General features: G+C 60.4%; 55 protein-coding genes, 2 tRNA genes and 1 pseudogene (2 of these 58 only partly in view). 10 read left to right on the plus strand and 48 right to left on the minus strand.

From position 1 onward, the window contains the following. The 5 genes in view from scpB to VJR90_05495 are tightly spaced (at most 41 nt apart) and all read right to left on the minus strand, a layout consistent with a single transcriptional unit that may run on beyond the window. Positions 1-521: the 5' portion of an SMC-Scp complex subunit ScpB gene (gene scpB / locus VJR90_05475; protein HKV96924.1), read on the minus strand. Its footprint begins 115 nt before the window's first position; 521 of the gene's 636 nt are visible here — the first part of the coding sequence; its start codon is at positions 519-521; its stop codon lies beyond the left edge, outside the window. After that, a complete protein-coding gene (locus VJR90_05480) occupies positions 518-1,390 on the minus strand; it encodes a ScpA family protein (protein ID HKV96925.1) in 873 nt (290 codons plus the stop codon). Before VJR90_05480 ends, scpB begins: the two co-directional genes overlap by 4 nt. Before the next feature lie 8 nt (positions 1,391-1,398). Beyond that, positions 1,399-2,616 (minus strand): tryptophan--tRNA ligase, encoded by a 1,218-nt coding sequence (locus VJR90_05485; protein HKV96926.1) that lies wholly within the window; start codon positions 2,614-2,616, stop codon positions 1,399-1,401. Positions 2,617-2,634: 18 nt separating this feature from the next. Further along, positions 2,635-3,297: a site-2 protease family protein gene (locus tag VJR90_05490; protein HKV96927.1), complete on the minus strand. Its 663-nt coding sequence runs from the start codon at positions 3,295-3,297 to the stop codon at positions 2,635-2,637. Between the two features lie 41 nt (positions 3,298-3,338). Further along, positions 3,339-3,968: an L-threonylcarbamoyladenylate synthase gene (locus VJR90_05495; GenBank protein HKV96928.1), complete on the minus strand. Its 630-nt coding sequence runs from the start codon at positions 3,966-3,968 to the stop codon at positions 3,339-3,341. Between the two features lie 82 nt (positions 3,969-4,050). Between VJR90_05495 and VJR90_05500 the strand changes: the two genes are divergently transcribed. The 4 genes from VJR90_05500 to VJR90_05515 are packed head-to-tail and all read left to right on the plus strand — an operon-like array spanning position 4,051 to position 6,080. Beyond that, on the plus strand, positions 4,051-4,587 hold the full coding sequence (locus VJR90_05500; protein ID HKV96929.1) for an inner membrane-spanning protein YciB: 537 nt from the start codon (positions 4,051-4,053) through the stop codon (positions 4,585-4,587). Beyond that, on the plus strand, positions 4,587-4,886 hold the full coding sequence (locus VJR90_05505) for a YciI family protein (GenBank protein HKV96930.1): 300 nt from the start codon (positions 4,587-4,589) through the stop codon (positions 4,884-4,886). The genes VJR90_05500 and VJR90_05505 overlap by 1 nt, the downstream gene beginning before the upstream one ends. 35 nt (positions 4,887-4,921) lie before the next feature. Beyond that, entirely contained in the window at positions 4,922-5,176 is a 255-nt protein-coding gene (locus VJR90_05510; protein ID HKV96931.1) for a BolA family protein, read from the plus strand. 25 nt (positions 5,177-5,201) lie between these two features. Then, positions 5,202-6,080, plus strand: a complete 879-nt coding sequence (locus tag VJR90_05515; protein HKV96932.1) for a peptidylprolyl isomerase — start codon at positions 5,202-5,204, stop codon at positions 6,078-6,080. 72 nt (positions 6,081-6,152) lie between these two features. Here the strand turns inward: VJR90_05515 and VJR90_05520 are convergent, their stop codons facing one another. The 4 genes from VJR90_05520 to smc all read right to left on the minus strand — a co-directional run bounded on the left by VJR90_05520 (position 6,153) and on the right by smc (position 13,023). Continuing rightward, complete coding sequence (locus VJR90_05520; protein HKV96933.1) at positions 6,153-6,644, minus strand: DUF1499 domain-containing protein; 492 nt, start codon at positions 6,642-6,644, stop codon at positions 6,153-6,155. A gap of 70 nt (positions 6,645-6,714) precedes the next feature. Further along, entirely contained in the window at positions 6,715-8,838 is a 2,124-nt protein-coding gene (ligA, locus tag VJR90_05525) for an NAD-dependent DNA ligase LigA (GenBank protein ID HKV96934.1), read from the minus strand. 41 nt (positions 8,839-8,879) lie between these two features. Beyond that, positions 8,880-9,521 carry a cell division protein ZipA C-terminal FtsZ-binding domain-containing protein gene (locus VJR90_05530; GenBank protein ID HKV96935.1) on the minus strand — a complete coding sequence of 214 codons (642 nt, stop codon included), beginning with the start codon at positions 9,519-9,521 and terminating at the stop codon, positions 8,880-8,882. Position 9,522: 1 nt separating this feature from the next. Continuing rightward, entirely contained in the window at positions 9,523-13,023 is a 3,501-nt protein-coding gene (gene smc / locus VJR90_05535) for a chromosome segregation protein SMC (protein HKV96936.1), read from the minus strand. 80 nt (positions 13,024-13,103) lie between these two features. On the opposite strand from smc, the gene queF reads away from it, so the two are divergent. The 6 genes from queF (at position 13,104) to VJR90_05565 (ending at position 18,723) form a co-directional block, all read left to right on the plus strand. Next, on the plus strand, positions 13,104-13,493 hold the full coding sequence (queF, locus tag VJR90_05540; GenBank protein ID HKV96937.1) for a preQ(1) synthase: 390 nt from the start codon (positions 13,104-13,106) through the stop codon (positions 13,491-13,493). A 7-nt stretch (positions 13,494-13,500) separates the two neighbouring features. Further along, positions 13,501-14,241 carry a sulfate transporter CysZ gene (cysZ, locus tag VJR90_05545; GenBank protein HKV96938.1) on the plus strand — a complete coding sequence of 247 codons (741 nt, stop codon included), beginning with the start codon at positions 13,501-13,503 and terminating at the stop codon, positions 14,239-14,241. 259 nt (positions 14,242-14,500) lie between these two features. After that, on the plus strand, positions 14,501-14,905 hold the full coding sequence (gene dksA / locus VJR90_05550; GenBank protein ID HKV96939.1) for an RNA polymerase-binding protein DksA: 405 nt from the start codon (positions 14,501-14,503) through the stop codon (positions 14,903-14,905). A 198-nt stretch (positions 14,906-15,103) separates the two neighbouring features. Continuing rightward, complete coding sequence (gene gluQRS, locus VJR90_05555; protein HKV96940.1) at positions 15,104-16,039, plus strand: tRNA glutamyl-Q(34) synthetase GluQRS; 936 nt, start codon at positions 15,104-15,106, stop codon at positions 16,037-16,039. A gap of 39 nt (positions 16,040-16,078) precedes the next feature. Beyond that, positions 16,079-17,098 (plus strand): hydrolase, encoded by a 1,020-nt coding sequence (locus VJR90_05560; protein HKV96941.1) that lies wholly within the window; start codon positions 16,079-16,081, stop codon positions 17,096-17,098. A gap of 116 nt (positions 17,099-17,214) precedes the next feature. After that, a complete protein-coding gene (locus VJR90_05565; protein ID HKV96942.1) occupies positions 17,215-18,723 on the plus strand; it encodes an amidase in 1,509 nt (502 codons plus the stop codon). Positions 18,724-18,904: 181 nt separating this feature from the next. Here the strand turns inward: VJR90_05565 and VJR90_05570 are convergent, their stop codons facing one another. The 39 genes and pseudogenes from VJR90_05570 to VJR90_05760 form a co-directional block, all read right to left on the minus strand. Continuing rightward, positions 18,905-21,004, minus strand: coding sequence for a PQQ-binding-like beta-propeller repeat protein (locus VJR90_05570; protein HKV96943.1), 2,100 nt, complete (start codon positions 21,002-21,004; stop codon positions 18,905-18,907). A gap of 241 nt (positions 21,005-21,245) precedes the next feature. Further along, a pseudogene (gene tnpA / locus VJR90_05575) lies at positions 21,246-21,572 on the minus strand (IS200/IS605 family transposase). Positions 21,573-22,130: 558 nt separating this feature from the next. Further along, a complete protein-coding gene (gene pnp / locus VJR90_05580; GenBank protein HKV96944.1) occupies positions 22,131-24,218 on the minus strand; it encodes a polyribonucleotide nucleotidyltransferase in 2,088 nt (695 codons plus the stop codon). Positions 24,219-24,278: 60 nt separating this feature from the next. Continuing rightward, positions 24,279-24,548, minus strand: coding sequence for a 30S ribosomal protein S15 (gene rpsO, locus VJR90_05585; protein ID HKV96945.1), 270 nt, complete (start codon positions 24,546-24,548; stop codon positions 24,279-24,281). A gap of 108 nt (positions 24,549-24,656) precedes the next feature. After that, entirely contained in the window at positions 24,657-25,610 is a 954-nt protein-coding gene (gene truB, locus VJR90_05590; protein HKV96946.1) for a tRNA pseudouridine(55) synthase TruB, read from the minus strand. After that, on the minus strand, positions 25,610-25,984 hold the full coding sequence (gene rbfA, locus VJR90_05595) for a 30S ribosome-binding factor RbfA (protein ID HKV96947.1): 375 nt from the start codon (positions 25,982-25,984) through the stop codon (positions 25,610-25,612). The genes truB and rbfA overlap by 1 nt, the downstream gene beginning before the upstream one ends. 15 nt (positions 25,985-25,999) lie before the next feature. Beyond that, positions 26,000-28,504 carry a translation initiation factor IF-2 gene (gene infB, locus VJR90_05600; protein ID HKV96948.1) on the minus strand — a complete coding sequence of 835 codons (2,505 nt, stop codon included), beginning with the start codon at positions 28,502-28,504 and terminating at the stop codon, positions 26,000-26,002. An 18-nt stretch (positions 28,505-28,522) separates the two neighbouring features. Then, positions 28,523-30,028 carry a transcription termination factor NusA gene (gene nusA, locus VJR90_05605; GenBank protein HKV96949.1) on the minus strand — a complete coding sequence of 502 codons (1,506 nt, stop codon included), beginning with the start codon at positions 30,026-30,028 and terminating at the stop codon, positions 28,523-28,525. A gap of 26 nt (positions 30,029-30,054) precedes the next feature. Further along, positions 30,055-30,489: a ribosome maturation factor RimP gene (rimP, locus tag VJR90_05610; protein HKV96950.1), complete on the minus strand. Its 435-nt coding sequence runs from the start codon at positions 30,487-30,489 to the stop codon at positions 30,055-30,057. A gap of 160 nt (positions 30,490-30,649) precedes the next feature. Beyond that, positions 30,650-30,726: transfer RNA gene (locus tag VJR90_05615), tRNA-Met, on the minus strand. A 126-nt stretch (positions 30,727-30,852) separates the two neighbouring features. Beyond that, positions 30,853-32,295 (minus strand): NADH-quinone oxidoreductase subunit NuoN, encoded by a 1,443-nt coding sequence (nuoN, locus tag VJR90_05620; protein HKV96951.1) that lies wholly within the window; start codon positions 32,293-32,295, stop codon positions 30,853-30,855. Positions 32,296-32,308: 13 nt separating this feature from the next. Then, positions 32,309-33,823: an NADH-quinone oxidoreductase subunit M gene (locus VJR90_05625; GenBank protein ID HKV96952.1), complete on the minus strand. Its 1,515-nt coding sequence runs from the start codon at positions 33,821-33,823 to the stop codon at positions 32,309-32,311. A 16-nt stretch (positions 33,824-33,839) separates the two neighbouring features. Next, a complete protein-coding gene (nuoL, locus tag VJR90_05630) occupies positions 33,840-35,849 on the minus strand; it encodes an NADH-quinone oxidoreductase subunit L (protein HKV96953.1) in 2,010 nt (669 codons plus the stop codon). 1 nt (position 35,850) lies between these two features. Next, on the minus strand, positions 35,851-36,156 hold the full coding sequence (nuoK, locus tag VJR90_05635) for an NADH-quinone oxidoreductase subunit NuoK (GenBank protein HKV96954.1): 306 nt from the start codon (positions 36,154-36,156) through the stop codon (positions 35,851-35,853). Next, complete coding sequence (locus tag VJR90_05640; protein ID HKV96955.1) at positions 36,153-36,770, minus strand: NADH-quinone oxidoreductase subunit J; 618 nt, start codon at positions 36,768-36,770, stop codon at positions 36,153-36,155. Before VJR90_05640 ends, nuoK begins: the two co-directional genes overlap by 4 nt. A gap of 11 nt (positions 36,771-36,781) precedes the next feature. Beyond that, positions 36,782-37,270, minus strand: a complete 489-nt coding sequence (gene nuoI / locus VJR90_05645; GenBank protein HKV96956.1) for an NADH-quinone oxidoreductase subunit NuoI — start codon at positions 37,268-37,270, stop codon at positions 36,782-36,784. 4 nt (positions 37,271-37,274) lie between these two features. Further along, on the minus strand, positions 37,275-38,348 hold the full coding sequence (gene nuoH, locus VJR90_05650; GenBank protein ID HKV96957.1) for an NADH-quinone oxidoreductase subunit NuoH: 1,074 nt from the start codon (positions 38,346-38,348) through the stop codon (positions 37,275-37,277). Then, the gene (gene nuoG, locus VJR90_05655) at positions 38,348-40,783 is read right to left on the minus strand and encodes an NADH-quinone oxidoreductase subunit NuoG (protein ID HKV96958.1); all 2,436 of its coding nucleotides are present in this window, start codon (positions 40,781-40,783) and stop codon (positions 38,348-38,350) included. The genes nuoH and nuoG overlap by 1 nt, the downstream gene beginning before the upstream one ends. 23 nt (positions 40,784-40,806) lie before the next feature. Further along, positions 40,807-42,111: an NADH-quinone oxidoreductase subunit NuoF gene (nuoF, locus tag VJR90_05660; protein HKV96959.1), complete on the minus strand. Its 1,305-nt coding sequence runs from the start codon at positions 42,109-42,111 to the stop codon at positions 40,807-40,809. Continuing rightward, a complete protein-coding gene (gene nuoE / locus VJR90_05665; GenBank protein HKV96960.1) occupies positions 42,108-42,611 on the minus strand; it encodes an NADH-quinone oxidoreductase subunit NuoE in 504 nt (167 codons plus the stop codon). Before nuoE ends, nuoF begins: the two co-directional genes overlap by 4 nt. Further along, positions 42,608-43,861, minus strand: coding sequence for an NADH-quinone oxidoreductase subunit D (locus tag VJR90_05670; protein ID HKV96961.1), 1,254 nt, complete (start codon positions 43,859-43,861; stop codon positions 42,608-42,610). Before VJR90_05670 ends, nuoE begins: the two co-directional genes overlap by 4 nt. Further along, positions 43,854-44,546: an NADH-quinone oxidoreductase subunit C gene (locus VJR90_05675; GenBank protein HKV96962.1), complete on the minus strand. Its 693-nt coding sequence runs from the start codon at positions 44,544-44,546 to the stop codon at positions 43,854-43,856. Before VJR90_05675 ends, VJR90_05670 begins: the two co-directional genes overlap by 8 nt. A 12-nt stretch (positions 44,547-44,558) precedes the next feature. Beyond that, on the minus strand, positions 44,559-45,038 hold the full coding sequence (locus VJR90_05680) for an NADH-quinone oxidoreductase subunit B family protein (protein ID HKV96963.1): 480 nt from the start codon (positions 45,036-45,038) through the stop codon (positions 44,559-44,561). Then, on the minus strand, positions 45,029-45,397 hold the full coding sequence (gene ndhC / locus VJR90_05685) for an NADH-quinone oxidoreductase subunit A (protein ID HKV96964.1): 369 nt from the start codon (positions 45,395-45,397) through the stop codon (positions 45,029-45,031). The genes VJR90_05680 and ndhC overlap by 10 nt, the downstream gene beginning before the upstream one ends. Positions 45,398-45,453: 56 nt before the next feature. Further along, a tRNA-Leu gene (locus VJR90_05690) sits at positions 45,454-45,538 on the minus strand. 95 nt (positions 45,539-45,633) lie between these two features. Then, positions 45,634-46,029, minus strand: a complete 396-nt coding sequence (secG, locus tag VJR90_05695) for a preprotein translocase subunit SecG (GenBank protein ID HKV96965.1) — start codon at positions 46,027-46,029, stop codon at positions 45,634-45,636. Between the two features lie 30 nt (positions 46,030-46,059). Further along, positions 46,060-46,815 (minus strand): triose-phosphate isomerase, encoded by a 756-nt coding sequence (tpiA, locus tag VJR90_05700; GenBank protein HKV96966.1) that lies wholly within the window; start codon positions 46,813-46,815, stop codon positions 46,060-46,062. 99 nt (positions 46,816-46,914) lie between these two features. Next, positions 46,915-47,133, minus strand: coding sequence for a hypothetical protein (locus VJR90_05705; protein ID HKV96967.1), 219 nt, complete (start codon positions 47,131-47,133; stop codon positions 46,915-46,917). Between the two features lie 119 nt (positions 47,134-47,252). Next, positions 47,253-47,576 carry a type II toxin-antitoxin system RelE/ParE family toxin gene (locus VJR90_05710; protein ID HKV96968.1) on the minus strand — a complete coding sequence of 108 codons (324 nt, stop codon included), beginning with the start codon at positions 47,574-47,576 and terminating at the stop codon, positions 47,253-47,255. After that, positions 47,561-47,761: a hypothetical protein gene (locus tag VJR90_05715; protein HKV96969.1), complete on the minus strand. Its 201-nt coding sequence runs from the start codon at positions 47,759-47,761 to the stop codon at positions 47,561-47,563. The genes VJR90_05710 and VJR90_05715 overlap by 16 nt, the downstream gene beginning before the upstream one ends. A 316-nt stretch (positions 47,762-48,077) precedes the next feature. Continuing rightward, entirely contained in the window at positions 48,078-48,395 is a 318-nt protein-coding gene (locus tag VJR90_05720) for a hypothetical protein (GenBank protein HKV96970.1), read from the minus strand. A gap of 519 nt (positions 48,396-48,914) precedes the next feature. Next, on the minus strand, positions 48,915-49,895 hold the full coding sequence (locus VJR90_05725; protein HKV96971.1) for an RHS repeat-associated core domain-containing protein: 981 nt from the start codon (positions 49,893-49,895) through the stop codon (positions 48,915-48,917). Positions 49,896-49,939: 44 nt separating this feature from the next. Next, positions 49,940-50,464: a hypothetical protein gene (locus tag VJR90_05730; GenBank protein ID HKV96972.1), complete on the minus strand. Its 525-nt coding sequence runs from the start codon at positions 50,462-50,464 to the stop codon at positions 49,940-49,942. Then, positions 50,461-51,957 (minus strand): RHS repeat-associated core domain-containing protein, encoded by a 1,497-nt coding sequence (locus VJR90_05735; GenBank protein ID HKV96973.1) that lies wholly within the window; start codon positions 51,955-51,957, stop codon positions 50,461-50,463. The genes VJR90_05730 and VJR90_05735 overlap by 4 nt, the downstream gene beginning before the upstream one ends. 82 nt (positions 51,958-52,039) lie before the next feature. After that, the gene (locus tag VJR90_05740) at positions 52,040-54,523 is read right to left on the minus strand and encodes a hypothetical protein (GenBank protein HKV96974.1); all 2,484 of its coding nucleotides are present in this window, start codon (positions 54,521-54,523) and stop codon (positions 52,040-52,042) included. Continuing rightward, on the minus strand, positions 54,520-55,266 hold the full coding sequence (locus tag VJR90_05745) for a hypothetical protein (GenBank protein ID HKV96975.1): 747 nt from the start codon (positions 55,264-55,266) through the stop codon (positions 54,520-54,522). The genes VJR90_05740 and VJR90_05745 overlap by 4 nt, the downstream gene beginning before the upstream one ends. Beyond that, on the minus strand, positions 55,263-55,757 hold the full coding sequence (locus VJR90_05750; protein HKV96976.1) for a hypothetical protein: 495 nt from the start codon (positions 55,755-55,757) through the stop codon (positions 55,263-55,265). The genes VJR90_05745 and VJR90_05750 overlap by 4 nt, the downstream gene beginning before the upstream one ends. Further along, on the minus strand, positions 55,754-56,491 hold the full coding sequence (locus tag VJR90_05755) for a hypothetical protein (protein ID HKV96977.1): 738 nt from the start codon (positions 56,489-56,491) through the stop codon (positions 55,754-55,756). Before VJR90_05755 ends, VJR90_05750 begins: the two co-directional genes overlap by 4 nt. Before the next feature lie 3 nt (positions 56,492-56,494). Then, positions 56,495-57,671 carry the 3' portion of an Ig-like domain-containing protein gene (locus VJR90_05760; protein HKV96978.1) on the minus strand. Its footprint extends 1,340 nt past the window's final position, so the window shows 1,177 of its 2,517 coding nt (coding positions 1,341-2,517); its start codon lies off the right edge, out of view; the stop codon is at positions 56,495-56,497.

Genomic DNA, 57,671 nt, shown 5'->3' on the forward strand with positions numbered 1-57,671 from the left:
ATGTCGGCGAGCGTCGGCAGTTCATCCAGACTGCGCAGGTTGAAGTAATCGAGGAACTCGCGCGTGGTGGCCAGCATTTCCGGATGTCCGGGGACGTCGCGGTGTCCGACCACGCGAATCCAGCCGCGTTCTTCCAGGGTGCGAACGATGTGCGGGCTGACCGTGACGCCGCGCACCACTTCGATCTCGCCGCGCGTGATCGGCTGGCGGTAAGCGATGAGCGACAAGGTCTCGAGCAGCGCGCGCGAATAGCGCGCCGGGCGTTCTTCCCACAGGCGTGCCATCCACGGCGCCAGCTCGGCCTTTACCTGGATGCGGAATCCGCCGCCAACTTCCTTGAGTTCGATGCCGCGTCCGGCAAAGCCGCTTTGCAGCTCATCCAGCGCCTTGCGAATCTGATTGCGGGCCGGCCGGTCCGCGTCGTCGAACAGCGCCATGAGTTCGTCCAGATTGAGCGGCCGCCCGGCGGCCAGCAGCGCCGCTTCCAGGATGTTTCTGAGCTGTGGCGATTCCCGGGTCATGGCTCTTCTCCCTTGATGCGCACCAGCGACAAATCCGGATGTGACGCTCCCGTAGCGCGCACGTGAATGGCGCCAAAACTTTCGGCCTGCACCAGTTCGATGAGCGCCTGCTTGAGCAGCTCCAGCAGCGCCAGGAAGGTCACCACTACGCCGCGGCGGCCTTCCTGGGGTGTGAACAGCGCGCTGAACTCGCGGAACTCTCCCGCCTGCAGTCCTGCCAGCAGCTCGGACATGCGCTGGCGCACCGACAGGGGTTCGAGTTGCACGTGATGATGGGAATACATCGCGGCGCGCTGCAGCACATCCTTGAAGGCCAGAAGCAGCTCCTGCATGTTGACATCCGGTACCAGGCGCACCACTTTGTGCCCGCCCATTTCCGCGGCGGCCGGATGCACGTCCCGGCCCACGCGCGGCAGCGCGTCCAGATCCTCGGCCGCCTGCTTGTAACGTTCGTACTCCTGCAGCCGGCGTATCAGTTCGGCGCGCGGGTCCTGCTCTTCGCCTTCGGCGAGCGGCGGGCGCGGCAGCAGCATGCGGGATTTGATCTCGGCGAGCATCGCGGCCATTACCAGATACTCGGCCGCGAGCTCCAGACGCAGCTCCTTCATCAGATCTATGTATTCCATGTACTGGCGCGTGATCTCGGCAATCGGGATATTGAGGATGTCGAGATTCTGCCGGCGGATCAGGTACAGCAGCAGATCCAGCGGACCCTCGAAGGCCTCGAGAAACACCTCGAGCGCATCCGGCGGAATGTAGAGATCGCGCGGCAGGCTGGTGACCGGTTCACCCTGGACGATGGCGAACGGCATTTCCGCCTGCTGCGGTACAGGCTCGGCGGATTCGCCGGGATTCAAAGGCGGTTGCATCGGCGATCTCACCGGTACTTCAGGCCCATGGCCTGACGCACTTCATCCAGGGTGTCACGCGCCACGCCGCGCGCCGCGTCGCTGCCCTGGCTCACGACGCTGCGCAGCATCTCCGGATTGGCCTCGATCTCGGCCGCACGTTCGCGGATCGGCTTGAGTTCCTTGAGCACCGACTCGATCACCGGTTGTTTGCATTCCAGGCAGCCGATGCCGGCCGTGGTGCAGCCCTTCCATACCCAGTCGCGTGTTGCCTGATCGGAATAGATCTTGTGAAACTCCCACACCGGACATTTCTCCGGATTGCCGGGGTCGCTGCGACGCACGCGTGCGGGATCGGTCGGCATGGTGCGGATCTTGTGCTCGATGTCCGCAGGGTCTTCGCGCAGGCTGATGGTATTGGCATAGGATTTCGACATCTTGCGGCCGTCCAGCCCCGGCATGCGTGCCGCCGCGGTCAGCAACGGCTTCGGCTCGGCAAGAATCACGCGCCCCAGGCCTTCGAGAAATCCCAACAGCCGCTCACGGTCGCCGAGCGGCAGGTTCTGGTTTTCGGCGATGAGCGCATGCGCGGTTTGCAGGGCCTCCTGATCTCCCTGTTCCTGATATTGCTTGCGCAGCTCGCGGTACAGCTTGGCATTGCGTTTGCCGAGCTTTTTGATCGCACTTTCCACCCTGACTTCGAAATCCGGCTCGCGGCCGTAGGTGAAATTGAATCGTCGTGCAATCTCGCGCGTCAGCTCGACATGCGGCACCTGATCCTCGCCCACCGGCACCCAGCCGGCCTTGTAGATCAATATATCGGCCGCCTGCAGCACCGGATAGCCGAGGAAGCCGTAAGTCGAAAGGTCGCGGTCCCGGATCTGCTCAAGCTGCTCCTTATAGGTGGGCACACGCTCCAGCCAGCCAAGCGGCGTCACCATGGAAAGCAGCAGCTGCAGCTCCGCGTGTTCGGGAACATGCGACTGGATGAAGATACGTGCCTTGCCGGGATCCACACCCACGGCCAGCCAGTCCACCAGCATTTCCCACATCGCGGGTTCAATTTCGCGCGCCTGTTCGTAATGCGTGGTAAGCGCGTGCCAGTCGGCCACGAAGAAAAAACACTCGTACTCATGCTGCAGCTTGAGCCAGTTGTTGAGCACGCCGTGCAAATGACCAAGGTGCATGCGCCCCGTGGGCCGCATGCCGGACAGCACACGCAAGTTGTCAGCACCCGTGGTAGCCATGCGTCAACCCCTGTTCCGCTATGCGCCCAGCAACAGCTGCGACAGCCAGGCGATGGGCGGGCCCAGAACCGAGGACAGCAGCCTGGGGAATACGAACAGCAGCAACATGAGCACGGCCAGGGGAATGAAAGGCCCGAAGCGTTCGATGCTGTCCACCTTGTTGGCCAGATTGCGCGGCAGAATGCCCACCAGCACCCGCCCGCCGTCGAGCGGCGGTATGGGAATGAGGTTGAATATGAACAGCGCCACGTTGATGAGCACACCGGCCACGCCCATGTAGGCCAGTGGCGAGATCCAGGGCAGCGCGGGTACCAACAAGGCCGCGGCGTGGGAAATCAATGCCCAGATCACCGCCATGATCAGGTTGGCCACCGGCCCGGCCACCGCCACGATGGCCATGTCGCGGCGCGGATTCTTGAAATTGCGCGGCGAGATCGGCACCGGCTTGGCCCAGCCGAGGATGAAGGGCGAGTGCAACAGCAGCAGCACGGCCGGCGCAATCACGGTTCCGATCGGATCAATGTGTTTGAGCGGATTGACCGTCAGCCGCCCCAGCATCATGGCGGTCGGGTCCCCCAGACGGCGCGCCACCCAGCCGTGCGCCACTTCGTGCAGCGTGATGGCAAACAATACCGGCGGGGCCCAGATGATGATGAGCTGGATGAGGTTGAACTGACCCATCGACACATTATACAGAGTCCGTTCGCGGCACCGCCCGGGCTTCAATGCAAACGACTGAACGGCACCGGGTTGCCGCGCCCGATGCGCACCACCACCGGTGCATCTCCGGACATATCCACCACCGTGGTGGGTTCGAAACCGCAGGGCCCGCCGTCAATCACCAGATCCACGGCATGCTCGAGCCGCGTGCGCATGTCCTGCGGATCGGTGAGCGGCTGGGCTTCGCCCGGCAGCATCAGCGTGGAACTCATGATCGGTTCGCGCAGCTCGGTGAGTATCGCCTGGGTAATCGGATGCGCGGGCACGCGGATGCCGATGGTCTTGCGCTTCGGATGTTGCAGGCGCCTCGGCACCTCGTGCGTGGCGGGAAGAATAAAGGTATAGGGGCCGGGCGTGTGCGCCTTGAGCAGGCGGAAGGTGGGATTGTCCACGCGCGCGTAGGTGGCGATTTCGGACAGGTCCCGGCACACCAAGGTAAAGTTGTGTCCCGGACCGGCGCCGCGAATGTTGCGGATACGCTGCATGGCGGTTTTGTCGCCCAGCATGCAACCCAGGGCGTAGCAGGAATCGGTGGGATAGATGATGACCCCTCCGGCCTTGAGAATTGCCACGCTGCGGCGCACAAGCCGCAGTTGCGGCGTCTGTGGATGGATGCTGAAAAACTGGCTCATGTTCCCCGGTCCATGCAGACGTCCGGCGGCAGCCCGGCGTGCGAATGCGTTATGATATCGAACCTTGGCCGTGCAACGCCGTATGTCCGCCGTACTGGAATTCCTGCTGCTCGCTGCGTTCTTTGCAAGCTACCTGTGGAAAGGCATTTTCTTCGCCACCGGCGTGCTCATGGCCGGCAGCGTGCTGGTGCTGGCGATCTCCTGGTGGCACAGCCGCAAATTCGAAGCGCTGCCACTCGCGGTCACGATTCTGGCGCTGGTGCTGGGCTCTGTGACCCTGGTGTTTCACGATGCCGTGTTCATCAAATGGAAATTCTCCATCGTCGAATGGCTGTTCGGCGTGGTATTTCTGGTGACGCAATTCATGCGCCAGACCCTGATCGAGCGCATGCTCGGGGCACAGATACGCGTGCCGGCCGGAATCTGGCGCCGGCTGAATCTGCTGTGGGCGGCTTTTTTCATAGTGCTCGGCAGCGTCAATGTTTACGTCATTTATCATTACGACACCGCTGCCTGGGTAAATTTCAAGGTATGGTGGTCCATGGGCGCGACGCTGGTTTTCGTGATTGCGCAAGCGCTGTACATGAGTCGCCACGTGCAGGTACAGAAGGCTTCCTGATGTGGTACGCGATCCTTTCGGAGGACGTAAACGGCAGCCTCGCGCGGCGCGGTCCGGCTCGATCTGCGCATGTGCAGCGACTCGAGACGCTCAAGCAACAGGGCCGGCTGCTGGTCGCCGGGCCGCATCCGGCCATTGACGCGCCCGCGCCAGGTCCGGCGGGTTATTCCGGCAGTCTGGTGATCGCCGATTTTGCCTCGCTCGGCGAGGCGCAAGCCTGGGCGGACACCGATCCGTATGTGGCGGCCGGCGTTTACGCCAAGGTTGCCGTCAAACCGTTTCTCAAGACCCTGCCGTGAGCACCGCCGTGGATACCGCGCCTCTGGACCCGCGCATGCATTATCTGCACACGCACGTGCAGGCTGAATTCCGGCCCTCGCAGCTGGAAATCCGCGATGAGGGCGCACAGCATGCAGGTCATGCGCATGCCGGTCGCGGCCACTATTCCATGCGCATCGTGGCCGCCGCATTTGCCGGCAAGGACCGCCTGCAGCGCCACCGCATGATTTACGCGGCGCTCGGCAATCTGCAGCAGGCCGATATTCACGCACTCAGCATTCAGGCGTTCGCGCCCGACGAATCTCATTGATGTTTTTCACCCACGAGGACTCTCCATGCGTATTGCACTTCGTTCCCTGACATTGATTGCCGCCGTCGTGATATTGGCCGCCTGTGGCGGCCAGCAGAATTCGGCGGACACTTCCACGGTGCTGGCCACCGTCAACGGCGTGCCGATCACCAACGACATGTTCCGCGCCTACGTGCGCAGCCTGGCGGGCGGCCAGGAGCCGCAACTCGACGCCCAGCGCCACCAGTTGGTGCTCAACCGCCTGATCGACATGCAGGTACTGGCGCAGGCCGCACAGAAATCCGGCCTGGAGAAACAGGCGACCGTGGCAGCGGATCTGAAGATCCAGCGCACCGGCCTGCTTGCCCAGCAACTCGTGCAGCAGTACCTGACCCAGCATCCGGTCACCGAAGATCAGATCAAGTCGGAATACGCGGCGCGCACCAAGTCCATGCCCGGTACCGAGTACCGCGCACGCCACATCCTGGTAGCCAGCGAGCAGCAGGCCAAGGACATCGTCAACCAGTTGAACCACGGCGCCAACTTCGCCACGCTCGCGAAGAAATATTCCACGGACGCCAGTGGCAAACAGGGCGGCGAGCTCGGCTGGTTCAGTCCGGATCAAATGGTACCGGCATTCTCCGCCGCGGTTGCCAAGCTCAAGAAGGGTGAATACACCCGGGAGCCGGTGCACACCCAGTACGGTTGGCACGTGATCCAGCTGGAGGACACCCGCAGCATGCCGCCGCCGAGCCTGGATTCCGTGCGCGATCAGCTCACCAACGGCCTCGAAGGCCAGGAAGTCGAGGCCTACGTGAACAAATTGCGTCAGGATGCCAAGGTCGTCGTGACTACGACCAGCGCAGCCAGCAATGCTCCGGCACCGAGCGCGACGCGCGCACCTGCCGCGGGAACCAAGCACTGATCTCAGGCGCTTGGCATCAAGCAGATGGAAACGGCCAGCGCAAGCTGGCCGTTTCATTTGTGCGCCGGGCGATCAGTGCTGTTGCTGGAGTTTTTCGAATGCCGCGCGTATCTGTTCCAGTCGCGCGCGATTGGCGCCCACGTCGAACAAGCCGAGCTGAGCGATGGAACGGAGTTCAATCACGCGGCGTTCCGGCACCAGGTAAAACTCTACGTCATCTACCGCATTCGCGGGCTGATAGTAATACTGCGCGGCGCGCTCCGCGGGATTGCTGATGGGATATTCGACACGCAGATAGTTACGGTGGTTGGACACGATGCGTGCCTGGCCCACTGCATTGATGGCTTGCAGCAGGTCGGCGCTCGCCTGGGCGCGGGTGCTCGTATACGTCAGCGGCGCGATGTGCAAGGCGGGATCGGTGTCGCCGGACGACACGCAATCGCGGTTGGACGGACAGGGCGCCAGTTGTCCCTCGCGCACGCCATACATGGGCGTGAGGATGGCGGTGCATGACGCCAACAGCAGTGCCACTATCAGCAATGGAATGTTCGCGCCCGCGCGCACTTTCAATCTCCGATAACTTCACCGCGCAAAATTGCGGGGATCATTCTATATCCAGGTCACGCATCCGGCATCAGGAATCGAGCAGATCCCGGAGTTGAGCTTCACTCAACTCGCGCACCCCGAGCCTGCGCGCTTCGGCCAGCTTGGAGCCCGGCTCCGTGCCCACGACCAGGTAATCGGTCTTGCGCGAAACGCTGCCCGCGACCTTGCCGCCCAGCGCCCGGATGCGTTCCGTGGCCTGCTCACGGCTTATGCCTGCCAGTGTGCCAGTCAATACGAAACTCTTGCCCTGCAGGCGCCCTGCTTCCGCGCGGCGCCCAGAGCCTTCCGGCCAATGCACTCCGGCCGCGCGCAGCGCCCGAATGACCGACTGATTATGCGGTTCGCCAAAGAACTGAGCCAAACTGGCGGCCGCTTCCGGACCGATATCCGGAACCTTGCGCAACTCGTTATTAGCCAGGTTTTTGGTGAGCGTACGGTCTGTGCCGGCACGGGCCTGCTTGAGACTGCTCGCATATTGCAGCGCTGCATGCTGCAAAGCATCGAGACTGCCGAAGTGGTCTGCCAGAGTCTGCGCCGTCACCTCTCCCACTTCGGGTATGCCGAGCGCATACAAAAAGCGCGCCAGCGTGGTGGTTTTGCTCCTGGCAATCGCGGTGAGCAGATTCTCCGCCGACTTGTCGCCCATGCGCTCCAATCTGGCCAGTTGCGCATGCTGCAGCGCGTAGATGTCGGCCGGCGAATGCAGCAATTTTTCCGCAATCAGCTGTTCCACCAGTTTTTCGCCCAGGCCCTCGATATCGAGCGCGCGCCGGCCCGCGAAATGCAGAATGGCCTGTGCCAACTGCGCAGGACATGCCAGGCGGCCGGTGCAGCGCCACGCCGCCAGCTCCTCGATGACGGTCTTGCCCTGCCTGGTGCGCTCGCGGGTTTCGCGTTCCACGTGTGCGCCGCACACCGGACACCTCGCGGGTACCTTTATTGGCTGCGTGCCCGCGGGACGCTCGCTCAGCACCACACCCACGATCTCTGGAATCACGTCGCCGGCGCGGCGCACGATTACGGTGTCGCCGACGCGCACATCCTTGCGCAGCACCTCGTCCATGTTGTGCAACGTGGCATTGCTCACGGTGGCGCCGCCCACGAATACCGGTTCCAGCCGTGCCACGGGCGTCAGCGCGCCGGTGCGGCCTACCTGGAACTCCACCGCCTTGAGTAAGGTCGTGGCTTCCTCGGCGGGAAACTTGTGCGCCACCGCCCAGCGCGGTGCGTGCGCCACGAATCCGAGACGCTGCTGCCAGTCGAGCCGGTCAACCTTGTAGACCACGCCGTCAATCTGATACGGCAGACTGGCACGCTTGTCGGCCAGAGTGTGGAAATACTCCAGGCAACCCTGCACGCCGTGCACCACGCGGTTCTCGGGATTGGTGCGCAGCCCCCAGTCGCGCCAGCGTGCCAATACCCGGCTGTGGGTATCCAGCCATGCGCCGTCGCGTACTTCGCCCCAGGCATAGGCAAAAAATTCCAGATTGCGCGCGGCAGTGACGCGCGAATCCAGTTGCCGCAGACCGCCAGCCGCGGCATTGCGCGGGTTGGCAAAGATTTTTTCACCGCGTTCCAGTTGGCGGCAGTTGAGTTCCTCGAACGCCTGCTTCGGCATGTAGATTTCGCCGCGCACTTCCAGTGCCGCGGGGTAACCGCGGCCTTGCAGGCGCAGTGGAATCGACGCGATGGTGCGCACGTTCGGCGTGACGTCCTCGCCCACGCTGCCGTCGCCGCGCGTGGCGCCGCGGCTGAGCACTCCATGCTCGTAAGTCAGGCTGATCGCCAGGCCATCGAGCTTGGGTTCGGCCGCGTAGGCGACCGGCCCATCGTCTCCCAGACGTTCGCGCACGCGCGCGTCGAACGCACGCACTTCGTCGTCACTGAAGGCGTTATCCAGCGACAGCATCGGCACTACGTGGCGTACTTCGCCGAATTCCTTGAGCGGGGCTGCGCCCACGCGCTGGCTCGGTGAATCCGGCGTGCGCAGATCGGGAAATGCACGCTCCAGTTCCAGCAGTTCGCGGAACAGCTTGTCGTATTCGCTGTCGGGAATTTCCGGCGCGTCCAGCACGTAATACAGGTAATTGTGACGATGCAGCGCGTCGCGCAGGCTGCGCAGCCTCTGTTCGGCGCCCTGCCGGTCGCTCATGCCGCAAGTCTCAACACGATGCGCATGCCGCGGCCTGCGGCTCAGTCCGGAAATGACGGGTGCTGCTGGAAATCCAGGATGCGCTGGCGGATCTGCTGCGCCGATTCCGGAGTCAGCGGCTGGCGCCGCTCGTCCAGCACCGTTCCACCCAGCACCCGCGCCAGGTTGCGCGCCGTGGCCAGCATGTCGGCGCAGGCTGCCACACCGTCCTGCGGGCCGGGCAGCACGAGAAACAGCGTCAGCCCGGGCAGTCGCTGGTGGGACAGGCGTTCCGGCAGCAACACTCCGGGCTCCACCAGGCTCGCCACGCTGAACACCGGGGTTTGTTGCAGGTCCTCGGTGACGCGGTGAAACACCTGATACTGGCCGTAGTGCAAGCCGTTGACTTGCAGTGCCTTGAGGACGTGCGCGCCGTCGAATCCGTCGGGTTCCGCACCCATCACATGCAGCGCGAGAATCAGTTGGCGAGCCCCCGGTTCCGGTGTGCCGCCGGGCGGCTTTGGCATTGGCGCGGGATGAGGCGTCAAGGTTTCCTCCGCGGTCGCCAGCGTCGCACCCTCATCCAGGCTGGGTTCCGTGCGCGCCAGCTCCGCACGGCGCTGCCGGCGCTGGCGCGACAACAGATAGACCAGCACGATGAATACCACACCGATGAGCAGAATGATCAGCCGCAGTTGCCACATCTTACATGGCCGCGATGCGCACCGCTTCGTCCACGTCCACGTCCACGAGCCGCGATACCCCCGGCTCGCTCATGGTCACGCCGATGAGCTGATTGGCCATCTCCATGGTCGTCTTGTTGTGCGTAATGAACACGAATTGCACGCGATCGGACATGCCGCGCACCAGATCGCCAAAACGGCCGATGTTGGCCTCGTCCAGCGGCGCGTCCACTTCGTCGAGCAGACAGAACGGCGCCGGATTCAATTCGAAAATGGCGAATACCAGCGCCACGGCGGTGAGCGCCTTCTCGCCGCCGGACAACAGGTGAATGGTGCTGTTGCGCTTGCCGGGCGGGCGCGCCATGACGGTCACGCCCGCGTCCAGCAGCTCCTCACCGGTCAGCTCCAGATAGGCATGGCCGCCGCCGAACAGTTTCGGAAAACTGCTCTGCAATCCGGTATTCACCTTGTCGAAGGTTTCCTGGAAGCGTGTGCGGGTCTCACGATCGATTTTGCGGATCGCCGCCTGCAGCGTTTCCAGTGCCTGGTTCAAATCCGTGAGTTGTGAGTCCAGGTATTGCTTGCGCTGCGCCTGCTCGCTGTATTCCTGGATTGCCGCCAGATTGATCGGGCCGAGGCGTTCGATGCGTTGATTGGCCGCGGCCAGCTTTTCGGTCCAATCCGCAATGCCCGCACCGCCAGCCAGACCGGACAGCAGCGGCGCGAGCTCATAGCCGTCGGCACGCAACTGTTCCTCCAGTGTGCTGCGGCGCACGCGCGCTTCCTGGATACCGAGCTGCAATTGCTGCAGCTGTTCGCGCAGTTCCTCGGCGCGATGCTCACTTACCTGGCGCAGCTGTTCGAGTTTGCGCACCTGGTCGGCCATGGACTCAACCTGAGCACGCGCCGCGGCCAGTTCACTATCCATGTCCGTACGCCGCCGCAGCAGGCTTTGCAGTTCGCTCTCCTGCTGACCCGCGGGCGCGGCTGCATCCTGGATGGCTTGCCGTAATGCCGTGGCGCGCGTATCCATCTGCGCAAGCTGTGCCTGCATGCGCTCCAGATTCTGGCGCGTGGAATCACGCGTGGAGCGCTGCGCCTCGAACTTGAGCGCCAGGCCATGCCGGGTTTCGGCATCCTGCAGGGCGCGCGCGCGTGCTTCCTCGGTGCGGCGGCGCAGTGCATCGCGTTCGGTCTGCAGTGGTGTGCGCTGCGACTCCAGCGCCTGCACCCCGTCCTGTGCCGCGTGCAAGTCGGTGCGCGCAGCCTGCAATTCGGCTGCAACCGTTTCCAGTTGCCGGTTCAAATCGGCGAGTTCGACATCCAGTTGCACAGTGCGCTGTTCCAGATGCTGCAACCGTTCCCTGGCGCCCTGGTGTTGTGCGCGCAGGTCCGCCTGCTCGCCGGCGGCTTGATTGAGGCTGTCCTGCAGCTCCTCGCGCTGCGCCTCGAGTTCCCGCATGCGGCGGCGCGCGCTTTCCTGGCGCGCAGCCTTACCGGTCACTTCGCGTTCGATGTTGGCGAGCTGCGTCTGGTGCTGCTTGAGTTCCTGGGCGCGTGCCAGCACACCCGCGCGTTCATCCTCGCCGCGAATGACCCGCAACCAGTGGCGCCCGAGCCAGAGACCGTCGCGCGTAATGACCGATTCGCGCGCGGACAGTCTGGCGCGCATCACGAGCGCGGCCTCAAGGTTCTCCGCCGTGCGCACGCTCCCCAGCCAATCGCTCAGATCGAGCGGACCTTCGACTTTGCCGAGCAGGCTGTCGCGATCGCCGGAGCCGGCCTTGCCGGCCTTTTCCACAAATGAGAGCGAGCCTCCGGTGAGGCTGGCCAGTTTCGCGGCGTCGTCCGCAAACTGCTCCACGCATATTGCTTCCAGGTGGTAGCCGAGCACGGTTTCCACCGCCCGCTCCCAGCCGGGCGCCACATTGATGAGCTCCGCCAGGCGCGGTTGTCCATCGAGTTTGCGCTGCCTGAGCCAATCGGAAACCTGGGCGCGGCTCTTGCCGAGCGCCGCCTGTTGCAGCGCGTCGAGCGCGGCGAGGCGCCCACGGCGATCTTCGAGCTGAGTGCGCAGGGCATGCAGTTCGGTGCTGAGCTGCTGGTCGCTTTCCCGCAACCCGTCGAGCTCGCGGGTCGCCTGTTCGAGTTCGGTTTGCAGGCGCGTGCGCGTGGCTTCCGCCTGCTGGATGGCTTCATCCAGTTCCTCGATGCCCGCTTGGCCTGCATCCGCGGACAGTCCGGTGCGTTCGCCCTCCAATTTGTCGCGCCGCTGCAGGCCCTGAGCGTGCTGGCGCTCGAGGTGCTGGATGCGCGTGCGCGCGACTTCCGCGGCCTGCGCCTTGTCGCCGGCCTCACGGTTGAACGCTTCCCAACGTTCCTGCCACAGCTGCAGCGCACGCTCGGCCTCTGCCAACGACTGCGTGGAGCACCGTTCCCCGGCCAATGCCTGATCGCGCGCCGGCTCGAACGACGCCAGCGCGGCATCCGCACGCGCGATCTGTTCGCGGTCACGGTCTATATGACCTTCAATTTCCTGACGGCTGGCTTGCAGACCGTCGAGATCCTGCTCGTGCTGACTGCGGGCCTCGCGCAGGTGCTGCAACGACTGTTCCAGCCTGGCGGTGGCAGTCGCCAACTCGTAGGAACGCGCCTGCACCCGGGTCAGGCCGTCGCCGGCTTGGGTGTGCTGCTCCCGGGCCTTCTCCAGCCCGCTCTCGATGCCGCGCTGTTCGGCAATCGCGGCCTCCAGGCGGGTTTCATGTTCACGGATAATGCCTTCCTGGCCGCCTACTTGCTCGTCCAACTCGCGCCAGTGCAGCACCTTGAGTTCGGCCTCCAGGCGGCGCTTGTCCTCGTTCAGGGATTTATAACGTTCGGCGGCCCGCGCCTGCCGGTGCAGGTGCTCGATCTGCTTGCTGACCTCGTCCAGCACGTCGTTCAGGCGTTCGATGTTCTCGCGCGTCGCGTGCATGCGGCTCTCGGTCTCGCGGCGCCTTTCCTTGTAGCGGGAAATCCCGGCCGCCTCTTCCAGAAACACGCGCAGTTCCTCCGGCTTGGATTCCACCAGGCGCGTGATCGTGCCCTGCTCGATGATGGCATAGCTGCGCGGCCCGAGCCCGGTGCCCAGGAACAGGTCGGTGACGTCGCGGCGGCGGCAGCGTGTGTTGTTGAGAAAATAGTTGGAGGTGCCGTCGCGCACCACCTCGCGCCGCACAGAGATCTCCGCGTAGTTGGCGAACTGGCCGCCGATGGCGCCGTCGGAGTTGTCGAACAGCAATTCGATGGACGCCGCGCTTACCGGCTTACGGGCACTGGAGCCGTTGAAAATCACGTCCGCCATGGAGTCGCCGCGCAGCTGTTTGGCGGAGAGTTCGCCCATGACCCAGCGTACGGCATCGATGATGTTGGTCTTGCCGCAGCCGTTGGGGCCGACTATGCCCACCAGGTTGCTGGGCAGGTGGATGATGGTCGGGTCCACGAAGGATTTGAAACCCGACAGTTTTATTTTGCTGAGCCGCATGCTGAATGGTGCCGCCGCGCGCGCTGCCGATCCTGGCCGCGTAGTGTAAAGTATTGGCGCCTGAAAACGCAGTAGCCGACATGCCCGCCGCACCCAGCAAAAATCTCGAGACTTTTGCCAATCCGCATCCGGAGCGCGACTACACGATCCGTATCCGCATCCCTGAATTCACCTGCCTGTGCCCGCGCACCGGCCAGCCGGATTTTGCCGAGTTGCTGCTGGAATACGTGCCCGGGCAGGCTTGCGTGGAGCTCAAGGCGCTGAAACTCTACATTTGGAGTTACCGCGATCAGGGCGCGTTTCACGAGGACGTCGCCAACCGTATTCTCGGCGATTTGGTTGCGATGCTGAGCCCTCGTTTCATGCGCCTTACGGCACAATTCAACGTGCGTGGCGGCCTGTACACCACGGTGGTCGCGGAGCACCGCCAGCCCGGCTGGCAGTGCCCGGCGCCTGTGGCCCTGCCCTGACGGCGCCGTGTTCGAGGAATTCGCCCACGGCGCGCGCTGCCTGTTTCAGGGTTTCACCTGGCTGACCCGCCCCGGTGTGCGGCGCTATGTAATCCTGCCGCTGCTCATCAACCTGCTGCTGTTCGCCGCGGCCATTGCCCTCGGTGCGCGCTATTTTGACGCCTGGTTGGTTCACTGGATTTCGGGTCTGCCGCACTGGCTGGCGTGGCTCACTGCAGTGCTGTGGGTAGTGTTTGCACTGGCCGCGGCCGTGGTGCTGTTTTATGCCTTCTCGTTGCTCGCCACCCTCATTGCCGCACCCCTGGATATTTTCCTGGCCATGCGCATCGAGGCCATGATTACCGGTCGCCGCCCCGAGACCGGCCGCAGTCTCGTCATGGACATCGTCGTGGGGCTGCGCAGCCAGCTCCAGCGGCTCCTATATCTCGTGTGGCGCATGCTCCTGATTGCGGTGGTGGGACTGGTGTTGCTCTTTGTGCCGCTGTTCGGCGCACTCACGCCCCTGCTGTGGTTTGTGTTCACCGCCTGGACTCTGGCCATCGTGTATTCGGATTTCCCGCTCAGCAACCGGGGCGTAACGTTTATCGAACAACGGCGCTTGTTCAGGCAAAAGCGTGCGCGCATGTTCGGCTTCGGTGCGGCCGCAGCGCTGTGCACCATGGTGCCGGTGGTGAATTTCATCATCATGCCCGCGGCAGTCGCCGGCGCCACGGTTTTATGGACAGAATCACCGGCGCCGAACTCCTGAAGCGGGTCGCAAGCCGAATGCGGCCGGGCGATTTTTCGCCGGATGCAACTTGCCTCGCACGGCGCAATCCGGTATAAACTGCGCCGCTTTATCTCAGGGTCAACGGGAGTTTTGCATGCCGGCCAGGACCAAAGCCGCGATTTCATCCAAAGCTGCAAGAAAGCCAGCCGGCAAGGCCGTATCCAAGGCCAGCCTCAAGAAAGTCACCGCCAAACCCGCTGCCCGCTCGCATCGCCGCCGCTCCGCGGCCGACGGCTTTATGGGATTCACGCCCTATCCGCTCAAGAAGGGCGAGCCCTACATGAATGAAAACCAGCGGATGCATTTCCGCAACATTCTGCTGGGCTGGAAACGCGAGCTGATGGAAGAAGTAGACCGCACCGTGCACCACATGCAGAACGAGGCAGCCAACTTCCCGGACCCGAATGATCGCGCCACCCAGGAGTCCGAATTCAGTCTGGAGTTGCGCACCCGCGACCGCGAACGCAAGCTCATCAAGAAAATCGACGAGGCACTGGCCGCGGTGGAAGCCGGCGAGTATGGGTATTGCGATTCCTGCGGAGTGGAAATCGGCATCCGCAGGCTGGAAGCGCGCCCCACCGCCACCCAGTGCATAGACTGCAAGACCCTGGACGAAATCCGCGAAAAGCAGATGACGGGCTGAGAAGATGTGAGGGGTGAGGGCTGAGGGAGTGAGGAGGGAGGGGTAAGAGGAAGGCATAAATTCATTTGTTTACCGATTATTCCATTCCACGACGCACGTTGAATCTCAGTTTCACCCGATTGGCACGTGTCCCGGCGCCAAACTTGCGGGCTGTTCTTTCTTAACTCCTCACCCCCAACACCTCGCTCATCAGCTCTTTTGAACTCCTCACCCCTCACGCCTCACTCCTCACCTTACATCGGCCGATTTGCACCCTCGCCCACCGGACCGCTGCATTTCGGCTCGCTGGTGGCCGCGCTCGGGAGTTTTCTCGACGCGCGTGCTCACGGCGGTCGGTGGCTGCTGCGCGTTGAGGATCTGGACCCGCCCCGGGAGCAAATTGGCGCCGCTGACAATATCCTGCGCAGCCTGGAAATCCATGGGCTGCATTGGGACGGGCAGGTGCTGTATCAGCATGCGCGGCTGGCTGAATATAAGGCTGCCGCCGCCAAACTTCAGACCGAGGGCTGGGCATATCCCTGTGCCTGCAGCCGGCGGGAAATTGCGGACAGTGGGGTGCGCGGCCTGGAAGGACCGATCTACCCAGGAACCTGCCGCCAGGGCGTACCCGCCGGCAAACCGGCACGCGCACTTCGTATCCGCGTGCCCGACGGTGAGACGCTGTCCTTCGAGGATCGCCTGCAGGGAGTCGTGCACCAGTCGCTGGCCCGGGAAATCGGTGATTTCGTGATTCGCCGCGCCGACGGTTGCTTTGCGTATCAATTGGCGGTGGTGGTGGACGATGCCTTTCAGGAGATCTCCCACGTGGTGCGCGGCGTCGACCTCTTGCTGTCCACGCCCCGGCAGATGTGGCTACAGCGCCGGTTGCGCTTGCCGACACCTTCTTATATGCATCTGCCCGTGGCGCTGACTGCGGCTGGCGAGAAACTGAGCAAGCAAACCGGCGCCCAACCCCTGAATGACGCTCGGCCCGGCGCAAATATCTTCAGGGTGCTGGAATTCCTGCGCCAGGCTCCGGTGAAAGATCTGAGGGGCGCCCCGCCGAGTGAACTTGCGGCATGGGCCATCAGGAATTGGCAGCCCAACCGGTTGCGCGGTATATTGAGCCACGAAATAGCACCAGAAAGCACATGAATAATAATACATAAGATATTGATAATAATGAATAAAGGCATGACATTAAGCGCAGAATTAAGGCCAGAAATCGCGCAACACAATGGCAGTGGAAAAGTCATTCCCAGCGCATTCAAACCCAGCCACCTGCTCCGCAACCGTCACCTGCAGACCATTTTCCCCAATATCGTGTACCCCGGTGCACGCCCGCCGCTGCGGCGCGAGCGCCTGGAGCTGTCGGACGGCGATTTCATCGACGTGGACTGGACGCTGGGCGGTAGCGGCCCCATCGTCATCGTGCTGCACGGTCTGGAAGGATCGATCAAGTCGCATTATGCCGCACGCATCATGCGTCGCATCCGGTGCCTCGGCTGGCGCGGAGCGCTGCTGAACTTCCGCGGCTGCAGCGGCCAACCCAACCGGCTACCCATCGGTTACCACTCGGGATTCACCCAGGATCTGGAATATTTCACCCGCCTGCTCAAACAGCGCGAACCCGCCACGCCCCTCGCGGCGGTAGGCTATTCGCTAGGCGGCAGTGTGCTCCTCAAATGGCTCGGTGAAACTCCGCACAGCGGCCGCCTGCTCACGGCGGTCGCCATATCGGTGCCCTTCGATCTCACCGAGGCTTCCAATACCGTTGAGCACGGCGTCTCGCGAATCTACAAATGGAGCCTTCTCGGCAGGATGCGGCGTTCGACGGCACGTAAATTCAAGCTGGTCAAGGCGCCGTTCCCGCTCCCCAAGGTACGCACGCTGCGCAGTTTCAGGGCTTTCGACAACGCGCTGACCGCACCACTGCACGGCTTCCGCGATGCGGATGATTATTACGCCACCTGCAGCAGCCGTCAGTATCTGAAGAACATCACGGTACCGACGCTGGTCCTGCATTCCAGCGACGATCCCTTGATGACGCCGGCTTCAGTGCCCAGCGAACCGGAACTTTCGCCCGCGGTGACGCTCGAACTTAGCCACAAGGGCGGCCACGTGGGTTTCGTGAACGGATCGCTGCTGCGGCCCAACATGTGGCTGGCGGAACGCATCAGCCGGCATTTGATCCAGACTCTGCCCCACGCTTGAGCGTCATGGGAGGATTTATGGGATTGCATTGCACTCGTACGCTTTCACTGGTGCTGTTCCTGGCGCTGTGCGCAACTTCATCGGGGTCATGGGCTGGCAGCCCTGCGCAAACCTTAGTGCCTGCCGTGCCACTCGATCAGGCCTCCATCGCCGAACTGCATCAGCGGCTGTTTGACGGCTCTATCAATGTACAGGAGCTGACCCAGTATTTTCTGGATCGCATCGCCAAGCTCGATCAGGCCGGCCCGCACGTGAATTCGGTCATCGAGGTCAACCCCGACGCGCTCGAGATCGCACGCCAACTGGACGCAGAGCCGAGGAGTCTGGCGCGCAGCCAGCCGCTCTATGGCATACCCATCCTGCTGAAAGACAACATTGACACCGGCGATCGCATGCTGACCACCGCGGGTTCGCTCGCGCTGATGGGCGCGCCCGCAGCGCGGGACGCCACGCTGGTCGCCAAACTGCGCAAGGCGGGTGCCGTGATTCTCGGCAAGACCAATCTCAGCGAATGGGCCAATTTCCGCTCCGAGCACTCGACCAGCGGCTGGAGCGGCGAAGGCGGCCTGACCCACAATCCCTACATCCTTGACCGCAACGCCTGCGGTTCCAGCTCGGGATCGGCGGCCGCGGTAGCGGCCGGCTTCACCACCGTCGCCATCGGTACCGAAACCGACGGCTCCATCGTCTGCCCCTCCGCCGTCAACGGCGTGGTCGGCATCAAGCCGAGTCTCGGGCTGGTGAGCCGCGCCGGCATCATTCCCATCAGCCACAACCAGGACACCGCCGGGCCCATCGCGCGCAGCGTGGCCGATGCCGCGGCGGTGCTCACGGTCATTTCCGGCAGCGATCCGCGGGATCCCTATACCAAGAAAGCCAATCCGCACGTCAAAGGCTACAGCCGGTTTTTGACAGCAGGCGCACTCAAAGGCAAGCGCATCGGCGTGGTGCGCGCGCTGGCCGGTTACGACCCCAACGTCGACCAGATCCTGGACCATACTGTCGCGGTACTGCGAGCGCAGGGCACCGTCGTGATTGATCCGGTCGTCATTCCGCATCTCGACGATTACGGCAAATCTGAACAGACCGTGCTGCTCTATGATTTCAAGCACGATCTCAATGCCTACCTCGCCACGCGCAAAGGTCTGGCCGTGCACAATCTCGCGGAGCTGATTGCATTCGACAAGGCCCACGCCGCACAGGAAATGCAGTGGTTTGGCCAGGACGAATTCATCGCTGCGGAAGCCAAAGGTCCGTTGACTACCAAGGCTTACCGTGACGCGCTTGCCAAGGACAAGCGGCTGTCCGGCCCCGAAGGCATTGATGCGGCCATGAAGAAATACCAGCTGGATGCCCTGCTCGCGCCCACTACCGGCCCCGCCTGGACCACCGATCTGGTCAACGGCGACCACGTGACCGGCGGCAGTTCCTCCCCGGCGGCGGTGGCCGGCTATCCCGACATCACCGTACCCGCAGGTTTTGTCCACTGCCTGCCGGTCGGCATAAGCTTCTTCGCAGGCAAATGGAGCGAACCCAAGCTGATCGGCATCACCTACGCCTTCGAACGGGCCACGCACGCGTATCGGCCGCCGCAGTTTCTGGCGAGTGTTACAGACTGCAAATAGTCCGCGAGAAAATGATCACGAGATAGGCCGAAAACGCAAACTTCTACCGTCTCTTAACCCTCTGTCCATGAAACCGGGGCTGCTTCAAACACTTCCTCACGCAGGATGTGCCTATCTGGGTGTCCGTTAAATCAGGGGCAGTTCAACCTGACCCCTATTTTGTTGCAAAGGTGACGGATCGTCACTTCCAGTTAGATAGCGCGAAGATCGCGATAGTGTCGCCGTAGGGATAGCTCATCTGAAAATTACCACCGGCCGCAACGGCAATATACTCCTTGCCAGCGACTTCATAAGCAATTGGAGGCGCATTGACACCAGCACCAAGGTTGAACCTCCACAACTTTTTGCCAGTCGTAGCATCAAAGGCATCGAACCATCCTTGGCCTTCACCAGTGAACGCTAAGTTGCCGGCGGTCACCAGCGCACCACCCATCATTGGTTGTGGTAGGCGTTGATTCCAAACGATCTTGCCAGTATTGACGTCAATTGCAGTAAAAGTTCCATCCTGAAGTCCGCCCGGAACGTTCTTAAACGTGCTTCCAAGACGTATCATTCCCGGCATCGGCGGTGGCGAATCCTTGTCTGTGGTGAAGGTCATGAGTTGGTTCATACCGAGCACATAGACCATCCGGGTTAGTGGCGAGTAGGCTGGTGTTGACCATTCAGAACCACCGTTGGCGCCCGGAAGCATCTGAACACCTTCGGTAGTTGGTTGCGCGAACATATTCTTCTGCTGATCGAACGGCTCCGACTTGCGAATTAGCTTGCCGGTCTCGCGGTTGACAATGTAGAAAACCGCGGTCTTGCCCGCCTCGCCAGCGGCGGGTATAAGCTTGCCGTGGTCCATGGCATAGAAGAGTACAACCGGGCTCGCCGCGTCATAGTCCCATACGTCGTGGGGGACTTCCTGATAATACCAGGCCAGCTTACCTGTCTTGGCATGCAGCGCGACGATTGAATCGGTGTACAGATTGTCGCCCAAGCGACCCGCACCGTTGAGATCCGGGTTAGGGTTACCGACGGAGAAAATTAACAGTTGGAGCTTCGGGTCAATAGCCGGCGTTGTCCAGATAGGGCCGCCACCATATTTCCACGAATCACCCGACCACGTAGAGGGGCTGTCGGTGCTGTGCCACTTCCATAGCTCCTTGCCGTTGCTTGCGTCGTATGCAGCGACGAAGCCAGCAATCGGCCATTCTCCACCGGAACTGCCGATGATGACCATGCCGTTGTAAAACGTTGGCGCCATAGTTTCGGAGTAGCCAGCCTGTGCGTTGGAGACTTCTGTGATCCAGTCTTGTTTGCCGGTCTTGGCATCGACTGCGACGAGATGGTCATCGATGGTTAGGAAAAAAACCGCACCGTTTCCAGCCGTCGCGCCCCGATTAACCGGACCACAACAGATCTGATTGAAGCCGTTGCTATACTCATATTTCCAGATAGTTTCACCGGTGACTGCGTTGAGCGCGATCAAGGCCTGTTTTTTGTCGACCATTGGAGTGGTCGCATACATTATCCCATTGACTACCAGCGGAGTGGTCTCGAAACTTGCGGTATAGCCAGTCTGCACGATCGCTACAGGCCTTAAATTCTCCACATTGTGTATGTTGATTTGGTTCAGCGGAGAAAATCGCTGGTTGTCATAGGTGCGGCCGCTTACCAGCCAGTTGGACTTGTCTAAAACCGCGTTAGTCAGCATCGACTGCGAGACGTTGACGTCAACCATGACGCTGCTCTGAATCTCGATTTTTTGTCCACCAGTTTCTGATCCGGATGCCTGAATTCCACTGACATGTGTCGGAGTCACCGCGGGCGCCCCACCCACCGCGGCGGTAGATACCATGGTGCCTACTCCTGGATAGGGAAGCATCGAAATGCACGCCACGCTGTCGTAACTCAATATTTTGTCGCCACTCTTATAGCCATTGACATGCAGGATGTAGGCGAAAATCTTTGTGTATTCATTTGGCTTCAGACTCCCCGGAGCTTGGTACGGCATTTGCGATTTCATGAAAGTCAATAGCTGCTGCGCCGAGATCTTCGAGAAATTGAGGTACGATTCGAAATCGTGCCCGTAGAGAGCAGGTCCAGAGTTTCCTTTCAGATCAGCGCTATGGCACATGGCACAGTTGGCCATGTAAAGATTCTTGCCTTCCATTGCCTGCGCGGTTGTGTATGCGCCCTGACCTACAGGGCAACTCGCAGCACTGCCCATCATGGGAAGTGACAGGCCAATGAACGTGGGCAAAATGTAACGGAAAAGGCGGATAGTGTGGATCATGAGCTTTCTCCACTATAAAAAAACCCAGAAGATTCTTCTGGTCAGGTTTATCAGGACCGTGCAAGGGTCGCACGACCATTCCAGAATGCAAGATCAGATCACGGCCAGGTAGCGCATCACGCCTAGAGTATAGCCGCTCTTAAATCTATAAGTGCGTTACTTTCCTGTCTGACACCTATCATTGAGGCAAAATAAGTCTAGTTGACATAGATTCCCTCGGCTAAAACCGGGGTCCTTACCGTTACAGTTCCATTCGGAACTGACCTGAATCCTGACGGCCTTGGTGCTCGACATACCGATTGATTGTCATCTCGTCTATCCCTATGCTGCTGACGAAGTAGCCCGGCGACCACACGATGGTCACTTTCCAGTACACCTTCTTCAACCACCCAAATGTCTTCCTCACGTGTGACGACGATTGGCTTTTTAGCTGCCCCATTACGGCCGCAATGCTGTACCGAGGCGGTATGTCTATCACCATGTGCAGGTGATTCTGGTCAAAGCCAATCATCTCAATCACCACGCCGGGCGTACTTCGCAGCAGCTTTAGCACGTTCATTGGTTTCGGCCTGCATCGCCGCTTCGCTCGGTTGGTGCGTCAAGTGCCCCGCCAAGACTGCGCGCGCTTCAGCCAAATCTGTCAGGACAGTAGGAGTGCCGGGATGGATCGGATGGACGAGAGAGAAAATCCTCCCCGGCCCTCCTTTTCCAAAGGAGGGGGCGAAGCTCAGTGCCGCGGGCGACTCGCGGAGCGCCGATGGGGGAGCGTCCTGAGTCCAGGACAACCGCGCGAGCCCCTTTACAAGGCAGGCTGGCCTCTATCAACGGTACGGGATTGAGCGCTCCGCCGACGAATTCGGCGTCGGCGGCGCTGTGGGGGCGGCCACCCTGAAACGGACACCGCGACATTCCCGTCGGTGCGCTCGCCCCTCCCCGTATCAAATTTTAGGGCCACGCCCCGCGCTCCCCCGGTACGCATGCCCGCCGCCGCCACGCCTCTGGAACAACTCCAAGCCCTGCGGCAGCAATTGATTCATCCACACTGAATACAACGGACCGGGGAAAAGAGGCTGAAATTAAAAGAGGGCCTCGCGGCCCTCTCGTTATTTCCAATCACTAGCCTTAATCAGGCCGCGTCTACGGCCTTCATGCTGAGGCGGATGCGGCCCTGCTTGTCCACTTCCAGCACCTTGACGTTGATGAGGTCGCCCTCATGCAGCTTGTCGCTCACGCGCTCGACGCGCTCCTCGGATATCTGTGAGATGTGCACCAGGCCGTCGCGCCCCGGCAAAATGGTGACGAACGCGCCGAAGTCCATGAGCTTGACGACCTTGCCGCGATACACGTGACCGACCTCGACATCGGCGGTGATTTCCTCGATGCGGTGCTTGGCTCTTTCGCCGGCGGCCTTGTCCACCGAGGCGATCTTCACCGTGCCGTCGTCCTCGATATCTATAGTGGTGCCGGTTTCTTCGGTTAGCGCACGGATCACCGCGCCGCCCTTGCCGATCACATCGCGGATCTTGTCCGGATGAATCTTGATGGTGATGATGCGCGGCGCGTATTCGGACAGCTCGGCACGCGGCTGGGCGATCACGGCATTCATCTTGCCGAGAATGTGCAGCCGGCCGTCGTGCGCCTGCGCGAGCGCCTGCTGCATGATCTCTTTGGTGATGCCGTCAATCTTGATGTCCATTTGCAGCGCCGTGATGCCCTCGCTGGTGCCGGCCACCTTGAAATCCATGTCGCCCAGATGATCTTCGTCGCCGAGGATATCGGTGAGCACGGCGAACTTTCCGCCTTCCTTGATGAGGCCCATGGCCACGCCGGCCACGGGCGCCTTGAGCGGCACGCCCGCGTCCATGAGCGACAGGCTGGTGCCGCAGACGCTCGCCATGGAACTCGAGCCGTTGGATTCGGTGATTTCCGAAACCACGCGGATCACGTACGGATAGGTCGCCATATCCGGCATCACCGCCTGGATGCCGCGCTTGGCGAGGCGGCCGTGGCCGATCTCGCGGCGCTTGGGTGAGCCCATCATCCCGACTTCACCGACCGAATACGGCGGGAAGTTGTAGTGCAGCATGAAGGGTTGCTTGTACTCGCCCTCGATGGCGTCAATGATCTGCGCATCGCGACCGGTGCCGAGCGTGGTCACCACCAGCGCCTGGGTTTCGCCGCGGGTGAACAATGCGGAACCGTGGGTGCGCGGCAGCACACCTACTTTTACCGTGATGGGGCGCACGGTCTTGGTGTCGCGACCGTCTATGCGTGGCTGGCCTTCGAGGATGCGGCCGCGCACGATTTTCTTTTCCAGGTCCATGAACGCGTTGCCTACGAGATTCTGCGTCCATCGCGGCGCATCGCCGGCGGCAAATTTCGCCAGCGCGGCGTCGCGGATCTCCTCGATACGTGCGTAGCGGGTCTGCTTTTCGGCGATCTGGTAGGCCGCGCGCAGGGGCTTCTCGGCTTCGGCGGCCAGCGCCTCGGCCAAACCCTTGTCCTTCTCGGCCGGTTTCCAGTCCCAGGCGGGTTTACCGGCTTCCTTGGCGAGTTCCCGGATGACTTTGATGGCCGCCTGCAACTGTTCGTGGCCGAACATCACCGCGCCCAGCATCACGTCCTCGGGCAGGCATTCCGCTTCCGATTCCACCATGAGCACGGCCTTGTCGGTGCCGGCGACCACCAAATCCAGATCCGAACTGAGCAACTGGGTTTTGGTGGGATTCAACAGATATTGGCCGTTCTGGTAACCGACGCGCGCGGCCCCGATCGGTCCCATGAACGGCAGGCCGGAAATCGCGAGCGCCGCCGACGCTCCCAACAGCGCCGGCACGTCCGGGTCCACTTCCGGGTTCACGGACATCACCGTGGCGACGACCTGGACTTCGTTGTAAAAGCTCTTGGGAAACAATGGACGGAGGGGGCGATCGATGAGGCGGGAGGTGAGCGTTTCTTTCTCACTGGGTCGGCCTTCGCGCTTGAAGAACCCGCCCGGGATTTTGCCGGCGGCGTAGGTCTTCTCCTGGTAATTGACCGTGAGTGGAAAGAAGTCCCGGCCTTCAACCGCGGATTTCGAACCCACCGCGGTCACCAGCACCACGCTATCCGCCATGGTCACGAGTACCGCTCCGTCCGCCTGGCGGGCGATCTCGCCCGTCTCCAGCGTCACGGTGTGGGCGCCGAACTGAAAGCTCTTTTTGATGACTGTCACGTTGAACCCTTCATAAGCTGCGTTGTTGCGCGCGGCAACAGGAACGGGGAAAACCGAAACTCAGCGGCGCAGGCCGAGACGCTCGATCAGAGTCTCGTAGCGCGCCTGGTCGCAGTGCCGGAGATAATCCAGCAGCTTGCGGCGCTGGTTCAGCATCTTGAGCAATCCGCGGCGGGAATGAAAATCCTGCTTGTGCTGGTCGAAATGCGGGCCCAGGCCGTCAATGCGGGCGGACAGCAATGCCACCTGTACTTCGGGTGAGCCGGTATCCGTGGGATCGCGCCGGTAGGCGGCGATGATTTCCTGCTTTTTTTCAGCGGTAAACGTCATAAACACTCAACTCCAACGATTTTCACCTTGATTTCAGGCGCGTATTGTAGCCGCCCGCCCGGGTACGAACAAGCAAAAATCCAATGAAATCAGCGACCCGCCCGGACTTCAGGCGATGTTCAGCAAGCGCCGCGGAGCGATGCGCCCGTCGTCGAGCACTTCACCTACGCCCAAAAACCTGTCGGGTACATACACGCGTACCCGGCCGTGCGCGGGAGCACCCGGCGCGGTCACCGCGTGACCACGCGTGAAATACCAGGTGGCATCTGTGCCCAAGCTGACTACGGGCCAATGACCAATCGCGGAGTCCGCGGGCAGCAGCAGCGCATCGAGTGCCACATCCGCGCTGGGGTGCTGTTGCAGCGCCTCGAGCGTATGCATCGGGAACGTACTGCCATACGGTCCGAGTGCCAGCCTGCGCAGCGCGCTTACATGACCGCAACTGCCCAGGCCCTGCGCAATGTCCTCCACCAGAGTGCGGATGTAAGTGCCTTTGGAGCAGCGTACCGCCAGCGTCAGAGAGGCCGCATCCCGGGACTTCAAGGCAAGCGCATGGATGGTCACGCGACGCGGTGCGCGCACGACTTCGACGCCGTCGCGCGCCAGATCGTAGAGCCGCTGGCCCTGGTGCTTGAGCGCGGAGTACATGGGCGGGACCTGGTCAATCTCGCCACGGAATTTCCCGAGTGTGGCTTCAATGTCGGCACGCGTCAGCGTGGGAACTGCGCACTGCTCGGTCACCACACCTTCCGCATCGCCGGTGGCGGTGCGCAGGCCCAGCCGGCCGGTGACCAGATATTCCTTGTCCGCACCCAGCAGGAAAGCCGACAGTTTGGTGGCTTCGCCAAAACAGATCGGCAGCAGGCCGCTCGCGAGGGGGTCGAGGCTGCCGGTGTGCCCCGCCTTGCGTGCATTGAACAAGCGCTTTACGGCCTGCAGCGCCTGATTGGAAGTCATGCGCACCGGCTTGTCGAGCAGCAGGATGCCGTGCACGGCGCGTCGCGCCGTCTTGTGCCCGGCCGGCGCGGCGCCGCGTGCCGGGTGCGCAACCGTTGCCGGCATCATTTGGGTTTGCCGGTGCCGGGAGCGGGCGCATTCGCGCGCGCAATCAGCGCTTCGAGGCGCGCGGAACGATCCAGGCTTTCATCGTAGCTGAAACGCAGCTCGGGAATGGCGCGCAACCTCACGCGCTGGCCAAGCGCGTGACGCAGAAAACCCGCAGCATGATTCAGTGCCTGCACGACTTCGGCCTGCGGACCTTCGGCGCCCAAGACCGAAACCAGCACCTTGGCGTGCGCCAGGTCCGGCGACACATCCACCTCGGTCACGGTCACGTGCTGCACGCGCGGATCCTTGACCTCGCGCCGGATCAGTTCGGCCAGCTCGTGCTGCAGGAGCTCACCAATACGCAGTTTGCGTGGATAGGCGTGCGGCATGCGATGCAGCCGGGATTAACCCGGAACGGTACGCGCCACTTCGACGCGTTCGTAGCACTCGATCTGGTCGCCGGGCTTCACGTCGTTGTAGTCCTTGACGCCGATGCCGCATTCGGTGCCGGCGCGCACTTCACCGACATCGTCCTTGAAACGCCGTAGCGACTCCAGCTGTCCCTCGAAGATCACCACGTTGTCGCGCAGCACACGGATCGGCAAATTGCGTTTGACGTAGCCGTCCACCACCAGGCAGCCGGCAATGGCGCCGAGCTTGGAGGAACGGAACACCTCGCGCACTTCCGCCAGGCCCACGATCTGCTCGCGCAGCTCGGGTTTGAGCATCCCCCCGAGCGCCTGCCTCACGTCATCGATGGCCTGATAGATGATGCTGTAATAGCGCACATCCAGCCCGGACTCGCTGATCAGCCGGCGCGCACCGGCGTCCGCGCGCGCGTTAAATCCGATTATTACCGCCTTGGAGGCCAGCGCCAGGTTCACGTCGGATTCCGTGATGCCGCCCACGCTGCTGCCGATGACCTTGACCTTGACTTCATCGGTGGACAGTGCGCCCAACGCATCACGCAGCGCCTCGGCGCTACCCTGCACGTCGGATTTGATCAGCAGGTTGAGGCCCTTCTGCTCGCCTTCCTGCATCTGCTGGAAGGCATCGTCGAGTTTGGTGGTCTGGCGCGCCAGTTTGACGTCGCGCAGCTTGCTCTGGCGGTAGAGCGCCACTTCGCGCGCCCTGCGCTCGTCCGCGACCACGACCGCGTCGTCGCCGGCATTCGGGGTGCCGGACAAACCCAGCACCAATGCCGGCGTGGCCGGGCCGGCTTCCTGCAGCTGCTTGCCGTCCTCGTCGAACATGGCACGCACGCGGCCGAACTCCTGACCGGTGAGCAGGATGTCGCCCGGCTTCAACAGCCCGCGCTGCACCAGTACCGTGGCCACCGGGCCGCGGCCCTTCTCGAGGCTGGACTCCAGCACGAAACCGGAAGCCGGACCGCTGGCCACGGACTTGAGTTCCAGCACTTCGGCCTGCACCAGGATGGAATCCAGAAGCTTGTCTACACCCTCGCCGGTCTTGGAGGAAACGCCCACAAAAATGTTCTCGCCACCCCATTCCTCGGAAATGATCTCGTGCTTGGCAAGGTCGCTGCGCACGCGTTCCAGGTCGGCTTCGGGCTTGTCGATCTTGGTGATCGCCACCACGATGGGCGCCTTGGCGGCACGTGCGTGCTCGATGGCCTCGACGGTCTGCGGCATGACGCCGTCATCCGCCGCCACCACCAGTACCACGATGTCGGCCACGTTGGCGCCGCGCGCGCGCATGGCCGTGAACGCCGCGTGTCCGGGCGTGTCCAAGAAGGTAATTACGCCCTTCTTGGTTTCCACGCGGTAGGCGCCGATGTGCTGGGTGATGCCGCCGGCTTCGCCTGCCGCGACGCGCGTGCTGCGGATGTAATCCAGCAGCGAGGTCTTGCCGTGATCCACGTGACCGACGATGGTGACCACCGGCGGACGGGTGATCTCGTCACCCTCGGACACCACTTGCACGACCTGGTCTTCCAGATCGCTATCCTTGAGCAGCCTGGCCTTGTGGCCCATCTCGTCCACGACGATGGCCGCGGTTTCCTGGTCAATCACCTGATTGATGGTGGCCATGGAGCCCATCTTCATCATTACTTTGATGACTTCGGTGGCCTTGACCGCCATGCGCTGCGCCAGCTCTCCCACGCTGATGGTTTCGGGTATCGGCACTTCCCGCACCTGCGGCGCCACCGGCTTCTCGAAGCCATGCTTGGTCTCGACCTGCACGTTCACCGCGGCCCTGGCCTTGGCGGGCCGCTTCTTGCGCCGCGTGGACAGCTCGTGGCCGACGTGCAGTTCGGCACGCCCGTACTTGGTGTGCTTGTCATCCGCCGCAGCCGGTTTGCTGTGCGGTGTGGCGGCGCGCATGCGCCGGTCTTCCTCTTCGGCCTCACGCCGTGCTTCGGCTTCGGCCTTGCGGCGCTCGGCATCGGCACGCGCGGCGGCATCCGCTTCCTGCTTGCGCAACGTTTCTTCAGCCTCTTTCTTGTGGCGCTCCTCTTGCTCAGCCGCAAGTTTTTGCGTGCGCACCGCCGACAAGCGCGCCTCTTCCGCGCGCTGACGGTCCAGCTCGGCCTGCTGCACGGCTTCTTCCTCAGCCCGGCGCTTGGTTTCTTCCTCGATCACCGCGCTGCGCTTGACGTAGGTACGCTTCTTGCGCACCTCCACGCTCACGGTCTTGGCGCGGCCTTGTGCCCCGCTCAGCCTGATCTCGGACACGCTGCGCCGCTTGAGAGTGATCCGGCGCGGCTCGCCGCCGGCGCCCTCGCCATGACTGTGTCGCAGATGCGTCAGCAGCTGCAGTTTCTGGTCGTCGCTGATGGCGATATCAGCATCGGCAATCGGAATACCGGCCTCGGCGAGTTGCGTGAGCAGGCGCTCCACCGGCGTGCCCACCACTTCCGCAAATTGTCTGACTGTGACTTCCGCCATGGCGTGTTCCTCGCAGGATTACTTTGCTTGCGTCTCTGCGGCGGCAAACCAGGGCGCGCGCGCCGCGAGAATGAGTTCCGCGGCCTTGGTCTCGTCCAGGCCCTCGATGTCCTTGATGTCGTCCACGGCCTGCTCGGCCAGGTTTTCCTGGGTGACGATGCCACGGCCTGCCAGGCGGAAGGCCAGAGCGCGATCCATGCCGGTGAGGTTCAGCAGATCCTCCGCTGGTTCGGCTTCGCCCAGCTGCTCTTCGCTGGCGATCGCCTGGGTGAGCAGCACGTCGCGGGCACGGCCGCGCAGTTCTTCCACCATGGATTCGTCAAACTCCTCCACCGACTGGAGCTCGGAAGCCGGCACATAGGCGATTTCCTCGATGCTCGAGAAGCCTTCCTGCACCAGGATCGCGGCCATGTCCTCGTCCACGTCCAGCTGCTCCATGAACAGTTTCTGCAGCGTCTGCACCTCGGCCTCGCTCTTCTGCGTGGCCTGCTCCTGCGTCATGACGTTCAGTTCCCAACCGCTCAACTGGGTGGCGAGGCGCACGTTCTGGCCGCCGCGGCCGATGGCCTTGGCAAGATTGTCCTCGTTCACCGCGATGTCCATGCTGTGGGATTCCTCGTCCATGACGATGGCCTGGACTTCGGCCGGCGACATGGCGTTGATCACGAACTGCGCGGGATTGTCGTTCCAGGGAACGATGTCCACGCGCTCGCCAGAAAGTTCATTGGACACCGCCTGCACGCGCGAGCCGCGCATGCCCACGCAGGCGCCCACCGGATCGATGCGCGAATCGTTGCTCTTGACCGCCACCTTGGCGCGCACGCCGGGATCGCGGGCCGCGCCCTTGATCTCGATCAGCCCCTGCCCGACTTCCGGCACTTCCAGTTTGAACAGCTCGATGAGGAATTGCGGTGAGGTGCGCGTCACGAACAGCTGCGGGCCGCGCGGCTCGGGACGCACTTCGCGCAGATAGCCGCGGATGCGGTCGTTGGTGCGCACCGCCTCGCGCGGGATCATTTCCTCGCGCGCAATAAAGGCCTCGGCGTTGTTGCCGAGATCAATGTAAACGTTGCCGCGTTCCACGCGTTTGACCACGCCGGTCACCAGTTCGCCCACGCGGTCCTTGTAGGCTTCGACCACCTGCGCACGTTCGGCCTCGCGCACCTTCTGCACGATGACCTGCTTGGCGGTCTGCGCCGCGATGCGGCCGAACACCACCGATTCCATGGGTTCCTCGATGTACTCCCCCAACTGGATGTCGGGCTTGATGTCCACGGCATCCATGAGCCGCAGCTCGCGCTCGGGCGATTCCAGCGGTTCCTCGTCGGCGCGCACCAGCCAGCGGCGAAAGGTCTCGTAATCGCCGGTTTCGCGGTTGATGGCCACGCGCGCGTCAATCTCGCCGCCGTGCTTCTTGCGCGTGGCCGAAGCCAGCGCCGCCTCCAGCGCCTCGAAAATGATTTCCTTGGCAACGCCTTTCTCGTTGGAAACCGCGTCCACCACCAGCAATATCTCTTTGTTCATGTGCTCACATCCACAACTGTTGTGATTCAAAACTCCGGCGCCAGCCGCGCCTTGGCAATCTGCGCGAACGGCAAACGGAACATGGCGCCATCCACCTCGATCAACACCTCGGCGTTTTCCAGCCCGCGCAGCGTGCCGGAGAAACGCCGGCGGCCGTTGAGCGGCAAGTTCAGCTCGATACGCGCGCGCTTGCCGGACTGCGCGCTGAAGTCCTCAGGCTTGCGCAGCGGCCGATCCAGGCCCGGCGACGAGACTTCCAGGGTATAGGCCCCGGGAATCGGGTCCGCCACGTCCAGCACCGCGCTGATCTGGCGGCTGACCTTCTCGCAGTCGTCCAGCGTCACGCCCTGCGGCTGGTCTATGTAAAGCCGCAGCAGCTTGCCTTGGAACTCCAATTCCACGAGCTCGTAGCCCAGACCATTCAAGGCCGGCTCGATGATCCTCAGCAGCGTTTCGCGCATACACCGCCACAAACAAAAAATGGGCCCAAGGCCCATTCCACACGCCCCGCGGAACGGCGAGGCCCAAAAACGTCGCCCCGCAACCCAGGGCCCTTTCCCGCGCGGGCGGTCGCCAGCGGGCATTAAAAAGCCCCTGTGCGGGGCCCTGTCTCCAAGATCTTGGTAGCGGGGGCAGGATTTGAACCTGCGACCTTCGGGTTATGAGCCCGACGAGCTGCCAGACTGCTCCACCCCGCACCCGGCAGCCGCGAAATATATAGGTTTAAGCGCCTTTTTTCAAGCCAAACCGGGGCTTGAACCGCTCATTTCGTGCTCATTCTTGCGTGCTGGCGCCGGCCGTTCATGGCCGCAGCACACCCGGAGTCAGAACGTAATCACGTGGGCGCAGAGCGCCATGAGCGGCCCCGGCAGAATGCCGAGCGCCAGCACGGCGATGCCATTCGCGGACAGCAGCCAGCGCATCTCCAGCGGGCAGCGGATCGGCTTGGCGTCCTCGGGGGGCTTGTCGAAGTACATGAGCTTGATGACTTTGAGGTAATACCAGGCGCTGATCACCGCGAACACCACCGCCACCACCGCCAGCCACACCATGTGCACGTCAATCACCGCGCGCAGCACGTAGAGCTTGGCGAAGAATCCCACGAACGGCGGTACACCCGCCATGCCGAACATCACGAACATCATCATCCATGCGAACCACGGGCTGCGGTCGTTCAGGCCGCGGAAATCCTCGAGCCGGTCGGCTTCGAAGCCCTTGCGCGCCAGCAGGATGATCATGCCGAAGGCCGCCGCTGCCATGATCACGTAGGTAATCACGTAGAACATGGCTGCACGGTAGCCTTCGGTTGTGCCCGCGAGTATCCCGAGCAGGATGAAGCCCACATGCGACACGTTCGAATAGGCCAGCATGCGCTTGAGATTGGACTGCATCAGCGCCACGATGCTGCCCACGCCCATGGAAAGCACCGCCAGCACCGTGAGGATCAGATGCCATTCGAGTTTCAGCCCTCCCAAGCCCTCAACCAGCAGGCGGATGAACAGCGCAAAGATCGCGATCTTGGGCAACGCGCCCACATACAGCGTTACCGGCGTGATCGCGCCTTCGTAAACGTCCGGCAGCCACATGTGAAACGGCACGGCTTCGAGTTCAAAACACAGGCCCACGATCACGAAGCCGAGTGACAGCATGATGCCGATATTCACCAGCGAGGATTCCGCGATGTGCATGCCGAGCGCCGTGAGATCCAGCGTGCCCGAGGCGCCGTACAGCAGCGAGAACCCGTAGAGCAGCGTGCCCGAGGCGATGGCGCCCAGCACGAAGTACTTGATGGCCGCCTCCGAGCCGATCGGCGAATCGCGGTCCATCGCCACCATGGCGAACAGGCACAGCGCCAGCAGTTCCAGCCCCAGGTAGATGGTGATGAAATTGTGCGCAGAAATGATCACCATCATGCCAAGCATGCCGAACAGGCCGAGCACGTAGAATTCGCCCTTGAACAGACTGCGGTCGCGCAGGTAGCCGCGCGAGTACACGAACGTGACCGCCACCATCAGGTACACGAACAGCTTGAGCACGTTGCCCATACGGTCGTTCACGAACATGTCGTGGAAAGTCAGCAGCGGCGCATTGGCGGCTACCGCGAACGTCAGCCACGCGGTCGCGACCACGGTGGCGATCGACAGCCAATGGGTGATATCGCGCCACCGGTCATTGAGGAACACGTCCACGACCAGGATGAAGCACGCCATGCCGGCCACGAAGATCTCCGGCACGATGGGGGCGAATGAAGGCAACGTGGACATCATGCTTTGCCAGCCCTTAGAGTTTCGAGATCGTGGCCTGGTGGATCAGGTTGGTCACCGAGACGTGCATGACGTTGAGCAAGGGCTCGGGATACACGCCCAACCAGATCACCGCCACTGCCAGCAGGCCCAGCACCACGAATTCGCGCTTGTTCAGGTCCTGCATCTTCGCCACGTGCTCGTTGCCCACCGGCCCGAACAGCACGCGCTTGATGAGCCACAGGGTGAAGGCCGCGGCCAGGAACAGCGTAAAGGCCGCGCCGAATGCAATCCAGAAATTCGCATGCATGGCGGCCAGGATCACCATCCATTCGCCGACGAAACCCGAGGTTCCCGGCAGCGCCACATTGGCCATGGCGAACAGCACGAAGAAGAAGGCAAACGCCGGCATGAGATTGATTACGCCGCCGTAGGCGCTGATTTCGCGCGTGTGCAGGCGGTCGTACATCACGCCGATGCACAGGAACATCGCGCCGGAGACGAAGCCGTGCGAGATCACCTGCACCATGCCGCCTTCCATGCCCATGGCGGCGGCGTCCTGATTCGCAGTGCGCGCGAGGATGAGGAAGATGATGAAGAACCCGAGCGTGCAGAAACCCATGTGCGCGACCGAGGAATACGCGACCAGCTTCTTCATGTCGGTCTGCACGATGCTCACAAAGCCGATGTAGATGATCGCGACCAGCGACAACCCGATCATCAGCCACATGAGTGCATGACTGGCATTGGGCGCGATCGGCAGGCTGAAACGCAGGAAGCCGTAGGTACCCATCTTCAGCAGGATCGCAGCCAGGATCACCGAGCCGCCGGTGGGCGCTTCCACGTGCGCCGCCGGCAGCCAGGTGTGCACCGGCCACATCGGCACCTTGACGCCGAAGGCCACGAGGAACGCAATGAAAATCAGTACCTGCGCGGTCATGCCGAGCGGCATCTGCTGGAAGGCCGCGATGCTGAAGCTGCCCGCCTGCAGGTACAGATAGATGATCGCGACCAGCATCAGCACTGAGCCGAAAAATGTGTAGAGAAAGAACTTGAGCGTGGCATAGATGCGCCGCGGCCCACCCCAGATGCCGATGATGATGAACATCGGGATGAGCATGCCTTCCCACAGCACGTAGAACAGCAGCGCGTCCATGGCCGCGAACACGCCGTTCATCAGCCCCGCCATGATCAGGAACGAGGCCATGTATTGCGCGAGCTTGTAGTGGATGACTTCCCAGCCCGCGATCACCACCAGCACGGTCATGAAATTGGTGAGCAGGATCAGCGGCATGGAGATGCCGTCCACGCCCAGGCTGTAGTGGACGTTGAAGGCGCCGATCCAGTTGGCGCTCTCCACGAACTGCATGGCCGCGGTGTGGGTGTTGAACTCGCTCCACAGCGGAATGCTCATGGCGAACACCACCACCGAGAACAGCAGCGCCAGCCAGCGCACCGACGCCGGCCACACGCGCCCGGCCAGCAGCACCACGCAGCCACCGATGATCGGCAGCCACAACATGGCACTCAGGATGGGAAAATGCGCGGGCATCGGCTATTCCTTGTTATCAGCGCAGCAACAGCCAGCCCAGCAGCACGCACAGGCCGATGATCATCACGAACGCGTAGTGATACAGATACCCCGTCTGGCCGCGGCGCAGGACGCGCGAGAACCAGCCCACGGCCTTGGCGCTGCCGTCCACGAGCACGCCGTCAATCACCGCGCCGTCACCGCCGATCCACAGCCAGCGGCCAAGCATGCGCGAGCCCGCCTCGACGAACAACGCGTAGGCCTCGTCGAAATAGAACTTGTGCACCAGCAACTGGTAAAGCGGATTGAATGCTTTGGCCAGCACCGCCGGCCAGGCCGGCTTGTAGATATAGAAAATCCAGGCTACCACCAGCCCAGCGATTGCCAGCCACAATGTAGGCGTCGCCACGCTCGCCGCCACCATGGCGCCGGCGCCGTGAAATTCCTCCGCCAGCTTCTGCATTACGTGGTGCTCGGGCGCCACGTAAATCGAGCTGCCGAAGAAGCCGCCGTACAGCAGCGGCTTGATCGTCAGCCAGCCGATGACCACCGAGGCGATGCCGAGCAGCATGAGCGGCACGGTCACCACCCAAGGCGACTCGCGCGGCGCGTGCGGCAGATGCCCGGGCGCCAACTCCTCGTGGCCGCCGTGGCCGGCGCCCTGCTCGACCACGAAGCGCTCCTTGCCGTGGAAGGTCATGAACACGCAGCGGAAGGTGTACAGGCCGGTGACGAAGGCGCCGAGCAGCACGCACCAATAGGCGAACACCGCGCCGCTGCGCTGCGAGTCATGCACCGCGTCAATGATGGAGTCCTTGGAAAAGAACCCGGCAAATCCCGGGAATGCGATGAGCGCCAGCGAACCCGCGAGAAAGGTGAAATACGTGATCGGCATGTACTTGCGCAGACCGCCCATGTTGCGCATGTCCTGGTCGTGGTGCATGGCCATGATCACCGAGCCGGAGCCGAGAAACAGCAGCGCCTTGAAGAAGGCATGCGTCATCAAGTGGAAAATGCCGGCCGCATAGGCCGACGCACCGAGTGCGGCCGCCATGTAGCCCAGTTGTGAAATGGTGGAATACGCGATCACGCGCTTGATGTCGTTCTGCACGATGCCCACGAGCCCGAGGAAGAACGCCGTGATCGCGCCGACGATCATCACCGCCGAGAGCGCGGTGTCGGAAAGCTCGAACAGCGGTGACAGGCGTGCCACCATGAAGATGCCGGCGGTCACCATGGTGGCAGCGTGGATCAGGGCGGAAATCGGCGTCGGGCCCTCCATGGAGTCCGGCAACCACACATGCAGCGGCACCTGCGCGGATTTTCCCACCGCGCCCACGAACAGCAGGATGCAGATCACCGTCGGCACCGACCAGACCAGGCCGGAGAACAGTTCGATGTGCTGGCCGGCGAGCGCGGGGGCGTGCGCGAACACCTGGCTGTAATCCAGACTGCCGGAAGAGCTGAGCACCAGCGCGATGCCGAGGATGAAGCCGAAATCGCCCACGCGATTCACGATGAAGGCCTTGAGGCCGGCGCGAATCGCCGTGGGGCGCGTGTACCAGAAGCCGATCAGCAGGTAGGACACCAGGCCGACCAGCTCCCAGCCGATGAACAGCTGCAGGAAGTTGTTGGCCATCACCAGTATCAGCATGGAAAACGTGAACAGCGAGATGTAACTGAAGAACCTCTTGTAGCCAGGGTCCTCCGCCATGTAGCCGATGGTGTAGATGTGCACCATCAATGACACGAAGCTCACCACCGTCATCATGAGCGCGCTCAGCCGGTCAATCATGAAGCCGATGCTGAAATGGATATTGCCGATGCTGCCCCAATCGTAGAGATTGATGTCGTAGCTGCCCAGGCCCGCGAACACCATCTGCCACAGCACCCAGGCGGACAGCGCGGTGGACAGCGCCACGGCAAGAATGGTGAGTACGTGTGCGCTCCAGCGCAGGATGAAACGCATGCCACAGCCCACAATGACCGCGGCGGTCAGCGGAGCCAGCACGATGGCGACAAGCATCATGGGCAGGAATGCGCTCATGTCAGTGTTTCAGGCTGTCAATGTCGTCGACGTTGATGCTGCTGCGGTTGCGGAACACCACCACCACGATGGCCAGGCCGATGGAAGCTTCCGCGGCCGCCACCGTGAGGATGAAAAACACGAATACCTGGCCGGAAATGTCGTTCAGGTAGCGTGAGAATGCGATGAAATTAAAATTCGCGGCCAGCAGCAGCAGCTCCACGCACATCAGCAGCAGGATCACGTTCTTGCGGTTGAGGAAAATACCCGCCAAGCCGATGGCGAACAGCGCGCCGCTCAGGGCGAGAAAGTCGAACAGCGTGATCACGGGTTCTTCTCCGGGGTGCGGGGCTCAGACGGCATCTTCACGATGCGCAGGCGTCCGTGTTTGGCGCTGACCCGCACTTGTTTGGAGATGTTCTGGTGGCGCACACCCGGTCGCCGGCGCAAGGTAAGCATGATGGCCGCGACGATACCGACCAACAGCACCACGGCGGCAAGCTCGAACGGGAAGGCGTAGGCGGTGTAAATCGTCTCGCCCAGGGCACGCGTGTTACTGAAGTCGGCAGCATGCGGCAAGGGCGTGCCGAAGCTCACCCCCAGCTCGCGGCTGTACACCACGTAGCCGATTTCGGCGAACACGATCAGCGCCACCACCACGCCGAGCGGCGCATAGCGCACCAATCCGTGGCGCAGCGACTGGCTATCGGTATCCAGCATCATCACGATGAACAGGAACAGCACCATCACCGCGCCCACGTACACCAGCACCAGCACCAGCGCCAGGAACTCGGCGTGCAGCAGCAACCACAGGCCGGCGCTGGCCACGAAGGTCATGACCAGAAACAGCGCCGCATGCACCGTGTGGCGCGCGGTAATTACGCCCAGCGCTGACCCGATGGTCAGCGCTGCGAGCACGATAAATACGATTTGCTGGATCAAAGGTGCCTCGTTCAGCGGTAAGGGGCATCCGCGGCGCGATCCGCCGCGATCTGGGCCTCGTAGTTGTCACCCAAGGCCAGCATCATCTCCTTGGTATAGATCTGCTCACCGCGTTTCTCGAAATGAAAGTCCGTAACCGCGGTCAGCACGATGGAATCCACCGGGCAGGCCTCTTCGCACAGGCCGCAATAGATGCACTTGAAAAGATCAATGTCGTAGCGCGTGGTGCGGCGCGTACCGTCCTCGCGCATCTCGGAATCAATGGTGATGGCGAGCGCCGGGCACACTGCTTCGCAGAGCTTGCAGGCAATGCAGCGCTCCTCGCCGTTCGCATAGCGGCGCAGCGCATGCAGGCCGCGGTAGCGCGGAGATTTGGGCGTGTGCTCCTCGGGATAGCGCACCGTGAACTTGTGGGCGAAGAACAGCCGACCGGTCAGGGCCAGGCCCTCGAACAGCTCAACCAGCAGCAAACCCCGCACCCAACGCACTAGCGCATGCATGACGTCACGCAAACCACGGTGGAACCTTGAACACTACGGCAATGCTTTCCAGCACCAGCCACACGATGGTGATCGGTATGAACACCTTCCAGCCGAGCCGCATGATCTGGTCATAGCGGTAGCGCGGGAACGTGGCCCGGAACCACAGGAAGCAGTACAGAAAGAAACACACCTTGAGTGCGAACCAGATGAAGCTCGTGGCGGTGAGGAATCCGAGCGGGCTCGCGGCCAGCGCCTGCCAGCCCTGAAACGGTGACAGCCAGCCGCCGCAAAACATCACGGTGGCGAGCGCCGACACCAGGATCATGTTGGCGTATTCGGCAAGAAAAAACGCCGCGAACGCGGTGCCGGAATACTCCACGTGAAATCCGGCCACGATCTCGGACTCGCCCTCGGCCACGTCGAACGGCAGGCGGTTGGTTTCGGCCACGCCCGAGATGAAATACACGAAGAACAGCGGCAGCAGCGGCCAGGCATACCAGTGCCCGATGTTGCCGCTCTGGCCCAGCACGATTTCGTTTAGATTCAGGCTGCGGCCGGCGAGCAGCACGCCCACGAGCGCGAAACCCATGGCGATCTCGTAGGCCACCATCTGCGCGGCCGAACGCATGGCGCCCAGAAACGCGTAACGCGAGTTCGAGGCCCAGCCCGACAGGATGATGCCGTACACGCCGAAGGAACTCACCGCCAGCAGATACAGCAGCCCGGCGTTGGCGTTCGACAAAATCACGCCGTTGCTGAACGGAATCACCGCCCAGGCCACGAGTGCGGTGGTGATGGAGATGACCGGCGCCACGAGAAACAGAAAGCGGTTGGCGTTCGTGGGCAGCACCACTTCCTTGAACACCAGCTTGAAGACGTCGGCGAACGGCTGCAGCAGCCCCCATGGGCCCACGCGGTTGGGTCCCATGCGCACCTGCATGAAGCCGATGACGCGCCGCTCGGCGTACGTCATGTACGCCACCGCCAGCACCAGGCAGATGATGAGGATGATGATGAACACGATCGAACGGATGGTGAGCTGCAGGTCGGGCGGCAGCGAATTCCAGTAACTCACCAGGCTGTGCAGCGTGCCCATCAGCCCTTCTCCACTGTCACGGCGGCGGTGAGCGGCGCAAACGCCGCGGTGACTGCGATGCCCGCGGGCCAGACCACTTCACCCGCCTGCACGCTTCTGTCCAGTTTCACCGGCAGTGAAACTGCGCTGCCGTTGTATTTGACCCTGGCTTGGCCGCCATCAACGAGTTTCAACCTTTCGGCATCCTCGGGAGACAGGCGCAACCATGCAGCATCGGCATCCCGCGTCTGCTGCAGCGGCCCGGCGCGGCGCACCAGCATGTCGGCCGCATACAACGGCACCTCGGCGAAACTTTGCAAGCCCGGACTTGTGGATTCCTGCGCGCTCACGATCCGGGAGCCACGAAAGCTGTTGTCCGGCTTGATCTCGCGGAGCTGCGCCTTGAGTTCGTCGCACACCTCTTCGGACGACTGATAGTCGAACCCATCCACCTGGCAGGCATTGCCCAGCACCCGCAGAATTTTCCACGCCGGCCGCGCTTCACCCAGCGGCTTGACCATGCCGGTGAAACTCTGCCAGCGGCCTTCGGCATTCACAAAAGTGCCCGAGGTTTCACCGAAGGTCGCGGCCGGCAGCAGCACCGAGGCATAACCCAGCATGCGTTCGGTCACATAGGGCGTGACGGATACGACCGCGCTCGCCGACTTGAACGCAGCCATGGCGTACGCGCCGTCCCAGCAATCGAGTTCAGGCTCCACGCCCATGAGCAGATACGCGCGGCGCGGCTGGGCGAACATGCCTTTGGCATCCAGGCCCCGGATCGCGGCACTCTTCCCGCCCGGCAGACGATGCGGCACCGCGCCCGCGAGCCAGGCGCCCGCGCTGTTGGCGCCCTCGCTGATGTAACCAAGCTGCGCACCGGTGGCCTGCGCCAGGGCCGCGGCCAGTGCGCGCAGGTCCGCATAGTACGGATGCTGCAGCGCCAGATGTCCGAGCAGCACGGACTTGCGGCCATCCTCACGCAGCTTGGCCGCAATCGTTTTATGTATCTCGGTGGGTTTTTGCGCCTTGACAATATCCTGCAGATGCGTGGGCGCCGCTCCGCCCTGCAACGCAGCTTTCAGTATGGCCGCGAGATTCGCCGGCATGCCGCGCGTGCCGGCATTCACATACGCGGCCATCGGGAACAGGAATTCATATTCGCGCGGATTGAGGAACATGACTTTGGCGCCGTGTGCGCCCGCCATCTGCTCGGTGTGCGCCATGAGCTGGTAGGTATAGCTGTCACTGCCCGCCTGGTTGCCGCGCATCGCCGCCATGCGCAGGCGATGCGCCAGCATCGGCGCCTCCTTGCGCGTATTGGAACCGATCACCAGCACCGCATCGAGCTGCGCCAGGTCTTCGAGCGACTGACCGAGCCACGGGAACAGCGGCTCGAACTCGTCGTCGCGGAAGTCCGCCTGCCGCAGGCGCGTATCCACACTGTGGATGCCGAGCGCGCGTACCAGTTTCTGCAGCAGGTACAGCTCTTCGAGCGTTGAATTCGGCGAGGCCAGCGCCGCGGCATCGCCGCGCACCGACTGCAGCGCCGTCGCGGCAGCCGTGAGCGCGGTTTGCCAGTCGGTCTCGCGCCACGCGCCGTCCTGCTTGATCCGCGGGCGCAGCAGGCGTTCCTGCGAATCAATCCCGGTGTAGCTGAAACGGTCGCGATCGGATATCCAGGCCTCGTTCACCGCTTCGTTGGCCCGCGACACCACGCGCATGACCTTGCCGCGCAGCACGTGACCGTAAAGATTCGAGCCTACGCAATCGTGCGGCGAGACGCCCTCGATCTGGGTCATCTCCCAACCACGGCCGTGCATCTTGAAGGGCTTGGAATTGAGTGCGCCCACCGGACAGATGTCAATCACGTTGCCGGAGAGTTCGCTGTCCACGCTGCGCGCCACGTAGGTGCCCACCAGCGAGTGCTCGCCGCGCCCGGTATCGCCGAGTTCCTGGATGCCGCCGATTTCCTGCAGAAAGCGGATGCAGCGCGTGCAGTAAATGCAGCGCGTCATGAATGTCTGGATGAGCGGGCCGATATCGTTGTCCTTGACCGCGCGCTTGCGCTCGGAAAACCGCGCGATGTGGCGGCCGTAGCCCATGGAGAGATCCTGCAATTCGCACTCGCCGCCTTGGTCGCAGATCGGGCAGTCCAGCGGATGGTTGATGAGCAGGAACTCCATGGTGCCGCGCTGCGCGTCGAGGGCGCGCTGCGAGCGCGTGAGTACCTTCATGCCCTCGGCTACCGGCGTGGCGCAGGCCACCAGGGGCTTCGGCGCCTTCTCCACTTCCACCAGGCACATGCGGCAGTTCGCGGCTACCGAAAGTTTTTCGTGATAGCAGAAGCGCGGGATGTAAATACCCTCGCGATCCGCGGCGCAGATGATCATCTCACCCTTGTGCGCCTTGATCGGCTTGCCATCAATCTCGATGTTGACGAACGCTTCAGCCATGATTCAGCAGTCTCACTTCAATCTCAGGCGGCCTGGCGTTTGGCGCCGGGGCCGACCAGGCAGCAGCCGTGGTCAATGTGGTATTGGAATTCGTCGCGGAAATGGCGGATGAAACCCTGTACCGGCCAGGCCGCCGCATCGCCGAAAGCGCAAATCGTATGGCCCTCGATGTGTTTGGACACGTCCACCACCATGTCGAGGTCCTGCGGCCGGCCCTGGCCGTGCTCGATGCGCGAGATCACGCGGTGCATCCAGCCGGTGCCTTCGCGGCAGGGCGTGCATTGCCCGCAGGATTCGGAGTAAAAGAAACGCGAAATCACTTCCAGCGCGCGCACCATGCAGGTGTCCTCATCCATGACCACGATCGCGCCCGAACCGAGCATCGAGCCGGCCTTGCGCAGCGAGTCGAAATCCATGTCGCAGGCCAGCATGGTGTCGGCGGGCAACACCGGCGCCGAGACCCCACCCGGAATCACGGCTTTCAGGCGCTTGCCCTTCCACACGCCGCCGGCCAGGGCGAGTAATTCCCTGAACGGCGTCCCCATCGGCACTTCGAAATTGCCGGGTTTGTCCACGTGGCCGGTGACCGAGAAAATCTTGGTGCCGCTGTTGTTAGGCTTGCCGAAGGCGGCGAACCATTTGGCGCCGTTGAGCATGATGCTCGGCACCGAAGCGAAGGTCTCGGTGTTGTTGACCGTGGTCGGGCGACCGAACACGCCGAAGTTCGCGGGAAACGGCGGCTTGAACCGCGGCCAACCTTTCTTGCCTTCAAGCGAATCCAGGAGCGCGGTTTCCTCGCCGCAGATGTAGGCGCCCGCACCGAGGTGCGAGTGGATATCCACGCGCACGCCGGATTTCAGAATGTTCTCGCCCAGCAATCCCTGCTCATAGGCTTCCTTGAGCGCCTGCTCGAAGCGCCGGTAGGGCTCGTCCGAAAATTCGCCGCGCATGTAGTTATATCCAACCTCGGCGCGCATGGCGTAGCACCCGATCGCCATGCCTTCGACCACGGCATGCGGATTGAACCGCAGGATGTCGCGGTCCTTGCAGGTTCCGGGTTCGGATTCGTCGGAGTTGCACACCACGTAGGACGGACCGGTGGGCGTGCGCGGCATGAAGCTCCATTTCACGCCGGTGGGAAATCCCGCGCCGCCGCGCCCGCGCAGGCCCGAAGCCTTCACTTCTTCGACCACCTGTTCGGGCGGAATCTTGTCCTTGAGGATCTTCCGCCACGCCTTGTAGCCGCCCACTTTGAGATAGTTCTCGAACGTCCACGGCTGATCGAACTGCAGGGTGTTGTGGCAGACCTGATCCAGCGGAATGCTCATTTCAGGCCCTCCAGGATCTTGTCCACCTTTTCCGGCGTGAGATTCTCGTAATACTTGTGATCCACCATCATCATGGGCGCGCCGGCGCAAGCCGCCAGGCACTCCTCTTCGCGTTTCAGGTAACAGCGCCCGTCGGAGGTGCTCTCGCCGGTTTTCACGCCGAGCTTCTTTTCGATGTGCGCCACGATGTCGTCGGCACCGCGCAACATGCAGGATATATTGGTGCACACCGCGATGCTGTGCCGGCCCACGGGCTTGGTCTCGAAATTCGAGTAGAAGCTCGCGACCTCGTACACCATGATGGGCTGGAGCTTGAGATACGCGGCCACCGCATCCATCAGCTCCACGCTCAGATAGCCGCCGTTCTCGTGCTGCGCCTCGCGCAAGGCGACGAATACCGCGGAACGCAGGCGGCCGTCCGGGTATTTCTTAACGGCCTCGTCAGTCGCTTCACGCACGTGCTTCGACAGGCCCGCGGTTTTCACGGCGGTGGCGGTCACCGGTCCACCTCGCCGAACACCAGATCCTGGGTGCCGATGATGGCCACCAGATCCTGCAGCATGTGGCCACGCACCATCTCGTCCAGCGCCGCAAGATGCGCAAACCCGGCGGCGCGGATTTTCACGCGGAACGGTTTGTTGGCGCCGTCGGAAATCATGTAGATGCCGAATTCGCCTTTGGGGTGCTCGATGGCTACATACGCCTCGCCTTCCGGCACGCAGTAGCCTTCGGTCATGTACTTGAAGTGGTGGATCAGGGATTCCATGTCGGATTTCATCTCTTCGCGCAGCGGCGGCGTGACCTTGTGATCCTCCAGCCACACGGGTCCGGGGTTGGCCCGCAGCCACTGGATGCACTGTTGCACGATGCGGTTCGACTGGCGCATTTCCTCGATACGCACCAGATAACGGTCGTAGCAATCGCCGTTCACGCCCACGGGGATGTCGAAATCCATCCGGTCGTAAACCGCGTAGGGCTGCTTCCGGCGCAAATCCCACTCGATGCCCGAGCCGCGCAGCATCGGTCCGGAAAATCCGAGCTGCAGCGCGCGCTCCGGTGAGACCACGCCGATGCCGACGGTGCGCTGCTTCCAGATGCGGTTGTCGGTGAGCAGCGTCTCGTACTCGTCCACCAGTTTGGGAAAGCGCCGCGTGAAGTCCTCGATGAAATCCAGCAGCGAGCCCTCGCGTGGCCGGTTCATGCGGCGCATGTCCCCCTGGCTGCGGAAGCGCGACTTCTGGTATTGCGGCATGTAATCGGGGAGATCGCGATACACGCCACCGGGGCGGTAGTAAAAGGCATGCATGCGCGCCCCCGACACCGCCTCGTACATGTCCATGATGTCTTCGCGCTCACGGAAGCAATACAGGAACACCGTGAGCGCGCCGATATCCATGGCGTGCGATCCCAGCCACAGCAGGTGATTGGTGATGCGCGTCAGTTCGTCGTACAGGGTGCGGATGTATTGCGCGCGCACCGGCGGCTCGATGCCCATGAGCTTCTCGATGGCGAGCACGTAGGCGTGCTCGTTGCACATCATGGACACGTAATCCAGCCGGTCCATATAGCCGATGCTCTGGTGGTAGATCTTGCTTTCCATGAGTTTTTCGGTGGCGCGGTGCAACAGCCCGATGTGCGGGTCCGCCTTGGTGACCACTTCGCCGTCCATCTCCAGGATCAGGCGCAGCACGCCGTGCGCGGACGGATGCTGCGGTCCGAAGTTCATGGTGTAGTTGCGGATCTCAGGCATCTTTCGGCAAATCCTTGAACGCTGGCACGTAGCGCGCATCCTGCCGGATCACGCGCGGCACCAGCACGCGGCGGTCAATGACCACCGGCTCGTACACCACGCGCTTTTTCTCCGGGTCATAGCGCACTTCGACATTGCCGGAAAGCGGGAAATCCTTGCGGAACGGATGGCCCACGAAACCATAATCGGTGAGAATGCGACGCAGATCGGGATGCCCGTTGAACAGGATGCCGAAAAAGTCGAAGGCTTCACGTTCGAACCAGTTGGCCGAAGCCCAGATGTCGGTGACCGAGTCCATCATGGGCGGGTCGTCCGGACAATAGGCGCGCAGCCGCAGGCGCTGGTTGTGCCGGATCGAGAGCAGGTGATAAACTACGGCAAAGCGCGGAGTTTTGCGCGCCTCGATGTCCCAGGTCCGGCGGTTGGCGCCGCGTGCAAATCCGGTGGCCGTGGCGTGCTGCGTGAGCCACTCATCCTCGCCGTAACCGAGGTAATCCACCCCGCATACATCCATGAGCTGTTCGAACTGGAACGGCTCCTCGTCGCGCAACGCCCGGCAGATATCGCGCACATCGGCCGCGGGCAATTCGCAGGTCAACTGGTCCACGCTCGACGGCACCTGCGTCAGCTTCTTCCCGAAGCGCGCTTCGAGTGCGCCGGCGAGTTTGTCGGTGGCCATGCTCATGAATTCATCCGGCTAACGCGCAATCGTGTTGGTGCGCTTGATCTTCTTCTGCAGCTGAATGATGCCGTACAGAAGCTGCTCGGCGCTCGGCGGGCAGCCGGGGACGTACACGTCCACCGGCACGATGCGGTCGCAACCGCGCACCACCGCATAGGAATAGTGATAGTAGCCGCCGCCGTTGGCGCACGAGCCCATGGAAATCACCCAGCGCGGCTCGGGCATCTGGTCGTACACCTTGCGCAGCGGCGGCGCCATCTTGTTGACCAGCGTGCCGGCCACGATCATCACGTCGGATTGGCGCGGACTGGGACGGAAGATCACGCCAAAGCGGTCCAGGTCGTAACGCGCGGCGCCCGCGTGCATCATTTCCACGGCGCAGCACGCCAGGCCGAAGGTCATGGGCCAGAGCGACCCGGTGCGCGCCCAGTTGACCACCGCATCCACACTGGTGGTGACGAAACCGCCCTGCTCGCTGCGCGGCCCTACTCCCATTCCAGCGCTCCCTTCTTCCACTCGTAGATAAAGCCGACCACCAGAATGCCGAGGAAGATCATCATGGCGTAGAAGCCGAACAGGTCCATGCCGTGCAGCGTCACTGCCCAGGGAAACAGGAAGGCGATTTCGAGATCGAAGATGATGAACAGGATCGCGACCAGGTAGTAGCGCACGTCGAATTTTGCGCGGCTGTCCGCGAAAGGCTCGAAGCCGCACTCGTAAGGAGAGTCTTTCTCGCTGTCGGGGCGGCGATTGCGCAACAACGTGCTGGCCACGAACCCGGCGCCCACCAGCACGCAGCCAAAAAGGCCGCCCAGGATCAGGAACAGCAAGATGGGAACGTAATTCTGGAGCATGCTCTCCTACCGGATACTGCGGCGATCCCCCTGCACAACCGGTCGCCGCGAGGGGCTGGTGCCGACGGGGAGACTCGAACTCCCACGGTTTTACCCACTACCACCTCAAAGTAGCGTGTCTACCAATTCCACCACGTCGGCAATGTGGGTTGCAGGTACCGGCGCGTTTGCCAGTCGTCCACAGAGGCAGGCAATTTTAACGTATCGCAACGCCAAAAGGCGATGCGCGGGTCACGTCATCGACCGCCGGGAGGTTTGGCCGGCGGCTTGGTCACGGCTGCGGGCGGCCCGGAAGCCCCCGAAGATGGCTTGGCTATCGGCGGTTGCTGTACGGCCGGCTGTGAAGTTGCGGCCTGCTGCTGCGCGGCACGCTCCACGACGCTTTGCGGCGTCGCGGTGGTGTGATGCGACAGGTACGCCATGGCCAAAGCCAGGATGAAAAACGCCGTGGCCAGGATGGCCGTGGCGTGGCTGAGAAAATTGGCCGAGCCGCCCGCGCCGAATACCGTGCCGGAGGAACCGCTGCCGAACGCGGCGCCCGCATCCGCACCCTTGCCCTGCTGCAGCAGAATCAATGCAATCAGGGCCACCGCGACGAACACCAGGATGATTTCAAGGATCGTGTACAGCATGCAAACACTCTGAACTATAAGGTAGATGAATCAAGTTGCCGCCCGGCAGATCGCCACAAACTCGGGTGCTTCCAGAGAGGCCCCACCGGCCAGGGCGCCGTCAATGTCAGGCATGTGGAACAGGTCGCCGGCGTTGGACGACTTGACGCTGCCGCCATAGATCACGCGTAAATCCGTGGCTATTTTAGCATCATCCCGCGCGATTCTTGCCCGGATCAGCGCGTGCACCTCCTGGGCTTCGGTCGGCGTTGCCATCTTGCCCGTGCCGATGGCCCACACCGGTTCGTAGGCCACCACCGCCTTGGCAAACGCGGCAATGCCGGAGGTGGCAAGCACCGCCTCGAGCTGGCGCAACACCACGACATGAGTCTCACCCCGCTCACGTTCCGCGAGCGTTTCGCCCACACACACGATAGGTATGAGCCCGGCCGTCAGCGCCGCCGCAAACTTGCGCGCCACCAGCTCGTCGCTCTCGTTATAAAAGGTACGCCGTTCGGAATGGCCGACAATCACGTATTGGCAACCGCAGTCGCGCAGCATCCCGGCCGAAATCTCGCCGGTGTAGGCGCCGTCGGACGCAACGTCACAGACATCCTGCGCGCCGAGGCCCACCGCAGTTCCGTGCAGGACCACCGCAACCTCGGCCAAGTGTACGTAGGGCGGACATAGCACCACGTTCGCTCGCACATCTTTTGCCACGCCCTGAACGACCGCCCCGGCCAGGCTGCGGGCGCCCTCGCGCGTGCCATGCATCTTCCAGTTGCCGGCTATCAGTCGTTTGCGCATGGGATCGCGCCAGTGGCTTATGCAAAAAGGTGTGAGAGCTTAGCGGTGGATTGCGTCGGAATCAACCTTTCGGGTGGGTTAAACGTCGGGGGCACTTACCTAGGGTAAATTTACCGGGGAACCCCGCATGGCATTTGGTACTGATTGCAGGAAATAAGCCAGCAACTCGCCGTTGGCGTTGTACGCATAGCTGTTACTGCCAAAGGTCAGCAGCCGATCCTGGTTGTCGTAGGTCGCAATCATCGCCGCGTTCACGCTCACACGGTTGTCATTCTGGTCAAAACTGCAACTCGCTATCGGATCGGGCTTCTTGGTCACGCGTCGAGGCGGCCATCCTGATCGTAGCCGTCGGTCACCAGACTTTAGCCGACCACCGTCATCTGCATCCTCCGCCCTACGACATCGTGACAGCAGCTTATTTCCGCAGGAGTCATAGTCTATTCTGTGTTTGGCGCTCCGCTGAAGCGATTACTAAGCGTTTCCAATAAACGTCGCCCATGAATCACGGCAAGGATATGCAGCCTGTCGCCTTGTATCTCGTAGATAAGACGGTAACTGTAAAGAAATCGTTCGCGCACGTGCTCATCGTTCAGTTCTGGCACCACGCGTCCAAGCTTTGGTTGCTCGACAACCGCTTCGGCAATCGTGAAGAATTCTTGGGTTACCCGGCGGGCATGGTAGGAGGAATCGCGACTGATGTATTCGGCAATGGCAGAAACATCGTTAAGCGCTTCGTTCGACCAAATCAGTCTTGCAGCCATTTTCGTAACCGCTCCTTGGCCTCTTCGTGGGTGTGGCTGTGCCCCGCCACAATGTCTGCCTGACCCCGCTTGATTTTCTCCAGCACGTACACATGATATTGAATATCCTCCAACGTGCTGTTTTCCGGCAGATGGCCCAGGAGCTTTTCTACTTCCTGCTTGGGTGTAAGTACAGTCGCGCTCATAACGGAATCCCTGGAAATACTATGGTGTGATTGTAAGCCCTCCGCCATGATTTCTTCTATCGTGGCGGCGCCAGTTACTGGCAGTGATTAAGGCCAAATCGGCTAAGGCTGCGTGACTGGTAACCGCGAAGCCACCACGGTGTCCACGGCCGCGCATCACCCAACCGCCATACGTGACCCCCATGGTCGCCATAGCGTGGAGCGGCTTGCTGCATTGCGCGGGGATACGCGACCTACGGGCATTAACCAGGATTTCCATGGCGTACGGGTCCGATACAAAATAGATCTTTGGCGATTCATCTGGCAACATCCAAGTCTATATATGTGATGCAGAATCAACTCTCAGTGACCCGAACGGTTGAAACCCCGGATTGCTGTCCGAGGTGACATTGCCCCAAGCATCGTAGGTAATCTGCTCTGCGACGGCGCCGGTCGAAGCGTTCACGATCAACACCGGACTCCCGGCTTGATCGGCAACAACGCGATACTCCACTCCACCCTTCATGATGTAATCCGGCACGTTCGGGCGGGTACCGTACACAAATTGCTCGACGACGTTGCCGGAGCCGTCAAATTCCGCCACTGGTTCCAATTGGCCATCGCATAGGAGCCACTTGGTAAACGTATCGATCACGTCTTACGCTTGCTTATTAAACTGCGGGCACTTTGACCGTAGCTCTGCTACCATTTGATCAAAGTCTTCAAATAATCCACTAATTAACAGTCGTTTGTTACCACGTGTATGTATGATCAGTTGATTGTCTCGGTCCGAATGCCCTTTTGTCGTAATTGTGCTGATATCACGAAACTCAATCCGGTGCTCTCTGAGTCCAATATATGTTATGGATTCCTTATTTATTATTACGCGAGCTTTCCGTATGTAAATTGCCGCCACCATTGCCACCACGAAAGCGGGGCACAAAGCAACCTCGACGGGCAGAAGGTTATCCCGCCTTGGCAGGAACAAAATCACGATAATAAGCACAGCGCAAATTAGAGAGAAAATATACAGAAACCAGTACCACGGTGGCGGATATCTATAGGTGCTGAAACCATGCGCTTCCTTGTGATGAAACAAGCCCCCCAAAATCAATAACACAGTGATACCAACTGCAGCACCGATATATGCTATACCGACGTTCGCACCGGTCATCTATGGTCTCTGTGAGGAACTGTTTGCGGCTGCCGGGATCTTCCCTACCGCTGGCAAGCCTTGGCTTACCCCAAAATTGATGTTTTCCGCTTCACGATAGAAAAATCCCGCCTGATCCTGCGCGGCTTGCTTTATTGATACCCCTGCGCCCAAGCCAGCAACTTCGCTGAATCCGCTCAGTAACCCCGCCGCCAGTACCTCTCTACCGTTCACACAGCCATAATTTGACTGCTCCCGGAGTGCTTCAATACCCGCAGTCGCAAGCCCACGCCCAGCAATGCCAGCTCCCTCGACAAGCAGGGAACCACCGAATGTGAGGCCAGCGAGCGCACCCGTTGCCGCACCGGCGCCAAAGTCTCTGTCTAGAGCCCAACCACGATCACCGTTTAAATAGCCACTTGCGAGCTCCAACCCACCTCCTATAAGTCCGCCGACAACTGCCAATACGGGTCCACGACCATTAGCGTCGAAATCGTTGATTGGATCATCGAGCACGTATCCGTAGAGGTTACTGTCTCCACCCGCAAACAGAATCGGATCGCGGCTGATCCACCTCCCCGTCTGCGGGTCATAATCCCGCGTTCCAAAATGCACGAACCCGGTATCACGATCATACAACCCGCCCGCAAACCCAAATGGCTGAAATCCCGGATTTGAGTCGGACGTGACATTGCCCCAAGCGTCGTAACTGATCTGCTCGGCGACGGCGCCGGTCGAGGCATTCACAATCAGCACCGGACTGCCGACCTGGTCGCTAATCACCCGATATTCCGCCCCGCCCTTCATGATGTAATCCGGCACGTTCGGGCGAGTGCCGTACACGAACTGCTCGACAATGTTGCCGGAGCCATCCAGCATCGCAACGGGCTCAAGCTGCCCGTCGTACAGGAAACCCTGGACCAACGTGCCGTTCACTTCCTTGCCCACCAAACGGTTCTGACCATTATAGTTGGCGTGAATGTTCTTACTCTCCGCCGCCACATCCGTGACGACCCCCCAAGTCCCCGTAGATTCAGCCTGCGTGCCTAACCATCGAAGGACTGAAGATAATACTTAGTATCCTGTAGTAATTCGCGCTGGTGGATGTCCAACGAGAGACGACGACGTGTTACGCGCACGTTGTTGAAATCAATTTTTACAATATACGCTTCCGCAGCATCGCCCACCCAGAAAATGAGTGCCAATTGCTGATTTCCATTGTCCGTAACAAGCATGCCGCGATCCAGGTCGGCAAGGTCGCAAAAGACTGATCGTGGGACAAATATGTTTTTCCCGTTAACCGATATGGTAACGTTATCCACCACGCTACAAGGCACCCTACTATTTGTGCAACTTGTAAATTTAGTCGCCGTGGTGTCTATGTGACTCGGGGTTCCATTCTGAATTTCATGTGTTTTAATTGTTACAACTACATTGACATTTTTAATAGTGGTACTAATGATTGTATTACCTTTAGGAAGTATTTTAACTGCGTCTAGGAAATTCTGTGCTTGCGCTGTTAGCGCAACGAAAAGACAAGCACCCCCTAGCGAAACCAGAGTACGCCTCATGGCACCACCTGCAATATATCATCGGGTGGACTGTTACGCATGCTTGCCACCAGCTTACGCAGCCGACGATCGGATACGATGCAGCCGTTAGATGAAGTTTTACCTGTATCGTTACGCTTGGGCCCATGCCAGAAGAAGCCGCTCCGCCCATGCATTTCATTCCCAGAAAACGGTGTGAGCGGCAAGGCATATTGCAATACATGACCTTCATTGGTCACAACAGTCTCTGGCGCTCCAATATAGTAGAGGCCCACAGGAATAGGACCAATATTCGGCAAATCTGCCATATTCGGATTGTTAAGCCCCGCCCCATTTCCAGAATATGCAGAGCCAACGGAGTACCGTTCGCCATTCTCATCACTGACATAGGTAACGATGCCAGTGGATTGGGAATATTCCCAGTGCAATCCCATCTGATCGTCAAGGTCTACAGGATCGTTTACAACATAGGCATAAAGATTCGGACCCGCTCCGGCAAACAAAATCGGATCCTTGCTGATCCAGCGTCCCGTCTGCGGATCGTAATCCCTCGCCCCGAAGTGCACGAGGCCAGTACCTAAATCGTATAGTCCTCCCGCAAACCCGAACGGCTGAAACCCGGGGTTCGAGTCTGAGGAGATGTTGCCCCAAGCATCGTAGGTGACCTGCTCGGCGACGGCGCCGGTCGAGGCGTTCACAATCAGCACCGGACTGCCGACCTGGTCGCTAATCACCCGATACTCGACGCCAGCCTTGATGATGTAATCCGGCACGTTCGGCCGGGTGCCATACACAAACTGCTCGACGATGTTGCCGCTGCCATCGAGTTCCGCCACCGGTTCCAATTGACCATCGTACAAGAACCCTTCGGTAAGCGTGCCGTTCACTTCCTTGCCCACCCTGCGGTTCTGGCCATCGTAAAGATAGGTAACGGCTGTTCCGCTTGGCAGCTTCACGGCCTGCAGGTTCCCCAGCACATCCCAGGTGTAGCTCGCCGTGCCGCCGGGATTGGTTTTGGTCAGCAGCTCGCCGTTGGCATTATAGGTATAGCTGTTGCTGCCAAAGGTCAGTAGCCGGTCCTGATCGTCGTAGGTCGCAATCATCGCGGCATTCACGCTCACGCGGTTGCCGTTCTGGTCATACCCATACGAGGCCACCGGAAGGCCGTTCTCGGTCACGGCATTGAGGCGGCCGTCCCCATCATAGCCGTAGAGCCAGGTGGCCGTGGTTCCGTTCACAGTCTCCGTCTTTTGCGTGATCCGGCCGAGGTTGTCGCGCGTATAGCCCACACTGTAGAGGTTCGTGGCGCCATCAGTCACAGTGTCGGTCAGCGGTTCACCAAAGCCGTCGTAGGTCACCGCGCTGGTGACACCGCCGAGCGTGCTGCCGGTAATCAAGCCATCGCCGGGATCGCGCGTGAGGGTTTCGTCACCGGCGCCGGTGAGCAGACCGTCATTGTCAAAGTCATAACCTCTCGCCGGCAGACCAAACAATCGAAATCGAACAGCCAGCAAATTAGTCGCCTTTGTTAGCCCTCGTTTCAATCACATCGGTACAGTGCACGGGACGCCCGCTACGGCCATTGGCCAGAAATTATTACTGTCGCGGACTACCCAGGACATCCTTCATGTCCACTGCCACAGATGCGCCGAAGTAATTTTGAAGTCCCGGGAGCGTAACATCCGGCTTACGCTGGAACTTGTCGGTAATGGCTCCATCAGGCCCGCGCGTCAAAGAGTGTTCGTAAACTATGAATTTGTAGATGAACGTGATCGGCCTATCCGGGTCCATCAACTCGTAAATTATCGGGATATATATATTCTGATTGGAAGCAGCGATATCCCAGTATGTCAAGTAAGTAGTTTTCGGCGGGGTGGGCACCGAAGCATCGAGTGATGTAATTAGAGAGCCGTTTAGATCGTATACGTTTAACACCGCATTACCGTCATATAGGTTCAGTAGATACATCCTGTCCTGTGTCAGAGCACAATATGCACCATAAATTGGATCGGTAGGAAACGCCGCAAGTTTATTTCCATCCAAATCGGTAAGCAGGCTAACCGAGTCAGAAGAAACGCCAAAACCATTCAAGCACATGCGCGAATCGGTGACACTGGCCTTGTAAATGTACCATAAAGGCAAATTCGTGATAGAAGATTTAAAATTCCCGGCATGATCGTATAAATTTACAATTCCCGACGAATAATTATATTTTTGATTTGCAAATACATACACATGCTCCGTGTTGACAGCAATCGCATTGAGATACAAAGGGATGCTTTCGCCTTTGCAATCCGAAGCTGCAAACTGTTCGCCGTTCCGCATCGCCAAGTAATAGCAATCGTAATTCGTATTGTATGGAGCTATATTTTCAATCGTATAATCCACTCCGTCATAGACCGCCAGACTCTCTGGAAGCACCAACGTACCCAGGTGAACACTGCTTGAATGGATTTTATAGGCAGCATCGAAACTTTCTACTACGGATGCACAGTTGTAATACCACGTACACCAGCTCGACATGCTAGCTGCAAGGTATACATACTGATCGCCAGCTTTAATTAATTTACCCGCGATACCTTCTTCCGAACCAATTTTTCCCTGGAACACCAGGATGTATTCACCGGATGTGGCAGGCGCCGGATCCGTCGGTGCGGGAAACTGGATGGGGTACCCATCGGCGGGATCGCTGCCGGCCGCGGCGATACTCACGTTCGACCAGCTCGCATCGGGTACCGGATAGCGATTACCGTCAGCATCGTCGTAATATAAGGTAAGCGTCCCGTTCGACATCGGGAAGCTGCTCTTGTTGATAACGAGATAACCTCCCTCAGTATTCGGATCCGGCTGCACGTCAAGCCTGCCGCGAAAGAAATAATTAACGAGTCCGGTACCGTAGCCAATTATCTGCGGGAAAAGAAGCTTCTCGCCTTCCTGATAGTTAACGTCATTGAGAACATACAGCGGATGACTGCCAAAATTCGTCAGGTCGGCATTGAAAAGCGAATCCGTGGATGCTTTTTGATTAACCACTGGCGTGTGGGAATACAAGTCATATCCCGTAGTGGAATAAAATTTCATCTTGCACGAATCTGGTTGGCCGCAGACTTTGGCAATGCTGGAAGGCATTGGCCTGTTCATTTCCTGAAATACTTGAGATACAGGCTCCTCGGTAGAGCCCCCATCCAGGATAGGCAACGGGTAAATGGCATTCAGGCCATTAATCGTACCCAAGGTTCCAGCGCTGAAAAAATTACGATTGGTATATTCGGCTATACCCTGCCCATCTCCTGTTGCCCAGAAAGCACGCGCGTTGTCAAAACTCGGTACATAATTCGCATTGGTTTCAAGATATTGGCGATACGCATACTGCTCATATCGGCTGGGATGATAAAGCCCGACTGGCCAGCATTTCCACGAGTCACAGTGCATGTCATTTCGCACATGCTGAGGTTGCGCCATATCCTCCAGTAAGTGCAGAGCGTGACCAATGGACAAGAAAAGATCGCCGAAATTCTGCTCCCTGCCGGGTCTATCGGGCATCGTCAGAGCGTTATAGAAATACTGTTCTGCATTTTTCAGAGAATAGATTTGCTGCTCATCGCCAAACCCGAGCATGGAACATGGACCAGTGGCGATTCCCGTGGCCCAATCCGGATTATCAACGCTCGCAACATGATTGACGAAGAGATATTCAAAGTTAAGAGGATGCACATGATTGAGGATGGGATCGTAAAAATGGCAGAACGACCGGTATCCTTCGTCCTCAAGTGCGGCGCCGGCGGCTATTAGATCTTGGATATCTAATGGAGTTCTTGCGAGAAACGTAGGGCCGGCAGGTCCCAAATCTATTGATTTTCCAGCTTGGTTATTAGGAAATAGCTGTGTTTTATCTGAGTAGCCCTTTAGTCCAAGGTCATCAAGTACATTAGAATTTGGGCCATGTAAAGCTACCGTAAGGACGGAATTTTGGGCAGAGTTGTTTGATAGTCGTTGGTGCGTGCCAGGTTCATAAGCCATACAAAAAGAAATCCAAATCAGGAACCAAGAACCAAAAATAATTAGCGCGACACATTTCATTTAATTAGCCCTTCCAAAAATGCTTTGGGTGAACCACATTTGGGCGCGACCTTCAGATACCACTGATCGTTATAAATAAAGTCTCCAGTAATGCCGCCAATAGGATATCCAACGGCCTGACTAATCGCCTCCCTTTCCAACTCGAGAACACGCAGCATATTTGGGATTTTCTTCCAATTGCATTGAGTGGGCATATTTGTGATAAAAATGCCCATATCAATATTGATTCCGTCGTAATCCATCACAACGCTTTGTGCACTTCTATTCTGATAATCCATTTTCTGAAACTTCTTCAACTTCATCTGACGATCCGCCCAAGTAGACCCTGTCCTCACAACATTGGCGGTGCTGACACCATTGTCGAATCTCCCGGAGTGATAACCGAACTTGAAAACATACATCTCAGGATCACCCTCGTTCATGAAGCCATTGCAGGCTGGCATGATTGGCCCCCAACTGGGCAGGTGAAATCGTCCTTCCTTGTCCGTTACGGCCTCCTCCACGTTGGCAGCACCGCAGGGCAAGCTGTCACCGGTGAGACTTCCCGGCCTAAGTTGCCAATAGGCCACTACAACTGCGCCCTGGATGGGTTTGCCGGTATTCGCATCTACTACTTGGGAATCAATGGGCGCGGCGCTGAGCGGGATCTTGCCAAACGCGCAACCACTCCCAGCGCCCATACAAATAAATAGAACCAAGATTAGAATAAATGCGTGATTACTGTGATGTTTGCTGTAAGTCATACCGTAATTTCCAATTGGAGTTTCTCATTAGCATCATTCAATGAATACGACTGGCCGGCCACCGGCAGGAGCGAATCTGCCAAGGCCCAGTTAGGTGCACTGTAGAGAACTGGAACAGCTTTGATGTTCAGCGGATCGTAATGCCCAGGAACCGGATCATAGAAATGAAACAATGACCGGGGGAATTCATCTTCAAGTGCAGCACCTGATTTTATCAAATCCAAGATAGTGTCTGATACCGGAGCGGTATAGAGTTTCCCATCAGGGCCTAATAAGATAGATTGGTCACGTTGAGGGTTAGGGAACACCTGAGTTGGTTCTGAGAATTCCTTAAGATCTAAATCACCAAGAATTCCGTCTTTGGTACCAAGAATAGATTGCCGCACAGCCTGCTCTGACAATCTCTGGTGGGTGCCGGGTTCATATGCAAAACTCGGAAGCACTGCGAGCGCCAAACTAATAATAGAAATTATTAAAAGTGGATTCTTCATTTTTCTAATCCTTCGATAAACGCACGTGGTGATCCGCACTCGGGTGCCATTTTCTGCATGAATTGATCCTGATCCCTTCTAGTTAAATCAATATCAATCGAATCAATGTTATGGTTCCCGGCCTTATTAAATAATGTTCTCTGCGCAATGATGGCTCTCAACATGTTTGGAATTTTGCGCCAATTGCACTCCGCGGGCATATTCACGATGAAGTTTGCTAGATCACCATTCAAGAGGGAGAAGTCGTTTTCATAACTACCGACTGCATGACTATTGAGATCCATATTTTGGTACTGCTGTAATTTGATCGTCTCCCCATTCCAATCTACCTGCGCCACCGATACCGGCTTGGTGAAGTCGAGCCCGACACCGCCTGCCTTGCGAATATGCACATAACCGGGCTTGAAAAAATACACCAGCGGATTGCCGTTGCGCATACGCCCACAGGCTCCCTTCACCGGTCCCCAACCCGGAATGCGGAACGAGCCATCCTTGTCTGTGACAGCTTCCGCCACATTTACCGCTCCACAGGGCATGCCATCACCGGTGATGCTGCCCTGATACAGTTCCCAATAGGCCACGACCGCCACTCCCTGAATTGGTTTGTCGGTATCGGCATCTACCACCCGCGCATACACGGGATCGGCAGAATACGTCCGCTGCGGCTGCTGACAACCAAACGAGGCCATGGCAGGCAGGGCAACCAACAGCAATGCAACAGTATTAAGTTTCATGGGTTACATTGAATCCAGGCGCCACACGCCATTTTGATCTTTGATGAAGTAGATGAAGAACAGATTGCCGCCTACAGGCAAGGGCCTGACGACGGCATATTCACTTGTGGATGCAGAAATCGAAGACCGGAGCAGCGGTGAAAAGGTACTCACAATCTGCTGCATGTGCGGCAACAGCACATCGAACGCTGTCCCATAATTCTGCTGCGCGGTGTAATCCAGTGCGTTCATGGCCGCCGGCTTGCTGCCACTGACCAGCGCGGTGGTCATGTCGCCCCAGATGCCCTGAAACAGAGCGTCCAACTGCTCTGGATCCTCCACGACTACACTAAGTTGCGCCTGGTATTCAACGTAATTGGCATCGGTCAGGATCAGCGTGACCACGTAGATGCCGGGGGTTGAATACGTGTAGCTCAAAGTCGCGGCGGGATCGGAGACGTCGACGAAGTTACCTAATCCGGAATAGTCAATGTGAAGGCTTTGTATGGCAGTCTGACTCAGAAATTGGTACTCAAAAGTCATCGCGAGCGGAGCGATACCAACTGCGATCGGAGTGGCGTTCAGAATCAAAGAGCTTGAGCCAGCACTGCTTACATTTAGCGTCTGTGTCACCGTAAGCCCACCGGACGTTGTGGCAGTGACGGTGAGCGTATTGACGCCTGGCACAAGCGAGAGATTGTTTGCAACCCATTGACTTCCACTCAGTACTGCCGGCACGCCGTTCACCGTGATGCCCGTGTTGGCAGGGCCCTGAACTGTGCCGAAAACATTCATCACATCACCAGGAATATTTGCACCTGCAGCAGGGGCGGTGATTGCGAGTCGCAGCGGCACGTCGCTGCCGTGCATGTAGAACGGCGCGGTGACATTGCCGGCCGAATCCGTGAGTGTGATGGCAAACTCGTCGCTCGCTTTGCCGGGAACGGAGATTGAGTAAGAACCGTCGCTGTTGACGGTACCCGTAGCAGTCTGCCCGGTGCGAATGTTGGTGACGCTGACACTTGCCGCGTCCGCCGCCACACCTCCCGCCTCCCCTACCAATGTGACACTACCGGCTGGGCCAGGCGCGAAGCCGATAAAAGCGCCACCAGGCAAGGGTGGCGGCACAGTGTCAATGGTGAAAGTGACGGACGCCGGCTTGGACTGATTGCCAGCATAATCGGCCACTGTCGTGGACAAC

It is taken from the genome of Gammaproteobacteria bacterium (assembly GCA_035279405.1).
Classification (GTDB): domain Bacteria; phylum Pseudomonadota; class Gammaproteobacteria; order Natronospirales; family REEB76; genus REEB76.

Excerpts from the sequence above, each read along its gene's own strand:
- VJR90_05480 (HKV96925.1), bottom strand. The coding sequence starts at position 1,390 with ATGCAACCGCCTTTGAATCCCGGCGAATCCGCCGAGCCTGTACCGCAG.
- VJR90_05485 (HKV96926.1), bottom strand. The coding sequence starts at position 2,616 with ATGGCTACCACGGGTGCTGACAACTTGCGTGTGCTGTCCGGCATGCGG.
- VJR90_05490 (HKV96927.1), bottom strand. The coding sequence starts at position 3,297 with ATGGGTCAGTTCAACCTCATCCAGCTCATCATCATCTGGGCCCCGCCG.
- VJR90_05495 (HKV96928.1), bottom strand. The coding sequence starts at position 3,968 with ATGAGCCAGTTTTTCAGCATCCATCCACAGACGCCGCAACTGCGGCTT.
- VJR90_05500 (HKV96929.1), top strand. The coding sequence starts at position 4,051 with ATGTCCGCCGTACTGGAATTCCTGCTGCTCGCTGCGTTCTTTGCAAGC.
- VJR90_05505 (HKV96930.1), top strand. The coding sequence starts at position 4,587 with ATGTGGTACGCGATCCTTTCGGAGGACGTAAACGGCAGCCTCGCGCGG.
- VJR90_05510 (HKV96931.1), top strand. The coding sequence starts at position 4,922 with ATGCATTATCTGCACACGCACGTGCAGGCTGAATTCCGGCCCTCGCAG.
- VJR90_05515 (HKV96932.1), top strand. The coding sequence starts at position 5,202 with ATGCGTATTGCACTTCGTTCCCTGACATTGATTGCCGCCGTCGTGATA.
- ligA (HKV96934.1), bottom strand. The coding sequence starts at position 8,838 with ATGAGCGACCGGCAGGGCGCCGAACAGAGGCTGCGCAGCCTGCGCGAC.
- VJR90_05530 (HKV96935.1), bottom strand. The coding sequence starts at position 9,521 with ATGTGGCAACTGCGGCTGATCATTCTGCTCATCGGTGTGGTATTCATC.
- smc (HKV96936.1), bottom strand. The coding sequence starts at position 13,023 with ATGCGGCTCAGCAAAATAAAACTGTCGGGTTTCAAATCCTTCGTGGAC.
- queF (HKV96937.1), top strand. The coding sequence starts at position 13,104 with ATGCCCGCCGCACCCAGCAAAAATCTCGAGACTTTTGCCAATCCGCAT.
- dksA (HKV96939.1), top strand. The coding sequence starts at position 14,501 with ATGGGATTCACGCCCTATCCGCTCAAGAAGGGCGAGCCCTACATGAAT.
- VJR90_05560 (HKV96941.1), top strand. The coding sequence starts at position 16,079 with ATGACATTAAGCGCAGAATTAAGGCCAGAAATCGCGCAACACAATGGC.
- VJR90_05570 (HKV96943.1), bottom strand. The coding sequence starts at position 21,004 with ATGATCCACACTATCCGCCTTTTCCGTTACATTTTGCCCACGTTCATT.
- rpsO (HKV96945.1), bottom strand. The coding sequence starts at position 24,548 with ATGACGTTTACCGCTGAAAAAAAGCAGGAAATCATCGCCGCCTACCGG.
- truB (HKV96946.1), bottom strand. The coding sequence starts at position 25,610 with ATGCCGGCAACGGTTGCGCACCCGGCACGCGGCGCCGCGCCGGCCGGG.
- rbfA (HKV96947.1), bottom strand. The coding sequence starts at position 25,984 with ATGCCGCACGCCTATCCACGCAAACTGCGTATTGGTGAGCTCCTGCAG.
- infB (HKV96948.1), bottom strand. The coding sequence starts at position 28,504 with ATGGCGGAAGTCACAGTCAGACAATTTGCGGAAGTGGTGGGCACGCCG.
- nusA (HKV96949.1), bottom strand. The coding sequence starts at position 30,028 with ATGAACAAAGAGATATTGCTGGTGGTGGACGCGGTTTCCAACGAGAAA.
- rimP (HKV96950.1), bottom strand. The coding sequence starts at position 30,489 with ATGCGCGAAACGCTGCTGAGGATCATCGAGCCGGCCTTGAATGGTCTG.
- nuoN (HKV96951.1), bottom strand. The coding sequence starts at position 32,295 with ATGATGTCCACGTTGCCTTCATTCGCCCCCATCGTGCCGGAGATCTTC.
- VJR90_05625 (HKV96952.1), bottom strand. The coding sequence starts at position 33,823 with ATGCCCGCGCATTTTCCCATCCTGAGTGCCATGTTGTGGCTGCCGATC.
- nuoL (HKV96953.1), bottom strand. The coding sequence starts at position 35,849 with ATGAGCGCATTCCTGCCCATGATGCTTGTCGCCATCGTGCTGGCTCCG.
- nuoI (HKV96956.1), bottom strand. The coding sequence starts at position 37,270 with ATGCATGCGCTAGTGCGTTGGGTGCGGGGTTTGCTGCTGGTTGAGCTG.
- nuoH (HKV96957.1), bottom strand. The coding sequence starts at position 38,348 with ATGGGCACGCTGCACAGCCTGGTGAGTTACTGGAATTCGCTGCCGCCC.
- nuoG (HKV96958.1), bottom strand. The coding sequence starts at position 40,783 with ATGGCTGAAGCGTTCGTCAACATCGAGATTGATGGCAAGCCGATCAAG.
- nuoF (HKV96959.1), bottom strand. The coding sequence starts at position 42,111 with ATGAGCATTCCGCTGGATCAGGTCTGCCACAACACCCTGCAGTTCGAT.
- VJR90_05670 (HKV96961.1), bottom strand. The coding sequence starts at position 43,861 with ATGCCTGAGATCCGCAACTACACCATGAACTTCGGACCGCAGCATCCG.
- VJR90_05675 (HKV96962.1), bottom strand. The coding sequence starts at position 44,546 with ATGAGCATGGCCACCGACAAACTCGCCGGCGCACTCGAAGCGCGCTTC.
- VJR90_05680 (HKV96963.1), bottom strand. The coding sequence starts at position 45,038 with ATGGGAGTAGGGCCGCGCAGCGAGCAGGGCGGTTTCGTCACCACCAGT.
- ndhC (HKV96964.1), bottom strand. The coding sequence starts at position 45,397 with ATGCTCCAGAATTACGTTCCCATCTTGCTGTTCCTGATCCTGGGCGGC.
- secG (HKV96965.1), bottom strand. The coding sequence starts at position 46,029 with ATGCTGTACACGATCCTTGAAATCATCCTGGTGTTCGTCGCGGTGGCC.
- tpiA (HKV96966.1), bottom strand. The coding sequence starts at position 46,815 with ATGCGCAAACGACTGATAGCCGGCAACTGGAAGATGCATGGCACGCGC.
- VJR90_05710 (HKV96968.1), bottom strand. The coding sequence starts at position 47,576 with ATGGCTGCAAGACTGATTTGGTCGAACGAAGCGCTTAACGATGTTTCT.
- VJR90_05715 (HKV96969.1), bottom strand. The coding sequence starts at position 47,761 with ATGAGCGCGACTGTACTTACACCCAAGCAGGAAGTAGAAAAGCTCCTG.
- VJR90_05730 (HKV96972.1), bottom strand. The coding sequence starts at position 50,464 with ATGAGGCGTACTCTGGTTTCGCTAGGGGGTGCTTGTCTTTTCGTTGCG.
- VJR90_05740 (HKV96974.1), bottom strand. The coding sequence starts at position 54,523 with ATGAAATGTGTCGCGCTAATTATTTTTGGTTCTTGGTTCCTGATTTGG.
- VJR90_05745 (HKV96975.1), bottom strand. The coding sequence starts at position 55,266 with ATGACTTACAGCAAACATCACAGTAATCACGCATTTATTCTAATCTTG.
- VJR90_05750 (HKV96976.1), bottom strand. The coding sequence starts at position 55,757 with ATGAAGAATCCACTTTTAATAATTTCTATTATTAGTTTGGCGCTCGCA.
- VJR90_05755 (HKV96977.1), bottom strand. The coding sequence starts at position 56,491 with ATGAAACTTAATACTGTTGCATTGCTGTTGGTTGCCCTGCCTGCCATG.